Annotated in this window: 55 protein-coding genes and 1 pseudogene (2 of these 56 cut by a window edge); 23 read left to right on the forward strand and 33 right to left on the reverse strand. The window is 70.5% G+C overall.

Annotation, left to right across the window (positions count from 1 at the left end):
- The 3 genes from AB0E90_RS08680 to AB0E90_RS08690 all read right to left on the reverse strand — a co-directional run.
- A protein-coding gene (locus AB0E90_RS08680) for a protein phosphatase 2C domain-containing protein (protein ID WP_360401521.1) crosses the window boundary here: on the reverse strand, positions 1–204 show its 5' end (the start). It extends 543 nt beyond the left edge of the window; only the first 204 of its 747 coding nucleotides appear in the window; it begins with the start codon at positions 202–204; the stop codon falls past the left edge of the window.
- Positions 205–213: 9 nt separating this feature from the next.
- Complete coding sequence (locus AB0E90_RS08685; protein WP_360401524.1) at positions 214–459, reverse strand: hypothetical protein; 246 nt, start codon at positions 457–459, stop codon at positions 214–216.
- 68 nt (positions 460–527) lie between these two features.
- Positions 528–2297: a glycoside hydrolase family 6 protein gene (locus tag AB0E90_RS08690; RefSeq protein WP_360401527.1), complete on the reverse strand. Its 1770-nt coding sequence runs from the start codon at positions 2295–2297 to the stop codon at positions 528–530.
- Between the two features lie 208 nt (positions 2298–2505).
- Between AB0E90_RS08690 and AB0E90_RS08695 the strand changes: the two genes are divergently transcribed.
- On the forward strand, positions 2506–3108 hold the full coding sequence (locus tag AB0E90_RS08695; protein WP_360401530.1) for a hypothetical protein: 603 nt from the start codon (positions 2506–2508) through the stop codon (positions 3106–3108).
- Positions 3109–3202: 94 nt separating this feature from the next.
- Here the strand turns inward: AB0E90_RS08695 and AB0E90_RS08700 are convergent, their stop codons facing one another.
- Together AB0E90_RS08700 and AB0E90_RS08705 are read right to left on the reverse strand one after the other, a co-directional pair.
- Positions 3203–3676 carry a phosphoribosyltransferase gene (locus AB0E90_RS08700; protein ID WP_360401533.1) on the reverse strand — a complete coding sequence of 158 codons (474 nt, stop codon included), beginning with the start codon at positions 3674–3676 and terminating at the stop codon, positions 3203–3205.
- Positions 3677–3799: 123 nt separating this feature from the next.
- Positions 3800–4681 carry an SDR family oxidoreductase gene (locus AB0E90_RS08705; RefSeq protein ID WP_360401536.1) on the reverse strand — a complete coding sequence of 294 codons (882 nt, stop codon included), beginning with the start codon at positions 4679–4681 and terminating at the stop codon, positions 3800–3802.
- A 70-nt stretch (positions 4682–4751) separates the two neighbouring features.
- Between AB0E90_RS08705 and AB0E90_RS08710 the strand changes: the two genes are divergently transcribed.
- A complete protein-coding gene (locus tag AB0E90_RS08710) occupies positions 4752–5321 on the forward strand; it encodes a TetR/AcrR family transcriptional regulator (RefSeq protein ID WP_360401539.1) in 570 nt (189 codons plus the stop codon).
- Positions 5322–5411: 90 nt separating this feature from the next.
- On the opposite strand, the gene AB0E90_RS08715 is transcribed toward AB0E90_RS08710, so the two are convergent.
- Positions 5412–6377, reverse strand: coding sequence for an endonuclease/exonuclease/phosphatase family protein (locus tag AB0E90_RS08715; RefSeq protein WP_360401542.1), 966 nt, complete (start codon positions 6375–6377; stop codon positions 5412–5414).
- A 103-nt stretch (positions 6378–6480) separates the two neighbouring features.
- Complete coding sequence (locus tag AB0E90_RS08720; RefSeq protein WP_360401545.1) at positions 6481–8997, reverse strand: LamG-like jellyroll fold domain-containing protein; 2517 nt, start codon at positions 8995–8997, stop codon at positions 6481–6483.
- A gap of 183 nt (positions 8998–9180) precedes the next feature.
- Here AB0E90_RS08720 and AB0E90_RS08725 point away from each other — a divergent pair, with 183 nt between their 5' ends.
- Positions 9181–10716: a sensor domain-containing diguanylate cyclase gene (locus tag AB0E90_RS08725; protein ID WP_360401548.1), complete on the forward strand. Its 1536-nt coding sequence runs from the start codon at positions 9181–9183 to the stop codon at positions 10714–10716.
- On the opposite strand, the gene AB0E90_RS08730 is transcribed toward AB0E90_RS08725, so the two are convergent.
- Genes AB0E90_RS08730 through AB0E90_RS08740 form a run of 3 tightly spaced genes read right to left on the reverse strand, consistent with a single transcriptional unit; the run spans position 10709 to position 14464 of the window.
- Positions 10709–11332: a hypothetical protein gene (locus tag AB0E90_RS08730; protein WP_360401551.1), complete on the reverse strand. Its 624-nt coding sequence runs from the start codon at positions 11330–11332 to the stop codon at positions 10709–10711. The two genes, AB0E90_RS08725 and AB0E90_RS08730, sit on opposite strands and share 8 nt — an antisense overlap.
- Before the next feature lie 49 nt (positions 11333–11381).
- Positions 11382–13511: an FUSC family protein gene (locus AB0E90_RS08735; RefSeq protein WP_360401554.1), complete on the reverse strand. Its 2130-nt coding sequence runs from the start codon at positions 13509–13511 to the stop codon at positions 11382–11384.
- A complete protein-coding gene (locus AB0E90_RS08740; protein ID WP_360401557.1) occupies positions 13508–14464 on the reverse strand; it encodes a hypothetical protein in 957 nt (318 codons plus the stop codon). The genes AB0E90_RS08735 and AB0E90_RS08740 overlap by 4 nt, the downstream gene beginning before the upstream one ends.
- Before the next feature lie 35 nt (positions 14465–14499).
- Between AB0E90_RS08740 and AB0E90_RS08745 the strand changes: the two genes are divergently transcribed.
- Positions 14500–15732 (forward strand): alpha/beta fold hydrolase, encoded by a 1233-nt coding sequence (locus tag AB0E90_RS08745; protein WP_360401560.1) that lies wholly within the window; start codon positions 14500–14502, stop codon positions 15730–15732.
- Positions 15733–15735: 3 nt separating this feature from the next.
- On the opposite strand, the gene AB0E90_RS08750 is transcribed toward AB0E90_RS08745, so the two are convergent.
- A complete protein-coding gene (locus AB0E90_RS08750; protein ID WP_360401563.1) occupies positions 15736–16740 on the reverse strand; it encodes a hypothetical protein in 1005 nt (334 codons plus the stop codon).
- Positions 16741–16862: 122 nt separating this feature from the next.
- Positions 16863–17804 carry a DMT family transporter gene (locus AB0E90_RS08755; protein ID WP_360401566.1) on the reverse strand — a complete coding sequence of 314 codons (942 nt, stop codon included), beginning with the start codon at positions 17802–17804 and terminating at the stop codon, positions 16863–16865.
- Positions 17805–17843: 39 nt separating this feature from the next.
- Here AB0E90_RS08755 and AB0E90_RS08760 point away from each other — a divergent pair, with 39 nt between their 5' ends.
- On the forward strand, positions 17844–18389 hold the full coding sequence (locus AB0E90_RS08760) for a CGNR zinc finger domain-containing protein (RefSeq protein WP_360401569.1): 546 nt from the start codon (positions 17844–17846) through the stop codon (positions 18387–18389).
- On the opposite strand, the gene AB0E90_RS08765 is transcribed toward AB0E90_RS08760, so the two are convergent.
- Both AB0E90_RS08765 and AB0E90_RS08770 read right to left on the reverse strand, forming a co-directional pair.
- Positions 18386–18811, reverse strand: a complete 426-nt coding sequence (locus AB0E90_RS08765; RefSeq protein WP_360401572.1) for an OsmC family protein — start codon at positions 18809–18811, stop codon at positions 18386–18388. The two genes, AB0E90_RS08760 and AB0E90_RS08765, sit on opposite strands and share 4 nt — an antisense overlap.
- Before the next feature lie 56 nt (positions 18812–18867).
- Positions 18868–20010, reverse strand: coding sequence for an acyl-CoA dehydrogenase family protein (locus AB0E90_RS08770; RefSeq protein WP_360401575.1), 1143 nt, complete (start codon positions 20008–20010; stop codon positions 18868–18870).
- 44 nt (positions 20011–20054) lie between these two features.
- On the opposite strand from AB0E90_RS08770, the gene AB0E90_RS08775 reads away from it, so the two are divergent.
- A complete protein-coding gene (locus tag AB0E90_RS08775) occupies positions 20055–23006 on the forward strand; it encodes a glycine--tRNA ligase (protein WP_360401578.1) in 2952 nt (983 codons plus the stop codon).
- On the opposite strand, the gene AB0E90_RS08780 is transcribed toward AB0E90_RS08775, so the two are convergent.
- Both AB0E90_RS08780 and AB0E90_RS08785 read right to left on the reverse strand, forming a co-directional pair.
- Positions 22995–24329 carry a serine hydrolase gene (locus tag AB0E90_RS08780; RefSeq protein WP_360401581.1) on the reverse strand — a complete coding sequence of 445 codons (1335 nt, stop codon included), beginning with the start codon at positions 24327–24329 and terminating at the stop codon, positions 22995–22997. The two genes, AB0E90_RS08775 and AB0E90_RS08780, sit on opposite strands and share 12 nt — an antisense overlap.
- Before the next feature lie 65 nt (positions 24330–24394).
- Positions 24395–24541, reverse strand: a complete 147-nt coding sequence (locus AB0E90_RS08785) for a hypothetical protein (RefSeq protein ID WP_360401584.1) — start codon at positions 24539–24541, stop codon at positions 24395–24397.
- 35 nt (positions 24542–24576) lie between these two features.
- Between AB0E90_RS08785 and AB0E90_RS08790 the strand changes: the two are divergent.
- Together AB0E90_RS08790 and AB0E90_RS08795 are read left to right on the forward strand one after the other, a co-directional pair.
- Positions 24577–24831 (forward strand): annotated as a pseudogene (locus AB0E90_RS08790) (methyl-accepting chemotaxis protein); the annotation flags it as partial.
- Positions 24832–24920: 89 nt separating this feature from the next.
- Positions 24921–25538: an MBL fold metallo-hydrolase gene (locus tag AB0E90_RS08795; protein WP_360401587.1), complete on the forward strand. Its 618-nt coding sequence runs from the start codon at positions 24921–24923 to the stop codon at positions 25536–25538.
- 116 nt (positions 25539–25654) lie between these two features.
- Here AB0E90_RS08795 and AB0E90_RS08800 read toward each other — a convergent pair whose 3' ends face one another.
- Complete coding sequence (locus AB0E90_RS08800) at positions 25655–26272, reverse strand: DinB family protein (RefSeq protein ID WP_360401590.1); 618 nt, start codon at positions 26270–26272, stop codon at positions 25655–25657.
- A gap of 53 nt (positions 26273–26325) precedes the next feature.
- On the reverse strand, positions 26326–27105 hold the full coding sequence (locus AB0E90_RS08805) for a hypothetical protein (protein WP_360401593.1): 780 nt from the start codon (positions 27103–27105) through the stop codon (positions 26326–26328).
- 217 nt (positions 27106–27322) lie between these two features.
- On the opposite strand from AB0E90_RS08805, the gene AB0E90_RS08810 reads away from it, so the two are divergent.
- Both AB0E90_RS08810 and AB0E90_RS08815 read left to right on the forward strand, forming a co-directional pair.
- Positions 27323–27655, forward strand: coding sequence for a VOC family protein (locus AB0E90_RS08810; RefSeq protein ID WP_360401596.1), 333 nt, complete (start codon positions 27323–27325; stop codon positions 27653–27655).
- A 124-nt stretch (positions 27656–27779) separates the two neighbouring features.
- Positions 27780–28868 (forward strand): glycerophosphodiester phosphodiesterase, encoded by a 1089-nt coding sequence (locus tag AB0E90_RS08815; protein ID WP_360401599.1) that lies wholly within the window; start codon positions 27780–27782, stop codon positions 28866–28868.
- Positions 28869–28947: 79 nt separating this feature from the next.
- Here AB0E90_RS08815 and AB0E90_RS08820 read toward each other — a convergent pair whose 3' ends face one another.
- From AB0E90_RS08820 to AB0E90_RS08850, 7 genes are all read right to left on the reverse strand, one after another.
- The gene (locus AB0E90_RS08820) at positions 28948–29229 is read right to left on the reverse strand and encodes a hypothetical protein (protein WP_360401602.1); all 282 of its coding nucleotides are present in this window, start codon (positions 29227–29229) and stop codon (positions 28948–28950) included.
- 17 nt (positions 29230–29246) lie between these two features.
- A complete protein-coding gene (locus AB0E90_RS08825; protein ID WP_360401605.1) occupies positions 29247–30482 on the reverse strand; it encodes an inorganic phosphate transporter in 1236 nt (411 codons plus the stop codon).
- 170 nt (positions 30483–30652) lie between these two features.
- Positions 30653–30967, reverse strand: coding sequence for a DUF3349 domain-containing protein (locus AB0E90_RS08830; protein ID WP_360401608.1), 315 nt, complete (start codon positions 30965–30967; stop codon positions 30653–30655).
- Positions 30968–30980: 13 nt separating this feature from the next.
- Complete coding sequence (locus AB0E90_RS08835) at positions 30981–31298, reverse strand: hypothetical protein (protein ID WP_360401611.1); 318 nt, start codon at positions 31296–31298, stop codon at positions 30981–30983.
- Positions 31295–32515 carry an inorganic phosphate transporter gene (locus AB0E90_RS08840; RefSeq protein WP_360401614.1) on the reverse strand — a complete coding sequence of 407 codons (1221 nt, stop codon included), beginning with the start codon at positions 32513–32515 and terminating at the stop codon, positions 31295–31297. The genes AB0E90_RS08835 and AB0E90_RS08840 overlap by 4 nt, the downstream gene beginning before the upstream one ends.
- Before the next feature lie 193 nt (positions 32516–32708).
- A complete protein-coding gene (locus tag AB0E90_RS08845) occupies positions 32709–33353 on the reverse strand; it encodes a response regulator transcription factor (RefSeq protein WP_360401617.1) in 645 nt (214 codons plus the stop codon).
- Positions 33344–35527: a histidine kinase gene (locus AB0E90_RS08850; RefSeq protein ID WP_360401620.1), complete on the reverse strand. Its 2184-nt coding sequence runs from the start codon at positions 35525–35527 to the stop codon at positions 33344–33346. The genes AB0E90_RS08845 and AB0E90_RS08850 overlap by 10 nt, the downstream gene beginning before the upstream one ends.
- Before the next feature lie 108 nt (positions 35528–35635).
- Between AB0E90_RS08850 and AB0E90_RS08855 the strand changes: the two genes are divergently transcribed.
- The 4 genes from AB0E90_RS08855 to AB0E90_RS08870 all read left to right on the forward strand — a co-directional run bounded on the left by AB0E90_RS08855 (position 35636) and on the right by AB0E90_RS08870 (position 37458).
- Positions 35636–36214: a hypothetical protein gene (locus AB0E90_RS08855; RefSeq protein ID WP_360401623.1), complete on the forward strand. Its 579-nt coding sequence runs from the start codon at positions 35636–35638 to the stop codon at positions 36212–36214.
- Positions 36215–36356: 142 nt separating this feature from the next.
- On the forward strand, positions 36357–36878 hold the full coding sequence (locus AB0E90_RS08860; protein WP_360401626.1) for a hypothetical protein: 522 nt from the start codon (positions 36357–36359) through the stop codon (positions 36876–36878).
- Positions 36865–37014, forward strand: a complete 150-nt coding sequence (locus AB0E90_RS08865; RefSeq protein ID WP_360401629.1) for a hypothetical protein — start codon at positions 36865–36867, stop codon at positions 37012–37014. Before AB0E90_RS08860 ends, AB0E90_RS08865 begins: the two co-directional genes overlap by 14 nt.
- Positions 37015–37053: 39 nt before the next feature.
- Positions 37054–37458 carry a hypothetical protein gene (locus tag AB0E90_RS08870; RefSeq protein ID WP_360401632.1) on the forward strand — a complete coding sequence of 135 codons (405 nt, stop codon included), beginning with the start codon at positions 37054–37056 and terminating at the stop codon, positions 37456–37458.
- On the opposite strand, the gene AB0E90_RS08875 is transcribed toward AB0E90_RS08870, so the two are convergent.
- Positions 37455–38648 (reverse strand): MFS transporter, encoded by a 1194-nt coding sequence (locus AB0E90_RS08875; protein WP_360401635.1) that lies wholly within the window; start codon positions 38646–38648, stop codon positions 37455–37457. The genes AB0E90_RS08870 and AB0E90_RS08875 overlap by 4 nt on opposite strands.
- Positions 38649–38708: 60 nt before the next feature.
- Here AB0E90_RS08875 and AB0E90_RS08880 point away from each other — a divergent pair, with 60 nt between their 5' ends.
- Positions 38709–39146: a helix-turn-helix transcriptional regulator gene (locus AB0E90_RS08880; protein ID WP_360401638.1), complete on the forward strand. Its 438-nt coding sequence runs from the start codon at positions 38709–38711 to the stop codon at positions 39144–39146.
- Between the two features lie 39 nt (positions 39147–39185).
- Here AB0E90_RS08880 and AB0E90_RS08885 read toward each other — a convergent pair whose 3' ends face one another.
- Entirely contained in the window at positions 39186–41189 is a 2004-nt protein-coding gene (locus AB0E90_RS08885) for a PQQ-dependent sugar dehydrogenase (protein WP_360402451.1), read from the reverse strand.
- A gap of 65 nt (positions 41190–41254) precedes the next feature.
- Positions 41255–42148, reverse strand: a complete 894-nt coding sequence (locus AB0E90_RS08890) for a sugar phosphate isomerase/epimerase (protein ID WP_360401641.1) — start codon at positions 42146–42148, stop codon at positions 41255–41257.
- A gap of 258 nt (positions 42149–42406) precedes the next feature.
- Here AB0E90_RS08890 and AB0E90_RS08895 point away from each other — a divergent pair, with 258 nt between their 5' ends.
- Positions 42407–43270: a phytanoyl-CoA dioxygenase family protein gene (locus AB0E90_RS08895; protein WP_360401644.1), complete on the forward strand. Its 864-nt coding sequence runs from the start codon at positions 42407–42409 to the stop codon at positions 43268–43270.
- A gap of 296 nt (positions 43271–43566) precedes the next feature.
- Here AB0E90_RS08895 and AB0E90_RS08900 read toward each other — a convergent pair whose 3' ends face one another.
- Positions 43567–44868 (reverse strand): aminotransferase class III-fold pyridoxal phosphate-dependent enzyme, encoded by a 1302-nt coding sequence (locus tag AB0E90_RS08900; RefSeq protein ID WP_360401647.1) that lies wholly within the window; start codon positions 44866–44868, stop codon positions 43567–43569.
- A gap of 14 nt (positions 44869–44882) precedes the next feature.
- Positions 44883–46256 carry an aminotransferase class I/II-fold pyridoxal phosphate-dependent enzyme gene (locus AB0E90_RS08905; protein ID WP_360401650.1) on the reverse strand — a complete coding sequence of 458 codons (1374 nt, stop codon included), beginning with the start codon at positions 46254–46256 and terminating at the stop codon, positions 44883–44885.
- A gap of 189 nt (positions 46257–46445) precedes the next feature.
- Between AB0E90_RS08905 and AB0E90_RS08910 the strand changes: the two genes are divergently transcribed.
- Genes AB0E90_RS08910 through AB0E90_RS08940 form a run of 7 tightly spaced genes read left to right on the forward strand, consistent with a single transcriptional unit; the run spans position 46446 to position 53297 of the window.
- Positions 46446–47285, forward strand: a complete 840-nt coding sequence (locus AB0E90_RS08910) for a nitrilase-related carbon-nitrogen hydrolase (RefSeq protein ID WP_360401653.1) — start codon at positions 46446–46448, stop codon at positions 47283–47285.
- Between the two features lie 55 nt (positions 47286–47340).
- Entirely contained in the window at positions 47341–48741 is a 1401-nt protein-coding gene (gene hydA, locus AB0E90_RS08915; protein ID WP_360401656.1) for a dihydropyrimidinase, read from the forward strand.
- A gap of 9 nt (positions 48742–48750) precedes the next feature.
- A complete protein-coding gene (locus AB0E90_RS08920; protein ID WP_360401659.1) occupies positions 48751–49749 on the forward strand; it encodes a TIGR03842 family LLM class F420-dependent oxidoreductase in 999 nt (332 codons plus the stop codon).
- Positions 49746–50588, forward strand: a complete 843-nt coding sequence (locus AB0E90_RS08925; RefSeq protein ID WP_360401662.1) for an ABC transporter permease subunit — start codon at positions 49746–49748, stop codon at positions 50586–50588. Before AB0E90_RS08920 ends, AB0E90_RS08925 begins: the two co-directional genes overlap by 4 nt.
- On the forward strand, positions 50585–51364 hold the full coding sequence (locus tag AB0E90_RS08930) for an ABC transporter ATP-binding protein (protein ID WP_360401665.1): 780 nt from the start codon (positions 50585–50587) through the stop codon (positions 51362–51364). Before AB0E90_RS08925 ends, AB0E90_RS08930 begins: the two co-directional genes overlap by 4 nt.
- Positions 51361–52125, forward strand: a complete 765-nt coding sequence (locus tag AB0E90_RS08935) for an ABC transporter permease (protein WP_360401668.1) — start codon at positions 51361–51363, stop codon at positions 52123–52125. Before AB0E90_RS08930 ends, AB0E90_RS08935 begins: the two co-directional genes overlap by 4 nt.
- A 29-nt stretch (positions 52126–52154) precedes the next feature.
- Positions 52155–53297 (forward strand): ABC transporter substrate-binding protein, encoded by a 1143-nt coding sequence (locus AB0E90_RS08940; RefSeq protein ID WP_360401671.1) that lies wholly within the window; start codon positions 52155–52157, stop codon positions 53295–53297.
- A 14-nt stretch (positions 53298–53311) separates the two neighbouring features.
- On the opposite strand, the gene AB0E90_RS08945 is transcribed toward AB0E90_RS08940, so the two are convergent.
- The 3 genes in view from AB0E90_RS08945 to AB0E90_RS08955 are tightly spaced (at most 33 nt apart) and all read right to left on the reverse strand, a layout consistent with a single transcriptional unit that may run on beyond the window.
- Positions 53312–54118 (reverse strand): hypothetical protein, encoded by an 807-nt coding sequence (locus AB0E90_RS08945; RefSeq protein ID WP_360401674.1) that lies wholly within the window; start codon positions 54116–54118, stop codon positions 53312–53314.
- Between the two features lie 33 nt (positions 54119–54151).
- Positions 54152–54658, reverse strand: coding sequence for a hypothetical protein (locus tag AB0E90_RS08950; RefSeq protein WP_360401677.1), 507 nt, complete (start codon positions 54656–54658; stop codon positions 54152–54154).
- 9 nt (positions 54659–54667) lie between these two features.
- A protein-coding gene (locus AB0E90_RS08955; protein ID WP_360401680.1) for an EAL domain-containing protein crosses the window boundary here: on the reverse strand, positions 54668–55915 show its 3' portion. 1035 nt of this gene lie beyond the right edge of the window; only the last 1248 of its 2283 coding nucleotides appear in the window; the start codon falls outside the window, past its right edge; it ends in the stop codon at positions 54668–54670.

A 55915-nucleotide genomic window follows, 5' to 3' on the forward strand; every position in this document is an offset into this window, starting at 1 on the left:
GAAGACGTCGACCGCCGTCCGTCCGGCGGCGGCGCTGCCCGGCCCCGAGCCCATGCCGTCGGCGAGCACCGCCATCGGCCGCCCGGGGTCGAGGTGCAGCACGTCGTAGTTGGCGTCGTAGTGGTTGCCGGTCACGCTGCCGGCCGCCGCGGTGAGACGATGCCCGGCCGCCGTCCAGGCCACCTTCTGAATCTGAATCTCCACGCGCTCTTCTTAGCCCACTTCGGCCGCCCGGACCGCCCCGGCCGCCGCAACCAGCCCTTCGGCGTCGTCGGCGTGGAACCGGATCCGGGTGACCGGCTCGCCACGCGTCTTCTTCACCGGCACCGCCGGCGGCTGCGCCAGCACGACGTCGACGGTGGTGCCGCTGGCCATGCCGATCGACAGCACGCCCTCCTCCACCTGGGTCTGGCCGCCGGGCGGGAGCGAGCGCGGCCGCACCCGCAGCCGGAAAAACACCGAGCCCCGCTCCTCGTGGGAAGAGAGCGGGGCCCGGCGATATGGGGGCGGGTTACGTCAGGTTGTTACTAGAGGGCCGGGTAGGCGTTCGCCATCAGCTGCTGGAACTGAGCGGAGAACCACGCGCCCGAGATCGGGGCATTCGGGAGCGCACCCGACAGGCTGTTGCCGTTGCGGGCGTTACCGGTGTAGGTCGGGTCGCACATCTGGTCGAAGCCCTTGCCCTCGTCGTTGGGGATCAGCGACGAAGAACCGTCCGACTCGCCCGGGGGCTTGACCCAGACGTAGGCGTCGATGCCGGTGGCCGGGGCGGCCTTCGGGCGCTCGCCGAGGCCGGCGCCGGACTGGTTGCACCAGTTACCGGCGTGGATGCGGCGGTCGATGCGGGACGCGTTGACGTACGTGTCGACCACCGTCGAGGTGCTCGCCGCGGTAGGCCGGGCCGAGCCGCCCCAGCCGTTGCGGGAGGTGTCGATCAGCATGCCGATGTTGGAGTTGAAGCCGATCGAGACCAGCTTCGTCCGGAACGCCTGGGCGAAGGTCAGCTCGTCGGTGTACTGGTTCCAGTCCACCCACTTCGACGTCCGGACGCTCGCGCCACCGATGGTCATGCTCGGCTGGACGTACGGCTCCTGCAGGGCCGAGTAGTTCGCCGTGTTGGTGATGAAGCCGGTGACGTTGTTGACGCTGCCGGAAGCCTGCGCGGCCTGCAGCATGATGTCGGCGGTCGGGGCGAAGTTCGAGTCCCAGCCGATCCAGCCGTGGTGCGCGGCGTCAACGTAGTTGTACGAGTTGGCGAGCGCGCCGAGCTTGTTCAGGGCGTAACCGACACCCTGCACGTACCCGCCGTTGGCCTTCATCGTGTCGCACATCGCGGTCGCGCCGGCCTGGCCGGACGTGTTCGTCACCAGGTTCGGCAGCGAGTCGATCTCGATGACGTTGATGATCCGCAGCGAGGCGTACTTCGCGTTGCCCTCGATCGCGGCGATCGGGTCGATGTACTCGCTCTTGTAACGCGGCAGGTCGGTCGGGCCGAGCTCACCGTTGGAGGCGAGAGCGGCACAGTCGCGGCCGGGCAGGTTGTAGATGACCAGCTGGATGTAGCCGGCGCCCTGTGCGAGCGCGGCGTCCAGGTGGTCGGCCAGACCCATCGAGCCGTTCGAGCTGCTGTCGGCCGTGCCCTCGATCGCGGCGATCCGGTCGAGCCAGACGGCGGTCGGGTTGTTCGAGACGCGGCTGCCGCCGGTCTCGGCGTCGGCCTTGGCCTTCCACTCCGGGTTCACGTAACCCTTGGCGCCGGAGTAGGGGTTGTCGACCTTCGCGCCCGGGTTGCCGGTCGGGCCGGTGGTCGGGCTCGTCGTCGGCGACGTGGTGGGCGAAGTCGTCGGCGAGCTGGTCGGCCCGGCCGTCGGCGACGTCGTCGCCACCGCGCCGGTGCATGCGGTTCCGTTCAGCTTGAACGTCGCCGGCGCCGTGTTGGTGCCGGAGTAGTTCGCGTTGAAGCCGAAGTTCACCGAGCCGTTGCTGGCGATCGACGGCGACCAGGAGGGGTTGGTCGCCGTAACATTCACGCCGGACTGCGCGACGGTGGCGCTCCAGCCCTGGGTGACCTGTTGGTTACCGGCGAATGCCCAGGTAACGTTCCAGCCGTTCGAGATCGCGTCGCCCAGGTTGGTGACGGTGACGTTCGCGGTGAACCCGGTGCTCCACTGGTTCACCGAGTAATCGACCCGGCAGCCAGCGGCAGCGCTCGCGCTGGTGGCGGCGAAGATGCCGACTCCAGCGACGAGTGAGGCCGCGGCGGCCGCGGTCAGTCCGCGGATGAGGACAGGTCTCATGTGGTGGCTCCTCGAGACAGCGACGGCGCACCCTGGCGCCAAGGGGATCAGCCGTTCGCGTATCGAGGGGCATCGCTCCCGGCTGTTCGCACAGCATTACATGGGAGCGCTCCCACCGCAATCACTCAGATACTTCCGAGAAACATTTGTTCCGACTCCCAGGTAGGGCCGCCGCGCATCGCTGGCCCGGGTGTCGTATAACGGGCGCATGCGGATTTTCGAACTCACCGAAGCCCTCGAAGAGGTGCCCAGCGCCGAGGTGAAGATCCGCCGCGGGGCGTTGCACATCCATCAGCCCGCGCTCGGTGACACGGCCGTGCTCGACCCCGACGAGATCACCGAGGCGTCGTCGGTCTTCGTGCCCACCAACGCCCCCGCCGTCCAGCTCGACCTGCGCCTGGGCCGCGAGATCCTCCCGCTGATCGTCACCACCGACGAGTTCGTCTTCACCCCCGCCTACGCCGACTCGGTGCTGGCCGAGGGCGCCGAGCTGCGGGTCCCGGCCATGCCGACGCTGATCGGTTACTCCGAGATGCACCGCGACGTGCGCGCCTTCGGCAAGGCGATGGACGAGCCCGGCTTCGAGTCCGACATGCTGGCCGCGACACTGCTGGCCCACCGCTGCTTCCTGGCCGGCGCCGTCCGGGTCGGCCTCTGGCCGGTCCGGGTAGCGGCCTGGTGGGAATACGCCCACGCTCGCATCGCACCCAAGCTCCCGCTCCCGGAATTCCGCCCCGACGAGGTCTGGGACGACCTGATGGCCGACGTCACCGAGGCCAGGCGACAAACCGAACAGGCACCAACCTTCTAGAAGTACGCCGCACGACTTCCACAACCGCACGACCCCCGAACCGCCGAGCGATCCCAGCCCTCTGCAACTCCGGGCCGTAACCGGCCGGCGGCTTTCACGCCCGGGTTACCGGCGGCTCGCTGGACCACGGGAAGTTGATCCACTTGTCGGTGCGCTTCCAGACGTATTCGCAGTTCACCACCGAGCGCGGCTTCTCGTAGATGACCGCGCAGCGAGCCTCCGCAACGTGCTCCGCGCAGTAGTCGCGGACCAGCTCGAGGGTGGCCCCGGTGTCGGCGACGTCGTCGACGATCAGCACGGTGGCCCCGGACAGATCAACGGTCTGCGGAACCGGCGGCAGCATCACCGGCAGATCCAGCCGCTCGTCGACACCGGTATAGAACTCGACGTTGATGAGATGCAGATTCTTGACGTCGAGCGCATAGCTGATCGCCCCGGCCGGGAGCAGCCCACCACGCGCGATGGCCAGGATCAGATCGGGCCGATAGCCGTCGTCGACCACCTGCTGGCCCAGAGCACGCCCGGCCCGCCCGAAGTCGTCCCAGGTCAACGTTTCCCGCTCGCTCACGCCACTCCCCTACCGCCGAGTCCCGCGGGCAGCCCCGTCCGGCCACCACGCCCCGCAATGATCCACTGCCACCCAACCGGACGATAGGCCAGCCCAGCTCACGACTCGCGACTCACGGGATCTCTAGTGCACGGCGGCGGGCCGGTCCTTCGGGAAGTGTGGGCGCAGGTTGGCGGCCATGACCCGGTCGAGGGCGCGGTCGGAGAGCAGGCGGGACAGGCGGGTGAGGATCGCCGCGTCGCGGCCGACGGTGTAGCGGGCTCGCGGCCGGCGCACCGTGGCGGCGTCGGCGATGATCCGGCCGGCTGCCTCGGCGGGGAGGCCGGCCTTGGTGAACCCGGTGGCCTGGCTGATGATCGCCTGCAGCAGCCCGCCGTAGCGGCCACGCTCGGCCGGCGTCATCCCGGCGATCGTGTCGTTCATCCGCTCGATGCCGTGGCCGGTCATCTCGGTCTGCACGCCGCCGGGCTCGACCACCACCACCTGCACGCCGTGCGGGGCGAGCTCCCGCCGCAGGGCGTCGCTCATCCCCTCCATGGCGAACTTCGCGCCGGCATACGCCCCGTAGGTCGGCAACGCGACCTTCCCGCCGACCGAGCTGATGTTCACCACCCGGCCGGAGCTGGCGAGCAGCGCGGGCAGGACGGCCTTGGTGACCGCAATGTGCCCGAAGAGATTCACCTCGAACTGCCGCCGCCACTCGTCCATCGACAGCAGCTCCACCGGCGCGTTGATCGCGATGCCGGCGTTGTTGATCACGGCACGCAGTGGCCGCCGCGCCGGGTCGGCGGCGATGCGGCCGGCGACCGCCTCGATCTGCGCCGGGTCGGTGACGTCGAGGAACACCGGCTCCACGTTGGGGCCACGCAGCGCCGCGGCATCGGACTCGCGGCGGACGCCGGCGAGCACGTGATAACCCCGGCCGGCCAGCTCGCGGGCGGTGGCGGCGCCCATCCCGGTGGAGGCGCCGCTGATCAGGACCAGCTCTTCATGTGACGTTGTCATGTGAATCAAGCTAGCATTTCAGATGACATTGTCAAGTGAGCGAGATGACGTTGTCAGGTAGATTGGAGCCATGGTCAGCAGGGTGGAGAGCGCGGCGGCAACCCGGCGCGGGCTGGTCGACGCGGCGGCCGAGCTGCTCGACGAGGGCGGCCCCGACGCCGTGACACTGCGCGCGGTCGGCGCACGGGCCGGGGTGTCCCGCGGCGCGCCGTACGGACACTTCCCCGACAAGGAGCATCTGCTCGCCGCGGTCGCGGCGAAGAGCTGGGAGGCGGTCGGCGACGAACTCGACCAGCTGATCGCCGACCGGAGCCGGCCCCCGACCGAGCGCCTGGAGCGGGCCCTGACCGGGCTCATGGAAGTCGGAAGGCGACGCCCGCACGCCTACGCCCTGATGTTCTCCGCCCCGGCCGAGGAACACCCGGACGCGATAGCCGCGGTCTCCCGCACCCACGACCAGTTCCTCACCATCGTCGCCGACGTCATCGGCGACCAGGGCCGCGCCGGCCCGATCGGCGCGCTGCTGATGACCAGCCTGCACGGCATAGTCGCGATGGAGAACAGCGGCCAGCTGACCCCCGAGAAGTGGCACGTGACCGGCGACGAACTACTCCACATGCTGATCACCCGAATCGCCTGAGCACCGGTTTCCTTGATGTCGGGGTCTCAAAGCGCGGCCGTGACACCGGCATCAAGGAAAAGCGAGCGGGACCAACCCCAGACCCGGGCGTCAGGGCAGGTCGAAGGTGGCCACTACCGGGGCGTGGTCGGATTCGGGGAACTTCTTGTCGGTGGCGAAGGACTGGGACTCGTCGTGCAGGAGCTCGTTGTGGATCTCCGAGCCGCGGTAGGAGGCGAGCAGGTTGCGGGTCACCAGCATGTGGTCGAGCATGTTGCCCTTGCCCTGGTGGAAGAGGGTGTAGCGGCTCGACTCCGGGACCGTCTGCTCGATCGGGACGAGCACCCGCTGGGACAGGGCGCCGTTGCCGGTGTCCTCCACCTGGCCGCGGATCGCCAGGACCGGGATCTCGTCGGGGGTGGCGTTGAAGTCGCCGGCCACCACGATGCGGGCGTCCGGGTCGCGGTCGAGGATCTGGTCGACGAGGCGGCGGACCTCGAGGGCCTGGGCCATCCGCTTCATCGAGGAGATGAAGGAGCCCTCGGCCCACGCGTCGGCGGTGCGCCAGGTGAACGTGTCGAGCATGCCGCCGGGGATGTCGGTGGGCAGCTTGGACTTGAGGTGCACGTTGATCACGTGGAGCGGGCGGCCGCCGACGTCGAGCTCGACGTGCAGGATGGGGCGTTCGACGCCGACCTCGATCGGGAACTGGTCGGGCGGGTTGGCGGTGAGCCGGCGGTAGGTCGGGGCGGCGACCAGCTCGTTGCGCAGCTGCTGGCGGGAGAGCACCGGCAGGTGGGTGGCGACGACGATGTTGCGCTCGTTGTAGACGCCGTCGTCCTTCGGTTTGGTGCTGACCAGCTCGGCGCCGGCCAGATTCGTGTCGTCGAGCAGAGCGCGCAGGGCGAGCAGCGCGCGGGGCCGGCCGGGCCGCTCCTGGCCGTGCACTTCCTGGAAGCAGGCGATGTCGGCCCGCAGGCGCTGGATCTGGGGCCGCATGAGGAGGATCCGGTCGGCGAGATCCGGGGTCTCGTCGAAGTTCTCGAGGTTGAACGTCGAGATGCGCAGTTCCGTCATGCCGTCAAAGTAAGCCCGTGAGCAGCGAGAACTACCCAGGGTGTCGTAGATCGTCCAGCATGGAGCGGGGTCGATGCCTCGACCCCGCTCCGCGCCGGAACAACTAGTTGCCGGACGTGTAGAGCTGCTGGATCTCGGCGAGGGACAGGGCCCGGTCGTACAGGTGCACCTGGTCGGCCGTTCCGTCCAGGTAGTCGACCGGGTTGCCGCCGTACTTACCGCGCCCGATCAGCGTGTTGCCGGTCGGCGCCGCCTGCGGCATACACGCGCTCGCCGTGCCCGCGAGGGCGCCGTCGACGTACAGCCGCAGCTCGCCCTTGACGGTGTCGCGGACCCCGACGAGGTGATACCACTGGCCAGGTGAAGGCTTGAACCCGGCGAGCGCCCGCACCCCGGCGAAGCTCATCGCGAACTTCTGGTCCGCGCCGGAGTACTGCAGGAAGAAGTCGCTGTTCGACGGGCCGTCCTGGCTGATGACGGTCTGGAAGGCGCCGTCGGCCTTGTCGAGCTTCACCCAGGCCGCCGCCGAGTAGTCGGAGGCGGTGTCGAGCACCGGCTTGCCGGCGTCGAGGGCCTGCGTGGAACCGTCGAAGGAGACGCCCTGCCCGTTGTGCCCGGCCACGAACGGCGGGTTGTTGACCGGGGTCAGCGTCCCGTAGGAGCCGTCGAGCGGCCAGAACGCGACCCCCTCGAGACCCGGGGTGCCGGCCGGCGGCTGCGGCACGTTCGCTCCCGACCCGTCGGCCGAGGCGATGATCTTCTTATTGATCGCGCGCACCTGCCGCAAATCCATCTTCGCCTTCTGCCGGTCGTACGTGAAGAAGCCGTTGAGCTCCCCCTCGACGTCGGTGATCTGGGTGTAGATGGCGGCGCTGATCCCGCAGTACTTGGCCGAGGTGATCACGGCTTCCTGGTTGGCCACGTACTTCGCGGTCAGCACGGACGAGGACGGCTCCATCTCGTACGCCTGACCGTCGCCGAACCACATGTGGTTGGAGGTCTTGAGCCCGAACCCGCCGTGCTCGCCGTCAATGGCGACGCGGGTCCCGGACGGCGCCGGGGTGGCCGGCCCGAGGTACTGGTGGAAGTCGATCACGTCGCCCGCGCCGGAGTCGCCGTGCGAGTTGCAGCAGTTCACCCCGCTGTGCGCGTTGACCAGCCGGGACGGGTCCTGCTCCGTTACCGAAGTGGCGATCCGCCCGGTGTCCTCCCGGCTCCACTCGCCCCAGCCCTCGTTGAACGGCACCCACGCGATGATCGACGTCCAGGACGAGTGCTCGCGCACCATCTCGTGCAGTTCCGCCTCGAACTGCGGCCGCCACTCGACCGGGATCGGCCCGGTGTTCGCGGCCGGCATGTCCTGCCACACCATCAGTCCCAGCTTGTCCGCCCAGTAGTACCAGCGGTCCGGTTCGACCTTGATGTGCTTGCGGACGGCGTTGAAGCCCATCGCCTTGTCCTGCTCGAGATCGAACCTCAACGCCGCATCGGTGGGCGCGGTGTTCAGGCCGTCCGGCCAGAAGCCCTGGTCGAGGTTGGCCTGATTGAACAGGATCTTGCCGTTGAGCGTGATCCGGAGCTTCCCGTCAGCGCCGGGCGCAGTGCCGATCTCCCGCATGCCGAAGTACGACCCGACCGCATCGACCGCTTTGCCCCGGTCGACCAGTGAGACCGACAAGTCGTACAGATACGGATCGGAAGGCGACCACAGGTGCGCGCGAGGCATGGGCAGCGTCAGCACGGTGTCGGCGGCCCCCACCACTGAGCCGCCACCGCGCGCCGACGCGCGCACCGTCAGACCCGTACCACCGGAGCTGTTGACTTTGATCTTGAGGTTGCCGCCGGAAACGGACGGCGTCAGGCCCAGGGAGGTGATCGACGCAGCCGGGACCGGCTCCATCCAGACCGTCCGCCAGATGCCGGAGCTGCCCTGATAGAAGATGCCGTGGTCGCTGGTCCGGCGCTGTTTGCCGATCGGCTGGCCGGTGGCGTCGGTGAGGTCCTCGGCCCAGACGATCAGCTCCTGCGGCCCCGAAGCGGTCAGCGCGTCGGTGACGTCCACGTCGAAACCGTCGTAGCCGCCGCGATGCGTGGCCACCGACACCCCGTTCAGGTAGACCTTGGCGTCGTAGTCGACCGCGCCGAAGTGCAGCTGGAGCCGGTTGCCGCTGCCCACCTTCCAGTTCGCCGGCACGGTGAAGGTGCGGCGGTACCACATGCGGTCTTCATGCCGCTGAATGCCGGAAAGAGCGCTTTCGATGGGGTACGGGACGAGCACGCGCTCGCCGAGCGACTTACCGGCCGGCACCGCCTCGCCGGTGTTCGCCTTGGCGAACTCCCACACGCCGTTGAGGTTCTGCCAGCGGTCCCGGGTGAGCTGCGGGCGCGGGTACTCGGGGAGGGCGTTGTTCGGCCCGACCTTGTCGGTCCAGGGCGTGGCCAGCGGCGGAATGCCGGCGTGCCAGCTGGAATCGGCGGCGACCTGGGCGGTCAAGGGGGCGGGGAGCGGCGCGGACGAGGAGGCCGGCGCGGACGAGGCCGGGGCCGAGGAGAAGGTCAGCAGGAGGGCGGAGGCGGACCCGGCGGCAAGCAGCCAGCGGCCCCGGACATGTTCTTTCACGCGCGAGAGTCCCTTCGGAGCGGAAGAGTGCGCTCGTGTTTCGCCATGAGCCAACACAGTCCAACAACATTGCTCAGGTTACGTCAAGGTTTCATGCCGATCTATGTACAAGAAGGCAAGGCGCAACCGAACTGCGACCGACCGCCGCCGCAAGCGCCCGCCCGAGGTGCCGACCTTTAGGGCATGAGCGTAAGCAGTGGTGTGCGGCCGGCGGGTGCCGTCCTCGGCACGTCCGTGGTGCCCGACGCCACCGACGATCCGCAGGATGCCCTGCTCGCGGGGCTCGTCGCGTTCATGACCAAGGACACCCCGTCCGCCCAGCACGTCCTCGACCTGGCCGAGCCGTTCCTGCAGCAGGCCGCCGGTCTCACCGCGGCCACCGTCTACGAGCTCGACTCCGAGACCGGCCTGCTCAACCCGACCGCGCGGCTCGGGCCGGCCGGCGGGCGCGACCTGCTCACCGCCGGCAAGGTGTTCCGGATGGCGGCCGGCGCCGCGCCGCTCGTCGACGGCGATCGGATGGCGATCCGGCTGCGCATCGGCGGCCAGACCGTCGGCGTCCTGCTGCTGACCGGCGCCGACCTGACCGTGCTGCGCCCGGAGACCCTCTCGCCGCTCGCCCTGCACTTCGCCACCACCTTGCAGGGCATCGCCGCCGAGAAGCAGCGGCAGTTCCTGTCACACAGCTCGGCCACCATCCGGAAGCTGTTCGAGGAGGGCATGAAGGCCACCAGCGTCGAGGCGGCCGGCCGCATCCTGGTGACCAACTCGGCCGAGGCGTTCCGCACCGACTTCGGCGCGCTCTGCCTCATCGACGGCGGGCTCCTGATCCGTTACGTGCACACCGTCGGCATGCCCGACGGCGACGCCAGGTTCAATCACCTGATCGGCACCTCCGCCACGGTGTTCCCGATCTGGCGGGCGATCAGCGAGGGCCAGCCCGCGCTGATCACCGACTCCGGCCAGACCGCGATCGTGCCCGGCGGCTTCATCCACGGCATGGACCTGAAGTCCTACATCGCGATCCCGATGATGTCGGCGCAGGGCTGCGTCGGCATGATCCTGTGCGGCAACGCCGGCGGCAGCCGCGACTGGACCAGCCGTGACCGCATTCTCGCCGATCAGCTCTCGGTCGAGGGCGCGCTGATCGTCGACAGCGCCGGCATGCGCCAGGCCGCCCAGGCACACGTGGCGCAGCTGTCCCACCAGGCGTTCCACGATTCGCTGACCGGCCTGCCGAACCGCTCCTACCTGCTCGAACGCGCTCAGCAGGCGGTCGAGACGGCGGCCAGCACGGCCGGCCGGGTCGCGCTCATGCTGCTCGACCTCAACGGCTTCAAGGAGGTCAACGACACCGCCGGGCACGCCGCCGGCGACGCGCTGCTCCAGCAGGTGGCAAAACGGCTGCTGGGCACGGTACGGGACAACGACGTGGTCTCCCGGCTCGGCGGCGACGAGTTCGCGATCCTGCTGACCCACGACCCCGACGAGGACGTGGCGATGCGGGTGGCGACCCGGATCGTGGACCGGTTGCGTGAGCCGTTCGCCATCGACGGCGCGGAGGTGCGGATCGGCGGCAGCGTCGGGTTCGCGCTCTACCCCGAGGACGCGGGCGCCTACGAGCCGCTGATGCGGGGCGCCGACACCGCGATGTACGAGGCGAAACGGGACACCAAGCACCTCGGTGGCGGCAGCCGGCGGTGGCGGCCGGTCAACTGAACGTCATCACGACCGGCAGGCCGACGAGCAGGCCGGCGATGAGCAGCCCGGCGCCGAACCGGCGGGTCTCCGGATAGTAGAGGCTGCCGCCGGCGATCAGCAGGAACAGCGGGAGCCAGGCCCAGTAGAGGCCGCGCACCCCGGCCAGCGCCGGCATCAGCGCGGACGGGACCACCGACGTCGCGCACGGCCCGAGACAACCGACGGCCAGACCGGCGAGCACCCCGGCAACCAGGCCGCGATCCAGGTACGGCGCGGGGATCGCGGGCGACGCGACGGTCAGGATCGGGTCCTCGCCCTCGTGCCGGGCGATCGAGATGACGTAGCCGGCCGGATCCTCCACGACCAGCAACCGCCCGTCCGCACCGCCGTCGTCGTGGACCTCGCAGCCGGCGTCCCGCCACAGCTCCGCCACCACGTCGAACACCTCGTCACCGGCCTGCGGCAGCCGGCCGCCGCGCAGGACGCGAACCCCGGAGGCGGTCTCCGGCTTGCGCAGGAACTGGGCCGGGACGGCCTCCAGGCTCAGGTCCGGGTAGGCGTGCAGGGTCGCCTCCAGGCGCTGCTTCACGCCCTGGGTAACCTCGGCCCGGCTCGGCCCCGATCGCTGCACCACCTGCGCAGAATGTCGCATTTACCAGGCAGTCGGGCGATTTTCCGCAAAGTCAGGTCGCGCCGTCGGCGACCCGTTCCACCCGCCGGCGCAGCTCGTCGCCGGGCTCGGGCAGACCCGCGATCCGGCCGATGTCCGCGCGCAGCCCGTCCAGCCAGGCCCGCAGGTCAGCGATGATGTAGAGGTCCTGACCGAGGTCGGTGGGCCACTGCACGGCGGCGGGCGCCGGCTCCACCGGGGTGCGGCGATGCTGGAGCAGCCCCTCGGCGGCCCGGTCGTAACGGCCGGCCACATCGGCGGCGGTCGAGGTCAGCGGGCCCACGCACGGCAGCAGCCCACCGGCCGGGCAGGAACGCAGGAGCGCCTCCGCACCGCGTACGACATGGTGGCCCGCCAGCAATGTCGCCTGCCAGTCCACCACCGCCGCGGAGTGGCGTTCGCTCTGGTACAGAGCGAACGACGCGTCCGCGAGCTGCCCCGCCAGCCGGGCCCGCGGCTGCGCCGGGCCCGGCGCCAGCCCGTCCGCCATCACCCCGACCGTCTCCCGGATCACCCCGGCGGACGCCGCGATGAACGTGCCGGTCGCCCGGTGCAGCTCGCCGCCCCCGCCCCGCGGCCAGGCGAACAGCCCGATCAGCACGCCGATCGCCGCGCCCACCAGCACATCCAGCACGCGGGCCTCGGCCAGCCGCCAGTCGACCGGCGTGACCTGGGCGAACACCAGCGTGATGACCAGCGTGAACAGCGCCTGCGACCAGCCCAGCCCGAGCAGCGGCCCGGCCGCGAACCCGACCAGCATCACCACCGGGAGCACCAGCGCGTACACCGTCGGATGCACGCCCAGCACCAGCAGCGCGGCCGCGACCAGCGAACCCGCCACCGTCCCGATCAGGGCCGGCCGCAGCGCCGAGCGGGTCTCCGCGGCCGACGTGCGCAACACGGTCAAGATCGTCAGCAGCACCCAGAACCCGTGCGACAGGTCCAGCTCACCGGCGAGCAGACGGGCCACCGCCAGGGCGGCGGCCAGGCGCAGGGCGCCTTGAAAAGCGACGGAGCGCGGTGTGAGATTTTCCCGCAGGCGGTGCCAATAGAGCTTCGGGGTGCTGGTGTACGCGTACCAAAAAGCGCCCGTCGGCTCGACATGCGCCGGCCGCTCGCCGTCGCTGAGCCGGATCGCCACGATGAGCGACTTCGTCCACTCCCCCAGCGCCAGGGCCAGCGCGCCCAGCCGCAACCGGTCCGGGTCCATCCCGTTCGGGTCGGTGTTCATCCGGGCCACCCGGAACTCACCGAGCGCCGCCACCACCTGATCGGTGTCCGGCAACGGCCCCTGACCCCGGAGCCAGGCCGCGGCCGCCGCCGTGCAGTCGGCGGTACGCCGTACCAAATTGGTCGCCGCCGGAAGGGTGACCGACCCGCGCTCCTCGGTGAAAAACAGGTCGACGGCCCGGCCGAGCAGCAGGCGGGCCGTGCCCGCGGCCGAGCTGAGCGCCCGGTCCCGCCGGCCCGCCGACGCGGGCCGTTCGAGCGGCGGCAGCCGCGAGGGCCGCAGCGCATCGGCCCGGTCGGTGGCCTCCGGGAGCAGCTCGGCGAGGCGCGTCTTCGAGCCGTCCGCCCACGAGTCGGCCACCGCGGCGAGACAGTCGGCGAGGCCGGCGATCGCGTCGGCCAGCTTGTGCTTGTACGGCACCGGCGCCGGATCCGGCCACAGCAGCATCTCGGCCGCCGCCAGCAGCAGGATCGCGCAGGTCACGCCGGCCAGCCGGGACGGCAGCGCGCCCGGATCGTAGGGCGGGAAGCACGGCAGGATGTAGAGCAGCTGCATGCCGGCCGCGAGCCCGGAAAGCCGCGGCCCGCCGACCCCGACATAGCTGACCACGAACCCGAACAGGAACATGCCGGCCGCGGCGGCCACGTTGCTGACGCTCAGCAGCGTCCCGAGCGACACCAGCACCCAGGCGACCGGCAGCACCCCGAGGAGGGTGGCGGCGCGACGCTTGGGAGTGCCCGGAATCTGCGACAGCGCACCCAGCGCGACCGCGCCGAAAAGCGCATAGGGCGCCATCGCCGGCGCGTCGAGCAGATAGCGGCAGACATAGAACCCGACGCAGGCGACGAGCGTGACCCGCGCGGCCCGGCGCACCGCGATCAGTTGCGGATCCTTCCGCCGCAGCCAGCTCATTGCATCGCCGTCGCGGACGGGTGATCGAACGAGACCGGGCAGCGGAAGACGTAGAGCGCGTAGCTCCGCCCGATCTCCACGTCGGTGGGACCGGACGAGGCCGTGACCGGCTCCTCGACCGGCCGCCAGCTGCAGTCACTCCCATACCACTCGGCGGAGTCGACGGTGAGCAGGAGCGTCATCGCGGTCCCGCAGTCGGCACACTCCACCGGGTGTGGATCGGTCAGCGACCAGTTGGCGAAGCCGCCGACCTTCCAACCGGGGGCGAGCGAGAAATCGTCGTCGTAGTCCAACTCCCACCCGGCGATCCGCTCGCCGAGATCGGCCGGGAGCAGGTCGGCGTACTGGCATTCGCGAACCTGCTCCGGATGCACGACGCAGGGGGTCGGCAGGTAGGAGTCGCTGACCACGGGCGGCGTAGGCGGCGTTTCGAGGACCGGGCCGACGTCCGCGCTGCGCCGCCAGAACAGGCGCACCCGCGGGTTGCACCCCTCGTCCTCGTGGTCCAGCGGGCACCAGAGCACCTGCAGCACGTCGGCGTCGTCCGGGCCGGCGAAGTCGGCGACGTCACGGCGGAAGAGCTGGGCCACCGGGACGTACGGGATCGGCTGCGCGATCAGCGAGCGCGGCTCGGAGAAGTCGGGCCCGGGCAGTTGCGCGCGTTCCTCGTCGGTCACCGCGTACGGCTGCCGGGTCCGCGCCACCGCGTAGATCGCCCGCCGGCGCCACACGGTCGCCGGGGTGAGCAGCCGGTGGACGTAGTGCTCCGGACCGTCGTCGCAGACCGGCCACGGCTCGCCGGCCGGCCAGAGCAGCGGCCCGCCGACCGAACTGTCCGACACCGCCGGCGCGCCCGGCCGCGGATGCAGACGCGTGGCCGTCGCCGAGTGCTCCCGCAGCTCGGGGAAGACCTCCAGGACGTCCAGCGGTCGCGGCGGCGTGGTCCGGCTCATGTCCGACGACCTTAGCGGCCCGTAGGGTCAATTTCATGATCGCTCACCCCGGCCTGCGTTTCACCGACCACACCGTCACCGTGCCGCTCGATCATCGGCGACCGGAGCGGGGGACGATCGAGGTGTTGGCGCGCGAGGTGGTGGCGGCCGATCGGGTGGGCGAGGATCTGCCGTGGCTGCTCTACCTGGAGGGCGGGCCGGGCGGGAAGCCGCCGCGGCCGCTGCGGGCCGACGGCTGGATCGGGCGGGCCGTGCGGACCCACCGGGTGCTGCTGCTCGACCAGCGGGGCACCGGCCTCTCCACCCGCCTGTCCGCCGGTGACCGCTCGCCCCGGGATCTGGCCGATCACCTGCGCCTGCACCTCGCCGACAGCATCGTCGCGGACGCCGAGATCCTGCGTGCACGCGTCGCCGGCGGGGCGCGGTGGGACACGCTCGGGCAGAGCTACGGCGGGTTCGTCACCATGGCGTACCTGTCGGCCGCCCCGCAGGGCCTGCGCACCTGCTACGTCACCGGCGGCCTGCCCGGCCTGACCGCGACGGCCGACGACGTGTACGCCCGCACCTACCCGCGGGTCGCCGCGAAGAACGCCGAGTTCTACCGCGCTTTCCCGGGCGACGCCGCCGTCGTCCGCCGCATCGCCGACCAACTGGCCGCCACCGACGTCCGGTTGCCCGACGGCGACCGGCTGACGGTGGAGCGGTTCCGTTTCCTCGGCAGCCTCTTCGGCATGAGCTACGGCTACGACCAGGTGCACGCGCTGCTCGAGGAGCCGCTGTCCGACACCTTCTTGTACGAAGTGATGGCGCTGACCGGCTTCATCGACAACCCGTTGTACGCCCTGCAGGAGTTCTGCTACGCCCACGCGAAGGGCCCGACCGCGTGGGCCGCGTCCCGCGCGCTCCCGAATCACCCGGCCTTCGCGGCCGACGCCGACCCGCTGCTGTTCACCGGCGAGATGATGTACCCCTGGATGTTCGACCAGATCGCCGCACTGCGCCCCTACGCCGCCGCCGCGGACATTCTGGCGTCGGCCGACGACTGGCCGGCGCTCTACTCCCCCGAGCGCCTGGCCGCCAACGAGGTGCCGGTGCTTGCCGCCGTCTACGCCGACGACATGTACGTCGACGCCGGCCTCTCGCTGGAAACCGCGGCCGCAGTGGGAAACGTCCGCACCTGGGTCACCAACGAGTTCGAACACGACGGCGTCCGCGCCTCCGACGCCGTCGTGACCCACTTGATGGAGATGGCCGCCGGCCTGCGCTGACCTTCAGCCCCGGCGATCCGTTCGCGCCGACCGGGTCGCGCTGCGCTGCAGCCGAGTGTGGAGAAGCTCCGTTCCTGGCAGGCTTACCTTCGCGGAAGCCGGGCGTGGCGTCATTTCCGGCGGACCTGGGGCGGGTGCGGCGGCCGCGGGCCGGCGCCATAGTCCGACAAGGTATTGCACCAGAATGGGCAGCAATGTGGCAGCGATACCGACGAATGCCCCATAAAGGAAGGTGTTTCGCTGAGCCTTCTCCTCCAGCACGTTGTTGACGATGGATCCGTGGGCCTCGAGCATCGACGCGTCCAATTCGACCCAGGATTTTGTGCCCGCTTTCCCGGGATCGGGCGCGATGCTGTCGAGCCTCTCGGTCGCCGCGAGCTCTCCGTAATCGACGCTCATGTCCAGCCGGGACGGCACATATCCACGATTGTTCCGGCCCAGTTCCTTGTCGGCCTCGGCACGATAGCCGGCCGGAATGTAGGGCGTGCCGAATCCGGGCAACGCAAAATATGTCCGCTTTCCGGCCGACGTCGAGTAACCGTGCCGGGGAAAGGCAGTGACGCTGACGAAGCGCCGTGCCGCATCCTTGCCGCCCATCACGCCGGTCACCACCTGGGTGTCGACGCGATACTCGGGCGCGGTGTAGCCCGCACCCGAGCCGAGCTTCTCCTCGTAGCAACTGGCGGCGTCTTCCTCCGCGAGCACGACACTAGCGGTATGCCAGCATCCGTTCACGGTCTGGTCGGGATCGCCGTTGGGATAGGTCTCCGGGACGCGGGCCGATCCGGAGAAGGTGAGGAAGAATCGGACACTCGGGCCGGCGTAGTCGTCGTCCAGATTGATCTGATAATCGATCATCGCAGATCCGGGGTGCCGATCGTCGATGCGCACTTCGAGGACTGCGGGCACGGACGGCCGATCGAAGAAGAGCTGCACCTCGCCGCGGTCACGCGGCGGTTCGGGGACGGCGGACTCCAGCTGGAAATTCCGATAGAGAATCCAGAGCACCACTATCGTCCCCACGCAAAGGGCAACCAGGACGAGGCTGGCAACGACGCGGGCGGCACGTCCTACGATTTGTCTCACGTCCAAGATCGACGGCTGACGGGATCCCCCGATCATCCCAGACGTCAGATTATGTCGCGGTCGCCGAGGCGGACTGCCACCACGCCGGCGATGATCAGCAGGCCGCCGGCCAGCTGGGCGACGCCCGGTAGCTGGTTGACCATCAGCCAGGCGAAGAGGACCGCGGCCACCACCTCCAGCAAGGCCACGAACGATGCCACTCGGGAGCCCAGCAGGCGGATCGCGGCGATGCCGGTGGCGTAGGCCACCGCCGCGGTCAGGACGCCGAGCAGGACCAGCGGCGCCCACCACGGCAGGTCGCCGAAGGCGTAGGCGGCCGGAGCGGTGTTCGCGCGCATCGGCAGGACGCCGATGACGGCCAGCAGGCCGAGGGCGGCGGCGCCCACGGTCAGGCCGGCGCCGGCCAGGGCCAGTGGGGGCAGGCCGGAGCCGTCGTCGGCGGAGATCAGGAAATACGCCGTGGCGCCGATCATCGCGGCGAACGCCCAGGCGATGCCGGACCAGGCCAGGTCGGTGCCGGAGATCAGGTCGAGCACCAGGACCAGGCCGGCGGCGGCCAGCGCGGCGCCGATCACGGTCAGCCGGCTGGGGCGCTGGCCGCGGGTGATCCACAGCCAGGCGACCACGGCGGCGGGTGCGGTGTATTCGATGAGCAGGGCCGGTCCGACGTCCATCACGGCGACGGCCGAGAAGTAGCAGAATTGGGCGCCGGCGACGGCCAGAACTCCGTACACCAGGATCTGCATCGCCTGGGTGCGCAGCAGCCGCCACCGGCCGCGCAGCGCGACCACCGTGAACGGGGCCAGCGCCACGGCGGCGATGGCGATGCGGGTGAGCACGATCGCGCCGGGGCTCCAGTCGTTGGCGAGCAGGCCGGTCGCGAGTGGGCCGGAGAGGCCGAACGTCGTCGCTGAGACGATGGCGAGCGCGATGCCGCCGCCGACGCCGGCGGAGACCTTTCGAGTGTCATCGGCTATCTGCGTCATGACAGATGACGCTAGGAGCGGGCGCGGTAATATGTCAAGGTGCTCCTAGCCCATGACACAGAGATTTCGCTGCAGGCGGCGGTCGAGCTGGTCAACACCGGTGAGGAACCGGAAACGCTGCTCACGATCGACGATGTGGACGCCTGGTATGCCAGGTATCAGTACACCGGCCGGCGCGACCGGGACGAGGCCGAGCTGCGGTCACTGCGCGCGCTGCGGCCGGCACTGCGGGAGTTGCTGACGGCCGGCCGGGACGACGCGGCCGCGATGGTGAACCGGATCATGGCTGAGGAGAGCGCGGTCCCCCGGCTGGTGCGGCACGACGACCTCGACTGGCACGTGCACGCGGTCGAGGCCGGCGAGGCTCTAACCCGGCGGGTGATCGTGGAGACCGCGATGGCGGTGACCGATCTGATTCGCGGCGACGAGATGTCGCGTCTCGCGATCTGCGCCGACGAGAACTGTGCGGGCATCGTTCTGGATCTGACCCGCAACCGTTCTCGCCGGTTCTGCAGCACCGCGTGCGCCAACCGCAACGCGGTAGCCGCCTACCGGGCGCGGGCGCGATCGACCCGCCACACCTAAGAAACCCGGGTGTCCACCGGGGTGCCGAGCTCGACCGTCCGCGAGACGGTGCAGAGCCGGTCGTGCGACATCCGCACCGCGCGCGGCAGCATCTCCCGGGCCGCGTCGCCGGCGGCGCCCTCCGGAAACGCGACGTGCAGCTCGATGGCAAGGTTGGCCAGCCGGTTGCCGCCGGCCTCGTCCCGGACCTTGTCCCCGCTGACGTGGACGGTGAAGCTGACCGGCTCCGCGCGCTTGCTGGTGATGTAGTCGACGTCGGCGCCGGTGCAGCCACCGAGCGCGGCGAGCAGGAGCTCGACCGGGGTGAACTCGGCGCCGTCGCCGGTGCCGATGGTCATCGTGCCGCCGCGGGCGTTTTGCACCTCGTACAGCCCGAGGCTCGAACGCTGCAGGGTCACCGAGCGCAAGGTCTGGTCCGCCATGCCTCGAACCTAGCCCACCATGATCGCGTGGACCGGGTCGGGCAAGCCGTCCGAGCTCAGACGAAGGCGCTGTGGCCGGTGACCGCGCGGCCCACGATCAGGGTGTTGATCTCGCGGGTGCCCTCGTAGGAGTAGAGCGCCTCGGCGTCGGCGACGAAGCGGCCGATGTCGTAGTCGAGCACGATGCCGTTGCCGGCCAACAGCTCGCGGGACCAGCCGGCCACCTCGCGCATCCGGGTGGTGCAGTAGGCCTTGGCCAGCGCCGAGTGCTCGTCGCGGTAGCGGCCGTCGTCCTGCAGCTGGGCCAGCCGCACGCACATGCCCAGCGATGCGGTCACGTTGCCGGCCATCCGCACGAGCAGGTCCTGCACCAGCTGGAACGCGGCGATCGGCTTGCCGAACTGCTCGCGTTCCTTCGCGTAGGCCAGGGCGATCTCGTAGGCGGCCATCATCACGCCGACCGCCTCCCAGGCCACGCCGCTGCGCGTGGCCCGCAGCACCTTCGCGGTGTCCTTGAAGGTGTTCGCGTTCGCCAGCCGATCTGCATCGGGCACGCGGACATCTACCAGGGTGATGTCGGCGTTCTGCACCGTACGCAGAGCGATCTTGTTCTCGATCTTGGTGGTGGTGAACCCGGGCGCGTCTCCCGGCACGACGAAGCCCTTGACCTGGTCGTCCTCGACGTCGCGGGCCCACACCACGATCAGGTCGGCGAAGGTGGCGTTGCCGATCCAGCGCTTCTGACCGTTCAGGACCCACGAGGAGCCGTCGCGGCGGGCGGTGGTGCGCAGGCCGGCCGCCACATCGGAGCCGCCGGTCGGCTCGGTCAGCGCGAACGCGCCCACCTGGTCGAAGGCGGCCATCGGCGGCAGCCAGCGTTCCTGCTGCTCAGCCGAGCCACAGGCGCGGATGCTGCCCATCGCGAGCCCCGAGTGCACGCCGTAGAACGTGGCCATCGAGGCGTCCACGCGCGCCATCTCCAGCGCCAGCCACCCGTTGAGCAGAGACGATCCCGGTTTGCCGGCGATGTCCAGGTCCGCGTAGCGCTTGATCAACTCCATCGGGAACAAAGCGCGCGACCACTGATCGTTCGCGATCGGCGCCACCTCGGCGGCAAGAAATTGGCGGACCCGTTCGACAACTGCTGCTTCGTCCTTCGAAAGGAGGTCCTCGAAGCCGTATAGATCTCCAGCGAGCATATTCCGTACCTACCCGCCCCGAGGCTCTCCTAGACTTGCCACCCATGCTCACCATGCAGGACGCACTGGCCCGGTTGACCGCGTACTGGACGGAACAGGGTTGCCTGACCGTCCAGCCGATGAACACCGAGGTCGGCGCCGGAACGCTCAACCCGGCCACCTTCCTGCGGGTGCTCGGTCCCGAGCCCTGGCGGGTCGTCTACACCGAACCGTCGGTGCGCCCGGACGACTCGCGCTACGGCGAGAACCCGAACCGGCTGCAGACGCACACCCAGCTCCAGGTGATCCTCAAGCCCGACCCGGGCCACCCGCAGGAGCTCTACCTGGGCAGTCTCGCCGCGATCGGGATCGACGTCGCCGCCCACGACGTGCGCTTCGTCGAGGACAACTGGGCGTCGCCGGCGCTCGGCGCGTGGGGCCTGGGCTGGGAGGTCTGGCTGGACGGCCTGGAGATCACCCAGTTCACCTACTTCCAGCAGGCCGGTGGCCTCAACCTCGACCCGGTTTCGGTGGAGATCACCTACGGCATCGAGCGCATCATCATGGCGCTGCAGGACAAGAGCCACTTCAAGGACATCGAGTACGGCCCGGGAATCTCGTACGGCGAGGTGTTCGGCCAGAACGAGTACGAGATGTCCCGCTACTACCTCGACGACGCCGACGTGGCCGCCAACCGCCAACTGCTCGAGCTGTACGCGGCGGAGGCCCAGCGGCTGATCGATGCCGGACTCCCGGTGCCCGCCCACACGTACGTGCTGAAGTGCTCGCAGGCGTTCAACGTGCTCGACTCCCGCGGCGCCGTCTCCACCGCCGACCGGGCGAGGGAGTTCGGCCGGATGCGGCGGCTCGCCGGCGAGGTGGCCAAGCTGTGGGTGGCCCGCCGCGAGGAGCTGGGCCATCCGCTCGGGCTGTCGGCCGCGACCGCGCTGGCCACCCCGGTCGCGCTGCCCGCCGAGAAGGACGGCGCGCGGTTGCTGGTCTTCGAGATCGGCACCGAGGAGCTGCCGCCGAGCGAGTGCCGGGCCGCCGCCGGTTACCTCGAACGCGAGGTCAAAAGCGGTCTCGACGGCACCCGGCTCGCCCACGGCGACGTGCGGGTCTTCGTCACCCCGCGGCGGCTGGTCGCGGTGGTCGCCGACGTCGCGGCCCGCGAGAACGATGCTGTGCGCACGGTGCGCGGCCCCAAGGTCGCCCAGGCGTACGCCGCCGACGGCGAACCGACGCCCGCGCTGCGTGGCTTCCTGCGCGGACAGGGCGTGACCCCGGGCGCGGTCACCGAGGCGGAGTTCAACGGCGTACGCCATGTGGTTGTCGAAAAGCACGAAGCCGGTCGCGCGGCAGCCGAAGTTCTGGCGCCGGTGCTCGCGAAGGTCGTCTCCGGACTGCGCGGCGCGAAGAACATGCGGTGGAGCGATCCACAACTGTCCTACAGCCGGCCGGTGCGCTGGCTCGTCGCGCTGTGGGGCGACGACGTCGTGCCGGTCGCGGTCGGCGCGCTGTCCGCCGGCCGCCAGACCCGCGTGCTGCGCACCTCGGCCACCCCGCTGATCGAGATCGCGTCGGCCGAGACCTTCATGGAGACGCTCGCGTTCAACGGCATCGTCGCCGACGCCGAGGACCGCCAGGAGCTGATCGTCACCGGCGCGCAGGACGAGGTCTATCCGGACGGCCGGATCGACGTGCGCGGCGAGCAGGCGCTGATCGACCAGATCACCTACCTGGTGGAGGCGCCGACGCCGCTGCTCGGCACGTTCGACGAGTCCTACCTCGCGCTGCCCGACGCGGTGCTGACCACCGTGATGCGTAAGCACCAGCGCTACCTGCCGGTGCGCGACGCCGACGGCGCGCTGCTGCCGATGTTCGTGACCGTGGCCAACGGGCCGGTCGACGTGGAGCTGGTGCGCACCGGCAACGAGGCGGTGCTGCGGGCCCGCTACGAGGACGCGGCGTTCTTCTACCGCGCCGACCGGGAGGAGCCCCTCGCTGACCTGCGCGCCCGGCTCGACCGGCTGACCTTCACCGACAAGCTCGGCTCGATGGCCGACCGGGCCACCCGGATCGCGTCGCTGGCGCTGTCGCTGGCGGCGGAGCTCGGGCTGAGCTCGGCCACCCTGGACCGCGCCGCCGAGCTGGTGAAGTTCGACCAGGGCTCGCAGCTGGTCACCGAGATGACCAGCCTGGCCGGCGTGATGGCCCGCGACTACGCGCTGCACGCCGGCGAGGCGCGGGCCGTCGCCCAGGCCGTCTACGAGGCCGAACTGCCCCGCAACACCGGCGACGACCTGCCCGCCTCACTGCCCGGCGCGCTGCTGTCCCTGGCCGACCGCCTCGACCTGGTGGCCGGCCTGGCCGCCACGGTCGGCCTGCCCACCGGAAGCAGCGACCCGTTCGCCGTACGCCGTGCGGTGCTCGGTCTGCTGGCCGTGCACCGGGCGCACCCGGCCCTGGCCTCGCTCTCGCTGTCGTCGGCGCTGGACAAGGCGAACCAGCCCGTCCTGGTCTCACCCGAAGTGAAAAGAGCCTGCGCCGACTTCCTCGCCAAGCGCCTCGAGCAGGCCCTGGTCGAGGAGGGCTACCCGGTGGAGAGGGTGCGGGCCGTCCTGCCGCACGCCGACCGCCCGTCGGTGGCCGTCAACCTGCTCAACCAGCTCGGCGAGGTGGCCGGCAACCCCGACTTCGTGGCCGTGGCCGAGGCGATCCAGCGCTGCCGCCGCATCGTCCCGGCCGGGACGCCCGCCGGTTACGACCCGTCGGTGCTGAAGGAGCCGGCCGAGCTGGCCCTGCACGACGCGGTGGCCGGGGTGACCCGGCCGGCCGAGCCCGACCTGTTCGAGTTCACCAAGGCGGTCGGCCGGCTGGCCGGCCCGCTGTCGACGTTCTTCGACGAGGTCTTCGTGATGGCCGACGACCCGGCGCTGCGGGCCGCCCGGCTCGGTCTGCTGGCCACCGTCCGCGACCTCGGCGACGGCCTGCTCGACTGGTCGTCACTCCACTAGCGGGATCGCCCGGCCGTTGTAGAGGTAGCGGCCCTCGGCGAGGAACGCCACCCATGGGTACACGCCCTCGTCGGGCTCGGCGGCGACGAAACGGTCGTCGCCGAGCGCGACGTAGCGGGCGGTGGTCGGCTTCTCGCCCATCTCGGCGGCCCAGCCCTTCGGGATCGCGGTGATCTCCAGGCCACCGTCGACGGTGTCCACCTGGTAGCGCGCCACCGGCCCCTCGTAGCCGCCGCTCCGCTGGGTGAACGGCGCCGGCTCGGCCGGTGGCACCACTCGCGCCGGCACCCGGATGCCGGCCGTCTCGGCCAGCACCAGCGTGAGCACGTCGTCGACGAGCGCGGCCGCCGAACCGCCGTTGGCATTGATCGCGATGACGACGCCGCGGTCGGGCACGATCCGCCAGCAGGTGGTCTGGCCCGGGGTACTGCCGTCGTGGCCGACCACCGGCACGCCGTCCCAGTCGGAGAGCATGAAACCGAGGCCCCACCGGGCCGTGTAGCGGTCGCCCGGCGCGGGCAGCATGATCTGCGGCTCGAGCATGGTGGCGAACGTGCCGGCCGGGAGCACCCGGGTGCCGTCCGCGGCGAGGCCGTCGGCGAGGAACATCCGGCCGAGTCTGACCAGCTCACGCGGGGCCGCGCAGGGCGTCGAGCCGGCCGGGGCGTTCGACCGCGGCAACTGCCACGCGGTGAAGACGTCCTGCTCGTCGCCGAGGTGCCCGACGGCCGCCCGGAACAGCACCGCCTCCTCGGCGCCCAGGGCCAGGTGGGTGACGCCGAGCGGCTTGATCAGGCGCTCACGCATGGCCGACTCCCAGGTGCCGCCGCGCAGCCGGGCGACCAGGGCGCCGAGCACGCAGTAGCCGGAGTTGGCGTAGGAGAACATCGCGCCGGGCGGGTGCACCTGGGTGGCCTCGGCCCGCATGAAGACCAGCAGCTTGTCGAGGGCGTCGTCGCCGCGGCCGGTGTCCTCGAACAGATCTCCGTCGAAGCCGCCGGTGTGCGACAGCAGCTGGCGCACGGTCACGGTCTCGGTGGCCGCCTCGTCCACCACACCGAACTCGGGCAGGTAGCGGCGCACCGGGGCGTCGAGCTCGACCAGGCCCTCGGCGACCAGCTGCATGACCAGCGACGCCGTCCACACCTTGGTGACCGAACCGATCTGGAACACGCTGTCCGGGTCGGCCTCCACCCCGGTGTTGCGGTTGACCACGCCGGTGGCCGCCTCGACCAGGCCCCCGTCGCTGGTGCCGACGGCGACCGCCGCGCCGGGAACGCCATGCCGCTCGGCGGCCTGATCGAGCCACTTCTGAAGGTCCATGCCGACGACCGTACCGGCCGCCTTCCGGCCACACCGCCCGGCGAAAGGCCGCCCTCAGCTTCCCCTCAGCCACCCGGCCGGCGCGGCCGCCCGTCGGGGTGGCGGTCGATGCGCAGGTCCCGCTCCAGCTCGGCAGGCAGCAGCGCCGTGACGATGGTCCACAGGCCGGGCGAGAAACGCACGAGCCGCACCACCCGCGCTTTCCGGATCACCCGCAGCGCGGTCGAGTCGCCGTGCAGGCCCCGACGTGATCGGCCGGATCAGCGACTTCCAGACCACCATCGCCTCGGCCGTCGAGGAGCAGACCGCCACCACCGCCGAGATGAACCGCAGCGTCACCGAGGCGGCCGGCGGCACCGAGGAGATCTCGCAGACCATCACCGGCGTCGCCGACGCGGCCCACACCACCAGCGCGGGCGTCGCCGAGACCCGGCAGGCCACCGCCGAGCTGGCCCGGATGTCCGGCGAGCTGACCAGCCTGGTCTCGGCCTTCCGCTACTGACGCCGATCAGGATGCCGACCGGCGGTTCCACGCCGGCCGGCATCCTCGTCGGGTATATCGCGGCCATCGTCAGCGGGTAGCTTGATCGGATGCGTCTGACGAAATTCGGCCACGCCTGCGTGCGCCTCGAGAGCGGCGACCGAGTGCTCGTGATCGACCCCGGCACCCTTTCCGAGCCGGAGTCGCTGACCGGCGCCACCGCGGTCCTCATCACCCACGAGCACGACGACCACGTGGACGCCGACGCGCTCGCCGCGGCCCGGCGCAGCAACCCGGCACTGACGATCCACACCCATCCGGCGCTCGCCGCCGAGCTCGGCGACGGCGTGACCGCGGTCAACGCGGGCGACACGTTCACCGCGGGCGGCTTCACCGTGCAGGCCGTCGGCGGCCTGCACGCCGACATCATCGACGGCATCCCCGGCTGCCCCAACCTGGGCTTCGTCGTCGACGGCATCTACCACCCCGGCGACTCCCTGTTCGTGCCGGCCGAGCCGGTCGAGACGCTGCTGGTGCCGGCCTCCGGCCCGTGGCTGAAGCTCGGCGAGGCGATCGAGTTCACCCGCGCGGTCAAGCCGGCCCGGGCCTTCCCCATCCACGACGCCCACCTCAGCGAGGTCGGCATCGGCAGCTTCGACTGGTGGGTGGGCAACAAGGGCGGCGCCGAGTACGCCCGCATCCCCCTGGGCGAGTCGGTCGACCTCTGACCGGATGAACCGGCGACGACGCAAGAAGCTGCAGCCAGTGTCACACCGGTTTCCGTGATGTCGGGGTCTCGGAGGGCGGATAGGACCCCGACATCAAGGATTCTGGGCCGGGGCTGCTAACCGGCCCGCACGCTGCCGTCCCACGTCCAGGAGGACAGGGCCGGGCGGCCGGGCAGCTCGCCCCGGCCGGTGGCCCAGAGCAGGGTCGGCCAGGGGTCGCCGGCCGGGATCGTCGGGAAGAGGCGGCGCAGCGCGTTCGTGCACAGGTCGGCCGGCGGGGTCCACGGCAGGCCCAGGCCGGCGGCGACGTCGTGCATGTGGACCAGCACCTCGACCACGCCCATGGCGGCGAACCCGGAGGCGTCCGACGGGCCGTACTCGTGGAAGGACTGCCGCGTCGTCGGCACCGCGTCGACGGTGGACGCCAGCATCGTGCCGCAGGACTCGAAGACCTGCAGCAGCGCCCGGTTGCCCTCGGCCGGATCGACGAAGATCGTCAGGGCCGGGCCGCCGTCGCGCCGCCGGCTCCAGCCGAACCGCACGTGGGTGGTCAGCGACGGCGTCGCCGGGCCGAGCTGGGCCGCGTAGACGAACAGGTCGTCGCTCATGTGCTCGACCGTCTCCCAGCACGTCCAGGTCAGACTGCCGGCCGGCGCCTGCCAGTCGAGATCGGCGACGGCGCCGAGGGCTTCGCGGGCGAGCGCGACGGTACGCGTGAGGTCGTCGGAGAGCATCCCGCGATTATCGGCCCTGCCGGCCGGCGGCGTGGGCCGCCGGCCGGCCGATTTCAGGCCGCCTTCTCGATCTGCGCGGTGAGGGAGTCCACCTTGGCGGTCAGCACGGCCAGGTCCTCGAGGAGCTTGGCGAAGACGCCGTCCGGCGGCAGCGGGTCGCCGGCCCGGGTGGTGCCGACCATGGCCGCGAACCAGACGTCGCCGCTCAGGTCGGCCAGGTTCCGGGTGTAGGTGGAACCGGGGGTGTTGGTGCCGGCCACCCGGTAGTCGGTGGTGACCTCCTTGCCGATGGCGGCAAGCCGTGAGTCGATCGCCTTCTGCGTCTGGGCCACGATCGTGTTGGTGATCCAGGTCTTGTCGGCAGCGGTCAGCGCCACGGGAATGTCCTCCAGGTGCCAGGAAGCCGTGCTGGCCTCGAGGGAAGTGGTGTACGAGGCCGAGAAGTGGGCGTGCTCGGTGTGCGGCGACGCGCCGGTGTAGGTCTTCTGCACCCAGCTGGACGACGCGGACCAGATGCGCTTGTTGTAGATGATGTAGCGCAGCCGCTTCTCGGCGCCCGACCGGCAGCGGCCGAGCAGGAACTGCACGACCTTCTCCATGGTCAGGTCGCTCTCGTTCAGGTTGTTGTCCACGTCGATCGCGTGGACCTCGTTGACCTTGTCGGCATCGTGGATGGGCACGTTGCCCGTCTCGTCCGGGTTGTGGTCGGACGACTCCTGCGAATGCGCGGTGTCACCGATGCTGCCGTCGCTGGCCTTGTCGCGACTCGGCGCGATCCGGTCGAACTCCGCGAACAGCGTCTTCAAGCAGGGAATGAGAACCCAGCTTGCCATCGAAGGGACCTCCGGATTGCGGGTGATCAAGGGGCGAGCGGAACTGTACTGCGATGTTCACCCACCCGCACTCAGCGCAAACGTGCCTCTGGAGATCCACTATGGCGATCCACATAGGTCGTTCAGCCGATCTACCAGGGCAGATGCGGCAAAAAACCAGCAAGTGTGCCAAATGTTGGAGATCCCTCGGAAGAGAGCCACGGATTAGCATCGCGGGATGGACCTCACCCTCTTCGCCGGCATCCCGGTCAGCGACTACCAACGGGCCCTGAGCTGGTACGAAACACTGCTCGGCACCCCGCCGGCGTTCATCCCGAACGACATCGAGGCGGTCTGGGAGGTCGCCGAGGGCCGATCGGTCTACATCGCCGTCAAGCCGGAGCACGCCGGGCACGGGCTGATCACCGTGTTCGTCGACGACTTCGACGGCTGGGTCGCGCGGATCGCGGCGCGCGGCCTCGAGCCGGACAAGCGCGAGGAGTACGACAACGGCGTACGCAAAGCGGTCTACCTCGACCCGGACGGCAACGAGTTCGGCGTCGGCGGCTGACTGACTTTTCATGTCGTTCTCGTGATCGCCACGTCGAGGTTGCCGCTCGGTCTTTCGCAGACGGTCGACTGCCAGCGGGAGCCCCGGCGACGGACGCCGGGCGCCGCGTCCCGTGGAGGAATTCGTGGCCGACCGACGTCAGGTGCTTTTGCTGGGCGCCGCCGCCGCTGCAGGACCCGCGCTGGGGGCGGCCACCGCCCCGGCGGTGGCGTTTGCGAACGGCCGCACGAGGACGAGCGAGGTCTTCGGGCACCGCGGCGCGTCCGGCTACCGGCCTGAGCACACGCTCGCGTCGTACGAGCTGGCGGCCCGGCTGGGCGCCGACTACCTGGAGCCCGACCTGGTCTCGACGAAGGACCACGTGCTGGTCTGCCGGCACGAGCCGGAGATCGGCGGCACCACCGACGTGGCGGGCCGGCCCGAGTTCGCGTCGCGCAAGAAGACCGTGTCGCTCGACGGGGTCAGCGTGACCGGCTGGTTCACCGAGGACTTCACGCTGGCCGAGCTGAAGACGCTGCGTGCGGTCGAGCGACTGCCTGCCGTCCGGCAGCGCAACACGCTCTATAACGGCCTCTTCGAGGTGCCGACGTTCCAGGAGATGCTCGATCTGCGGGCCCGCCTGTCCAAGGAGCTGGACCGCGACCTCGGCGTCATCCCGGAGACCAAGCACCCCACGTACTTCCGCCGCTTGGGTCTGGAGCTGGAGACGCCGCTGCTGCGCACGCTCGACCGGGCCGGTCTCAACCGGCGCGGCGCCAAGGTGTGGATCCAGTCGTTCGAGGCGGCCAACCTGCGTGACATCCGGAGCCGGGCGAAGGTCGACCTGATCTTCCTGACCAGCGCGTCGGGATCGCCGTTCAACGACACCACGACGTACGCCGAATATCTGACGCCGTCCGGGCTGAAGGAGCTGTCCCGTTACGCGGACGGCATCGGTCCCGACAAGAACCAGGTCATCCCGCGGAACGCCGACAACACCCTGGGCGCGCCCACCAGCCTGGTCCGCGACGCGCACGCGGCCGGCGTCAAGGTCATCCCCTACACGTTCCGCGCCGAGAACCAGTTCCTGCCGAAGGATTACCAGGTCGGCACGGACCCGAACGCCTACGGCCGGGCGATCGACGAGCAGATCACCTATCTCAACACCGGCATCGACGGCCTCTTCACCGACCAGGCCGACATCGGGGTCCTCGCCCGAAAACTACAGAAATAACCACTTTTACGGTACGGGTGACGGCTTCCACAACCGCACGGCGGCCGTCACCCGACTGCTCACATCAACAGCGGGCCGTTCAGTGCTTGGGAACGATCGTCGGGTAGATGTGCTCGAAGCTCAGCGCCTTGCCGAAGCCGGTCGCGACGATGAACGTGATGCCGAGCAGCACGCCGAGGATGACGACGGCGAACAGCCCGTAACCGAGCGTGCGCCCGGCCGGCCGGGCCACGCCGCCGGCGTCGGCCCAGGCGAGCGACCGGATGCCGAGGGCGAACAGAACCGGCAGGCCGGCGCCGAGCACCAGTCCGGCGAGCAGCACCCGCCACGCGCCGTCGAGGGCGAAACCGAGGTTGTGCATGATCGGAAGCTCTCTACTCAGGCGGCGGTGACGGGGACGCGGGCGGGGTCGGCCGGGGCCGGGGTCTCGGCCACCGAGTCCCAGTCGTCATTGACGTTGCGGTGGCTGATCGGCACCCGGCGCGAGCGCATCCACACCCCGACCGAGAACACCACCAGCAGGGCGAAGATCGTCAGCGCGCCGGCCAGGCCGCCGATCACGTTACCGAGCGCCCAGGTCAGGGCGCCGACCACGGCGGCGGCCGGCAGCGTGATCAGCCAGGCCAGGACCATCCGGCCGGCCACCCGCCAGCGCACCTGGGCGCCGGTGCGGCCGACGCCGGAGCCGAGCACCGAGCCGGTGGCGACGTGCGTGGTCGACAGCGCGAAACCGAGGTGACTGGAGGCCAGGATGACCGCGGCCGAGCTGGACTGCGCGGCCATGCCCTGCGGCGGCGCGATGTCGACCAGGCCCTTGCCGAGGGTGCGGATGATCCGCCAGCCACCCAGGTAGGTGCCGAGCGCGATGGCGAGGGCGCAGGCGACCTTGACCCAGAACGGGATGTTCTTGGTGTCGGTCCAGTCGCCGGTCGCGATCAGCGCGAGCGTGATGACGCCCATGGTCTTCTGCGCGTCGTTGGTTCCGTGCGCGAGCGAGACCAGCGAGGCGCTGCCGATCTGGCCCCACTTGAAGCCCCGGTCGGTGTAGCGCGCGGCGAGGCCGGCCGTGATGCGGTAGACCAGCCAGGTGCCGGCGGCGGCGACCACCCCGGCGATGGCCGGTGACAGCAGCGCGGGCAGCAGGACCTTGCCGACGACGCCGTCGAGCTTCGACCCGTCGCCGTTCCAGTTGACCCCGGCCCAGCCGAGACCCGCGATGGTGGCGCCGATCAGGCCGCCGAACAGCGCGTGCGAGGAGCTCGACGGCAGGCCGAGCAGCCAGGTGAGCAGATTCCAGATGATGCCGCCGACCAGGCCGGCCAGGATGATCAGCAGCAGGGCGCTGCCACCACCCGCGACGAGCGACGCCTTGGGCGTGCCGTTCGAGTTCTGGATCTTGACGACCGCGTTGGTGACGGTGAGCGCCACTTGGACCGAGAGGAAGGCGCCGACGAGATTGAGGACGCCCGACAGGGCGACCGCCGTCTTCGGTTTCAGCGCCTTGGTGGCGATGGTCGTGGCCATCGCGTTCGCCGTGTCGTGGAACCCGTTGGTGAAATCGAAGGCGAGTGCCGTCACGATGACCAGGGCGAGGACCACCGAAGCTTGTGTCACAAAGCGATGGTCACCTGCGCTGCTGTGCGGTTGCTAGAGGATGAACGTCACCTCTTCGAAGTTCGACCCTCGTTAACCTCATGTTTCCCAAATGTGAGCGGTACGTAGCGGGATCGTCGCAGAAAGAGAACAGCCGGGCGCATCGCACCCGGCCGTTCATGTGAGGTTCATCATTCGGTTGGTGGATCCACCAGCGGCCAGCCACCGGCCGCGAGGTGTGCCGACACCCGCGCCACGTCCGCGGGCGTCGCGTTCTGCAGCATCGATTCCTTGATCAACTCTTCGATGTCCTGCCCGCTGATCGGGTCGTCGGAGACCGTCGACTGCTCGGCGAGATCCTTGGCGATGCCCCGGATCTCGTCCTCGGTCAGCTTGCGGCGCAGCACGCCGAGCAGGGCGACATAGTCCTGCCGCGGCACGCCGGTCGGGTAGCCGGCGCGCAGCCACTGCACGCTGCGTGTCAGGAAGTTCGAACGGTCGCTCACTTCCGGCTCCCTGTCAGTGCTTGTCGATGATCGTCGGGTAGATGTGCTCGAAGCTCAGCGCCTTGCCGAAGCCGCTGGCAACGACGAACGTGATGCCCAGCACGATGCCGGCCAGCACGATCGCGAAGAGGATCCAGCCGATCACGGTGCCGATCGGCTGAGCCTTCGGCCCACCGACCCCGCTCTCGTGCACCTCGGCCTCGCCGCCGGCGCCCCAGGCGAGGGACCGGATGCCCAACGCGAACAGCAGCGGAAGGCCGGCGCCGAGGATAAGCCCAGCGAACAGCACTTTCCATGCCCCTTCAAGGGCGAATCCCAAGTTGTCGCTCATGAGGCGCTCCCCGCGGGCACGCGCTCCGGCTCCGGCGCGCCTTCCCACTCGTCGTTGACGTTGTGATGACCGACCGGCTCCCGGCGCGAGCGCAGGTACATGTACCCGGCCGCGACCAGCAGCAGCACGAAGATCAGGATCGCGCCGCCGAGCCCGCCGATCAGATCACCGAGGAACCACATGACCGCGCCGACGATCGCCGCCGCGGGCAGCGTGATCAGCCAGGCCGCGACCATCCGACCGGCCACCTTCCAGCGCACCTGCGCGCCCGGCTTGCCGACCCCGGACCCCAGGATCGAGCCGGTGGCCACGTGCGTGGTCGACAGCGCGAAGCCGAGGTGGCTGGAGGCCAGGATGACCGCCGCCGACGCCGACTCGGCCGCCATGCCCTGCGGCGGCGCGATCTCGACCAGGCCCTTGCCGAGCGTACGGATGATCCGCCAGCCACCCAGGTAGGTGCCGAGCGCGATCGCCAGCGCGCAGGCGATCTTCACCCAGAGCGGGATGTTCTTGGTGTCGGTCCAGTCGCCGGTCGCGATCAGCGCCAGGGTGATCACACCCATCGTCTTCTGCGCGTCGTTGGTGCCGTGCGCGAGCGAGACCAGCGAGGCGCTGCCGATCTGGCCCCAGCGGAACCCGTTGTCGGTGAACCGCTGCGCGACGCCGGTGACCACCCGGTAGATCAGCCAGGTGCCGACGGCCGCGACGACACCGGCGATGACCGGCGACATGATGGCCGGCAGGATCACCTTGCCGACGACGCCGTCGAGCTTGCTGCCGTTGCCGTTCCAGTTGACGCCGGCCCAGCCGAGGCCGGCGATGCTCGCGCCGATCAGCCCGCCGAACAGCGCGTGCGACGAGCTGGACGGCAGGCCCAGCAGCCAGGTGAGCAGGTTCCAGACGATGCCGCCGACCAGGCCGGCGAGCACGATGATCAGGAGGGCCTCGCCGCCGTGCTCGGTCAGCGAGGGCTTCGGCGTACCGTCCGAATTCTGGATCTTCACGACGGCATTGGTGACGGTCAGCGCGACCTCGACCGAGAGGAACGCGCCGATGAGATTGAGCAGACCGGAGAGGGCGACGGCCACCTTCGGCCGCAGCGCGTTCGTGGCGATGGACGTGGCCATCGCATTCGCGGTGTCGTGGAACCCGTTGGTGAAGTCAAAACCGAGTGCGGTGATGACCACCAGGGCCAGAATGACCGTTGACTCTGTCACCGGGCCAGACTGGCTCCGGAAAAGTCAGACCTGAAGACCTTCGGGCCGACGTGTTGAGAGTTCCACCGCTGTTGGCCAGGGGTTAGTCGACTTGTAAGCCGATTTCAGGTTTCCACCACAGCTGGGCCACGGGTAAGGAACCGGCGCGCAAACCGTACCGGAACGCTGCCCGGCCCGTTCGTAAGGCCGTTCGTCAGGCCCGGAGGAAGGTCAGCACGGCCCGCACCCGCCGGTGCTCGCGCTCGTGCTGGAACAGCCCCAGCTTGGTGAAGATCGAGGTCACGTGCGCCTCGACCGTCTTGATCGCCAGGTGCAGGTCGGCGGCGACCGCGGCGTTGGACAGGCCCTGCGCCATCAGCGCCAGCACCGCCCGCTCCCGGTCGGTGAGCGCGTCCAGCGGATCGCGCACCCGCCGCCGGGCGACCAGCCGGGCCACCAGCTCGGGGTCGATCACCGTCTCGCCACGGGCCACCTTCCGCACGTCGGTCCCGAACGCGCCGAGGTCGGAGACGCGGTCCTTGAGCAGGTAGCCCACGCCGCCGTCGAATTCGGTCATCAGCCGCAGCGCGTGGTGCACCTCGACGTACTGCGACAACAGCATCAAACCGACGCCGGGCGCGGCCGCGCGGATCGCCGCCGCGGTGTCGATGCCCTCGGCCGCGAACCCGGGCGGCATCCGGAGGTCGAGCACAGCGACGTCGGGCGGGTCGGCGCGCACCAGGCCGAGCAGCGCGGCGCCGTCGCCGGCCTGCCCGGTCACGGTGAACCCGACATCGGCGAGGATGCGGGCCATGCCCTCGCGGAACAGCACCGCGTCGTCGGCGAGCATCACCCGCACGGGATCACCGCCCGCAGCCGGGTGCCGCCCGGGCCGCTCTCGACGACAAGGCGGGCGTCCAGCGTGGCCAGCCGGTCAGCCAGCCCTTCCAGCCCACCACCCGCCCGCACAGCCGCACCACCGCAGCCGTCGTCGAACACCTCGACGGCCAGCCCGGCTTCGGCAAAAGCGGTCGGCCCGGCCCCGGCGAAAGCGGTCGGGCCAGCCCCGGCAAAAGCGGTCAGGCCGGCCTCGGCGAGAGCGGTCGGGCTGGCCTCGGCGAACTCCACCCGGACCGCGACCGTGCCGGCGCCTGAGTGCTTGGCCGCGTTGGTCAGGCCTTCGCTGACCACGAAGTAGGCGGTCGACTCGACCTCGGCCGGCAACCGCCGCGGCACCGAGATGGTCAGCCGCACCGGCAGCGCCGACCGGTCGGCGAGGAACTCGATCGCGGCTTCGAGGCCGTCCTGGGTCAGCACGGCCGGGTGCAGGCCGCGCGCCATCTCGCGCAGCTCGGCGGTGGCCTCGAGCAACTGCCGGCGGACCTGTTCGGCCCGCGCCGCGACCTCGGTGTCGCCGGCCAGCCGCACCACCGCGCCGAGCTCCATCGCGACGGTGACGAGGCGCTGCTGCGCACCGTCGTGCAGGTCGCGTTCCAGCCGCCGGCGGGCAGAGTCCCCGGCCACGATCAGCCGCTGGGCGGTCGCCCGCAGCTCCAGAACGAGCCCCGCCTGCGCAGCCAGGTCCCCGACCAGGCGCTGCTCGGCGGCCGACAGGACGGCGCCCGGCGCCATGGTCACGGCGAGCGCCCCGCGGAACCGGCCGTCGTGCCACACCTCGACCGCCACCGGCGCTTCGAGAGCGCGCGGGCCGCCCGCCCGCTTGTCCACCGGAAGCGAGCCGGCCGCCAAGTCTTCCGTCGTGCGCGGGCCGCCCGCCTGCTTGCCCACCGGACGCGGGCCGGCCGCCAGGTCGGCCAACGTGCGCGGGCCGCCCGCCTGCTTGCCCACCGGACGCGGGCCGGCCGCCAGGTCGGCCAGCGTGTGCGGGCCGGGCGGCAGCGGTGTCGCCGGCGGCCAGGCGGACGCGGCGCGCAGGTCGTCGGCCGGGCCGGTCCACAGCATCACCTGGCGCGCGCCGACCGCGTCGGCCACGGTGGTGCAGATGCCGTCGAGGAGGCCGCCGGCCGGGGCGGTGAAGTGCGCCGACAGCCGGGCGAGGGCCTCGTAGGGGGTGGCCCGCCGCCCGTAGACAAGCCGGTCAGCGAGCCGCTGCACCCGGGCGCGCAGCGGCGCGAACGCGACCGCGACGAGACCGGTGGCCACGATCGACAGCAGCGTGCCGTGTCCGTCGACGAGGCGGCCGATGCCGGTCACGACGATGGCGTAACCCGCGGTCACCACGGCCGCCATCGCGCCGAGGACCAGCGACTTGTTGATCACCGGGTCGATGTCGTAGAGCCGGTACCGCAGGATCGCGGCGCCGGCCGCCACGGCGAGCAGCGGCGCCGTCAGCGTGCCCGACACCGGCGATCCCCAGACCACCAGGCCGGCCACCATCACCGCGGCCGACACCGTAGCCGCGAAGAGGAACCAGCGCAGCTGGCGGGCCTCGGCCCCGCGCGCCTGCCGCACCCGGACCACCACGCACGCCACCCAGGTCAGCTGGAACAGCAGATAGCCGACCGGCCGGGCGACGTCGTAGAAAGCCTCCGCGGCCGCCCGACCCGGCACCGCGAACGGGTGGCCCGCGACCAGGCCGGTGCGGGCCTGCTCGACCGGCCACAGGGCCGAGACCAGGGCAAGGACCAATCCCACCGCGGCCAGTACGCCGACCACCGGCGCCCACGCGCGCGACGGCAGCCGCCCGGTCGGGAAGCACATCACCGCCACCCCGACCAGCACCAGCACCAGCGGCAGCGGCCAGACGCCGAGCCAGCCGAGCCACGAGGCGCCCGGCAACGGCCCGGCGTGCAGGCCGTACTGCCGGCCCGCGAACATCACCGCGTGGGCGGCGCCGACCGCGACGAACAGCCGGCCCTCCCGGTTGCCCGGGCGGCGGTGCAGGACGTACAGCCCGACCGCGGCGAACGACACCGCGATCAGTCCGTTGTGCAGGTTGCCGACGTGCACCCCGAGCGCGAAGCCACCGGCGACCAGCGCACCGGTCGCCGCACCCACCACCCAGCGCAGCACGCCTGTATCGTGCCAGCGCCGGCGCGCGCTGTGACCAGGGTTAACCCGGCATTTGTGGGAGGGCCGGCCCGGATGCCCGGCGGGCCCGGCGCGACGAGGTTGAAAGCCATGAACTCGACACCTCTGGAACGTGTGCTCACCGGGTCGCTGCTGGTCGCGCCCGCCGTCTATCTGATCGCCGACCTGCTGTACGCGACCCGCGGCTGGGCCGACCCGGCCGCCGCCGTGTTCCATGTCCTCGGCGCCGCCGGCTACACCCTCGTGATGCTCCGGCTGGCGACCCTCGGCCACGGCGTGCCGGCCGCGGTCCTGCTGGTGGTCGGCGTGTTCGGCGCGGCCGGCAACGTGGCGTACGGCTTCAACACCATCCATGTCTCGCTCGGCGACACCGACCTGGTCGACGCGAGCGGCGCCGCCGTACTCATCAAGCCTCTTGGTCTTTGTTTTCCGCTCACCCTGCTGCTCGGCGCCGCCGTCCTGCGCCGCATCGCGCCGGCGTGGATCGCCGGTCTGCTGGCGGCCGCCGCGCTCGCCTGGCCGGTCGCGCACATCGCCAACGTCGGCTGGCTCGCCGTACTCGTCAATGCCGTGCTTGTGTGGGTCTTCGGAGTGGTGGCCGTACGGCGGCCGGGTGACGGCACCGGAGCGGTACGGCGAGAGCGTTCTGACCTACGAGTGGGCCGGTGAGCGGGGCGCCGTCGACGAGGCCCTGCGCCTGCTGGCCGACCTCACGTTCGGCACCGCGATCGCGTGGGGGTGCGGATAGCCGAACCATCGAGGACGTGCTGCCCCGGTCGTCCGCACCGCCGCGGTTCGGCAGGGTCGGAACATGCGATCACGAGTACGCCGCTGGATCCTCGAACCGCTCGTCCGTGGCCTGACCGGGCTGCCCCTCGCCCTCGCCGCGATCCCGATGGCCCTGACCGGGCTGGCCGGGCCGGCGGCACGCCTGCAGTTGCGGATGGCGGCCCGCTTCCCGGTCGTCGGCGCCGGCCCGGCCGGGCACGACGTCAGCCCCGGCCCGGTCCGCGTCCTGCGGCACAGTCTGCTGGTGTTCGTCCCGGCGCTGCTGGCCTTCGCGGCGGCGGCGATGCAGCTGTTCGTCGCGTACTCGGGCTACCTGTACCCGCTGCGCCCGGACACGATCGCCGCGATCGGTCATCCGTTCACCCCCGACCCGCAGGTGCTCCCCGGCGCCTGGGGCGGCCCGACCCTGGTGGGCGCCTGGGCGGTGCACTCCGCGGTCGCGCTCGGCGTGCAGGTGCTCTGCGGCGTACTTCTGGCCGGCCTCTGCGCGGCGCAGAACCGGCTGGCGCCGACCGGCGTATCTTTGGCCGGTGAGCGATCTTGAAGGAACCCTCCTGTTCGCCGGCATCCCGCTCGCCGTCGTCGCGGTGATCTTCGCCCTCGTCTTCATGACCACCGAGAAGCCGAGCAAGGAGCCGATCGTCAAGCCGATCATGGACGACAAGGACCGGAAGGAGTAGCCGGCCCACCAGCCGCTCCGGTCATCCAAGATGGTCGACATGACGTTCACCCCGGACGAGCTCGACCGCATCGTGGACCACCTGGCGGCGACCGGTGAGATCGACGCCCGCTTCTCCTACATGGGCGGCGGCGCCGCGACCTGGGACCGGTTCGTCTCGTTCCAGGAGAGCGACACCACTCCTAACATCCTGCACTCCACGCGCGACCCGGAGATCGGCTTCGATGGCGAGACCCGCGAACGCTACCTGCGAATCCGCCTCACCGGGCCGGTGACGCCGGCCGGCCGGCTCGCGCTGCCGGCCGGGCAACGCGTCCACCTGTGGCGCTATTACCACCGCTCCGCGGAGGAGCTGACCGCGATGCTGGGTGCGGCCGGCTACCCGCCGCTGACCGTCCGGCGCAGCGCGGACGGGGAGTTCGCCCTGGTCGCGGGCTTGCGCTAGGCCGGAGTCGGCTGTGTTCGTGTTCGGGGCAGGAGCAGGACCGCGAGCAGGCCGCTCAGGACGGTGGCGGCGCAGGCCAGGTAGGCGGCTGCGGTCAGGGACAGGGCGCCGGTGATGGCCGGGCCGGCGAGCGCGCCGAGCAGGGTGGCGACCGCCTCACCGGTGAACTGCACCGCGCTCACCCGGCCCAGCACCGGGTTCGGGGTGCGGCGCTGCACGGTGGTCTGCGCGGTGACCAGCGCCGCCGACCCGAAGCCGCCGATCAGCACCGCCGCCGGCAGGGCGGTGACCAGCGACCGCGACGTGAACAGGAGCACGAAGCCGGCGCCGGTCGCGGCGAGCAGGGCGCCCAGCAGGTATCCGGGTGGCGTCCGGTCGATGAGCCGGCGGATCAGCGGCGCGCCGAGCAGGAAGCCCACGCCGAGCGCCGACATCACGAGGCCGATCTGGGCGCTGCCGCCGAGCACCCGCACCCCGAACGGCACCAGCAGCGCGGACAGCGACGCGTTCGCGGCGAGGAACAGCGTGAGGACCACCAGCAGCCAGGTCAGGGTGCGGTCGGTGCGCAGGAACGCGAGTCCCGCCCGCAGTTCGACCGGGCCGCGATGGCGCACCGGGGTCACCAGGCGGGACGTCATCAGGATCGCGGCAGCCGACACGACATACGTGGCGATGTCGATCCAGACCAGGGCGCCGAATCCGGCCACGCCGAGCAGCACCCCGCCCAGTGGCGCGCCGACGAGACGCACGGTGCCGTCGGTGATCGCGTTGAGTGCGTTGGCGCCGGTCAGCGCGCTGCCGGTGCCGACCACGGCGGGTGTGTTCGCCTGGGCGGCCGGGCGGAACACCACGGTGCCGACGCTCTCGGCGATCAGCGCGAGGTAGACCAGCCACACGTCGCCCGGCTCGCGGACGAGCAGCAGCAGCGCGATCGCGACGGCGCGCAGCAGGTCGGTCGCGATCATCAGGCGGCGGCGGTCCCACTGGTCGGCGAGGACGCCGCCGAGCGGCCCGATCAACACCGGGGGCAGGAACTCGGCGGCCAGGGTGAGGCCGGTCGCGGCCAGCGAGCCGGTCAATTCCAGCACGTACGCCGGGATCGCCACCGCCATCAGCCACGCGCCGAGCAGGCTGATCAGGCGCGCGAACCAGAGCAGCCGGAAGTCACGGATCCGCAGTGCTTCGATCACGGAGCCTATTCTGACAGGATAGGCATCGAGTTTGATGTCCCGAGGGAACAGGAGTGCGGTGTGGATCTGGGCCGGCAGTTACGTGCTCTGCGTGCGGCGAGCGGGCGCACCCTGGCCTCGGTGGCGGCCGAGGCCGGCCTCTCGGTGCCGTACATCGCGAACCTCGAGAACGGCCGCGGCAACCCCACGGTGGACGCGATCGACCGGCTCGCCCGGGCGCACGGCGCGACGCTGATGCTCCACCTCGAACCGGCCGGCGGCGCCGCGGTGGAGCCGGCCGCGCTGCCGGCCTCGCTGGTTCGGCTCGGCCGCACGCCCCGGTTCCGCCGGGACGTGCAGACCATCGCCGAGGCGACCGGGGAAAATTCGGCCGAGCTGGCCGGGCGGCTGCTCGGCTCGCTGGCCGGGCTGGCCGGGCGCGACCTGGCCGAACCCGACTGGTTCCGCCTGCTCGACGCGCTGCTGCTGGTCACGCTGCATCCGCACCCGGCGAAGTGACAGGCCGGCCGGGCCCCCTCGGCCCGGCCGGCGCTGCGGTCAGGCGGCCGGAGTCAGCACCACGGTCGCGCTGCCGGTTCGCGGCGGGGCGCCGGTGTCGGTGTAGGACGCCACGAAGACGGCGGTGAGGTTGTCGGATCCGGCGTGGCCGGGGTCGAGGAACGTGGTTATCGAGCCGGTGCAGCCGGACGACGTGGACAGTGGGTGGCCGTGCTGGTCGTGGCCGAGGATGTAGCTCACCGTCACCCGCGCGCAGTCGATCGGGGCGTCGTCGGTCACCGCCACCTGATAGGTGACCGTGTCGCCGAAGCTGAACGGCTGATCCTCGGTCGGGGTCACGAACGTGACCACGGGCGCGAGGGTGCCGACCGGGAGGAGCACCTCGGCATTGGCCGAGCGGCCGGTGCTGTCGGTGACCTTGAGGACCGGGCGGTAGTCGGCGTTCCCGGTGAACGTGTAGGTCGGGTTCGGGGCACGCGAGTCGACCCGGCCGTCGGCGTCGAAGTCCCAGGCGTACGACAGGGTGTCGCCGTCGGGGTCGGTGGTGCCGGCGCTGGAGAACGTCACGGTCAGTGGGGCCTGGCCGGACGCCGGGGTGGCCGAGATCTTCGGGATCGGGGTGCGGTTGCCCCGGACGTAGTCGATCCGGGCCAGCTGGGCCTCGGGGTTCTCGCTGAAGTAACCGTCGCCGTACTCGAGGACGTAGAGCGCGCCGTCCGGGCCGAACTCCAGGTCCATCGGGTTGTCGAAGACGATCTCCGGCAGGACCGGGTCGATCTGGGTGACCTGGTTACGGCGGTCCAGGTGGAACGCCTTGACGTAGTCGCGGGTCCACTCGGCGAACAGTGGCAGGCCGTCGAACGTGGCCGGCCACTTGAACGGCGAGCGCAGGGTCCGGGAGTAGGAGTACGCCGGGCCACCCATCGGGCCGATGCCGCCGGTGCCCAGCTCGGGCCACGCCGTGCTCGCGCCGTACGAGTAAATGACCTCGGCCTTCTCCACCGGCGGCAGGTTACGCAAACCGGTGTTGTGCGGCGACGCGTTGACCGGATGCTTGCAGTCGAACGGCGCGCCGGAGACCCCGGTGGCGAAGTCGTAGTCGACGTAGGGCTGGTCGGGGGCAACACAGTAGGGCCAGCCGTAGTTCGCCGGCTTGTCGATCGCCATCCAGCGGCCCTGACCGGCGGGACCGCGGGCCGGGTTGGCCACCTGCGCGTCGGGCGAGTAGTCGGCCAGGTAGACGACGTCGGTCACCGGGTCGACGGTGAACCGGAACGGGTTGCGCAGGCCCATCGCGTAGATCTCGGGGCGGGTCTGCGCCGTACCGGGCCGGAAGAGGTTGCCGCGCGGGATCGTGTAGCCGCCGTTGCGCCCGACCCTGATCCGCAACAGCTTGCCGCGCAGGTCGTTGGTGTTGCCGGCGGAGCGCTGCGCGTCGAACACCGGGTTGCGGTCGGCACGCTCGTCGATCGGGGCGTAGCCGTCGGAGAAGAACGGGTTGCTGTCGTCGCCGGTGGACAGATACAGGTTGCCCTGGCTGTCGAAGTCGATCTTCCCGCCGACGTGGCAGCACATCCCCCGGTCGGTCCCGACCTCGATGATCCGCTGCTCCGAAGGCAATACCAGGGTGTTGCCGGTCAGCTTGAAGCGGGACAGCCGCATGACGCCCTTGAACGGCGCGAAGTCGGCGGCGGTACCGGTGGACGGCGCGTCCCCCTCGTTGAAGATCGGGGTCGCCGGGTCGTCGGCCGGGGTGTTCAGCGGCGGTGAGTAGTAGATGTACACCCAGTGATTCCGCGAGAAGTCGGCATCGATCGCGACGCCCTGCACCCCCTCCTCGTCGTGCAGGTAGACCGGGATCCTGCCGGCCAGGACGTTGCGGCCGGTCGACGGCTCGTGGATGCGGACCTCGCCGCTGCGGGCGGTGTGCAGCACCCGCCGGTCGGGCAGGACGGCGAGGGCGATCGGCTCCCCCGGGAAGTCGTCGAGGGTGACCTTCTGGAAGTCGGACGAGGGCGGCAACTCATGGCCCGGATGAGCCATGGCCACGGCCGGGACAGCAAGCACGGCTGCGCCGACAAATGCCACTAATCCGGTACGGCGGAGCATCAGAACCGCAGCCCGGCCAGATAGTTGAACCCGACCCGGGCGGTGTCGAGGGCCTGCGCCGGAGTGCGCGGCGGTGACCCGGCGTCGTCGCGTTCGACGATGTATTCGATCAGGCCGGCCTCCCGGGAGCGGGCGAAGATCCGGCCGAAGTCGATCAGCCCGTCACCCGGGTCGGCGAAGCTCGCGTTGACGTCGAGATCCTTGACGTGGACCTGCTTGATCCGCCCGCGCAGTTGCGAGATCAGGTCGACCGGGTCGTGTGCGCCGCGGAACGCCCAGAACAGGTCGACCTCGAGGTGCACGTTCCGCGGGTCGGTCTCGCCGGTGATGATGTCGTACCCCGTCTGGCTCGTGCCGTTCTGCCGGAAGAACTCGGCGTGGTGGTTGTGGTAGCCGAAGTCGAGCCCGGCTCGCCGGGCGAGGGCGCCGGCCCGGTTGAGGTCGCGGGCGAAGGCCCGGTAGACGGCGGCGTCGCGGATCGGCCCGGTCGGGCCCTGCCCGAAGAACGGGTGGACGATGAAGTGGTTGCCGACCACGTTGGCATCTTCGAGGGCCTGCTCCCACACGTTCGCGTCGAACGGCTGCGGGATGCCGACGTGGCCCGAGGTGGCCCGGATGCCGGCGGCATCGAGCGCGGCGCGGAACTCCGCCGCCGTACGGCTGACGAAGCCGGCGTGCTCGACCCGGCTGTAACCGATCTCGGCGAGCTCGGCGAGGCTGGCGGCGAGGTCGATCTGGAGCTGATTGCGCAGCGTGTAGAGCTGCACGCTGATCTGGTCACGCGGCACACGGTGCAGAGAACCGCCGGCGCCGGCCGAAGCGGCGGTGGGAGCGGCGAGAGTGCTGGCGGCGCCCGCGGCTGCGGCGGCACCGAGGAGTTGGCGGCGATTCATTGACGCTCTCCTTTGGATAGCTGTCCGCGCAGATTACCGAGAAGTTTCGTCCACAGTGAACCCAAGTTTCTTCATATCCAGCAAAAGTTCTCGAAGTCCGAGCAAAACCCTTCGCTACTCAGCGTCACTGATGATGCCGATTTGCGATTTGTTTTCGCTTCGGTGCAACGCGGTAGCCGGGTCGGTGCGTCTTTTATCGTGAAGCACCGGATCCCCCGGGGGACAACTGAACAGACAAATGCTGGAGGGGGACCGGAAATGAATCCGACCGGATTCGAGGCGATCACGCCCGAACAGCGCGACGAATTCCAGCGGGAAGGGATCCTGCTCATTCGCGGCGCGCTCACCGAGCAGCATCGCGCCCGGCTCGAGGCGGCCGTCGACCGGGTCTACGCCACCGAGCGCACGGACGGCGGGACCCTGCACCTGCTCGGTTTCCTGGACCGGGACGAGGAGTTCGGCGAGCTGCTCACCCAGCCGACGACTTTCCCGTACGTGTGGGGCCTGGCCGGGTGGAACATCTACTCGCACCACAACCACCTCGACGTGACCCCGCCGACGCCGGACGAGGCGCCGCCGGCCTGGGGCTGGCACCAGGACGGATACCGGCAGAACTCCGACCCGGAGATGCTGTTCGGCGACCAGCCACGGCCGATGCTGTCACTCAAGGTCGCTTACGTGCTGTCCGATCTGTCCCGCACCGGCCGCGGCGCCACCAAGGTCATCCCGGGCAGCCACCTGCGCAACACCCTGGACCGCACCGACGACGGCAGCGACCCGCGCGGCACCGTGGAGATCACCGCGAACCCGGGCGACGCGTTCGTCTTCGACCGCCGGCTGTGGCACTCGCGCTCGGTCAACCGCAGCGCGGTGACCCGCAAGATGCTGTTCGTCGGTTACACCTATCGATGGATCCGGCCGCTCGACGACATGCCGATCGACCGCGACGGCGAGTGGTGGCGCAATCGCACCCCGGTGCAGAAACAATTGCTCGGTGAAGCAACTCACACCGCCAATCACTGGGGCGTGAATTGGGACGGATACATTGACGAGAAAATCCCGTTGCGCCACGAATTGCAAACGCGCGGCCTGCTCGACCGATCCATTCCATGGCTCCGCTAGGCGGTAACGGAAAGTAATCTCCGTCGGCCCCGCCCCATCCCGGACGCCTCACCGAGCCTGTGCGACCGGACAAGCGGGGCCGACGGTCAAGGCCTCCGGCCCACGCTCGACCCCACATCCCAGCTTCGCTCAGCCTGTCAACCCACCGTGGCCAGCCCCCTGGTCGTCCGGGTTGCGGGGCGTGCGGGGCACCGGGGAGGGCGACGGGGCCGGTGGCAACGCCTCCGGTTCGGCCGACCGGGGGCGGCGGCCGGGCCGGCATCGTGTGAGCGAACCGCCGGCCCGGCCGCCCACCATCAGGCGATGCGGGACTCCGCGTCGACCCGGGTGATGGCGTCGGTCAGGACGGCGAGGCCTTCGCGGGCCTCGGACTCGGTCAGGGTCAGGGCGGGGCCGATGCGGATCACGTTGCCGTAGAGGCCGCCCTTGCCGACCAGGAGGCCGCCGGCGCGGCACTCGTCGAAGACGCGGACGGTCGCGGCCGGGTCGGGCTCGGTGGTGCCGGGGCGCACGAACTCGATGCCGATCATCAGGCCGCGGCCGCGCACCTCCCCCACGATCGGCGCGTCGAGCGCGCGCAGGCCGTCCAGGATCAGCGTGCCGACCGCGGCCGCGTTGGCCTGGAGGTCGTGCGAGAGCACGTAGTCGAGGACCGCGTTGCCGGCCGCCGCGGAGAGCGGGTTTCCGCCGAACGTCGAGAAGCTGATCGCCGGCACCGCGTTCATCACCGACGCCCGGCCGACCACGCCGCCGAGCGCGAACCCGTTGCCGATCCCTTTCGCGAACGTGATCAGGTCGGGCGTCACGCCGTGCGCCTGGTAGCCCCAGAAGTGATCGCCGGTGCGCCCCCACCCGCTCTGCACCTCGTCCGCGATGAGCAAGATGCCAGATTCATTCAAGACTTTCTGGTACGCCCCGAGCACCCCGTCGGGCGCCGCGACGAACCCGCCCACGCCCTGGATCGGCTCGGCGATCAGCGCGGCCACGTCCCCGGCGGTGACGGTGGCGAGCACCTCGCGCAGGTCGTCGACGGCCGCCTCGGCGAGGTCGCCGTCGTTGAGCCGGGCCATCCGCCCGCGCAGCCGGTCGGCCGAGGACAGCCAGGAGACGTTGAGCGGGCTCAGCGAGCTGGACGACCAGGAGCGGTGGCCGGTGACCGCCATGGTCGCGAACGTCCGGCCGTGGTAGCTGTTCTTGATCGCCAGGATCTGGTTGGAGCGGCGCACGTTGGTGGCCATGAGCAGGGCGGTCTCGTTGGCCTCGGTGCCGGAGTTGGTGAGGAAGACGCGGGCGTCCGGGATGCCGGAGAGCCGGGCGATCTTCTCGGCCAGCTCGACCTGCTGCCGGATCAGGTAGAGCGTCGAGGTGTGCACGACGCCGGTGGCGAGCTGCCGCTGCACCGCCTCGTTGATCTCGGCGATGTCGTACCCGATCATGTTCGTCAGCACGCCGCCGAAGAAGTCCAGGTAGGTGCGGCCGGCGCCGTCGGTGACCCGCCGGCCGGAGCCGGAAACGATCTCGATCGCGTCGTCGCCGTAGTAGATGGGCATCCAGTCCGGCAGCACGGCTTGGTGACGGGCCAACAGGTCATCTGACATGGAGAGCTCCTTGCCTAACGCCAGCCGCGCGGGTGCTGGCGGGTTCGGGGGCCGCTGCCGCGGCTGTCGAGGATGGCGGCCGAGGCGAGGGCGTCGGCCAGGTCGTCGTAGCCGCCGGCGACCAGGCCGGCCGTGACACGGACGTGGTCGCCGGCGAGCGGGGTGACACAGAACGGCGCGCCCGGGGCGACCGCGATGCCGCGCGCGGCAAGCGACACCATGGCGATCTGCTGGTCGTCGACGGCCATCCACAGGTTGATGCCGTCGGCGGCGGTGGCGGTCACGCCGCGCTCGTGCAGGCGGGTGAGCAGGGCGGTGCGGCGGGCGGCGTACGCCCCCCGGGCGTCGGCGACCTGCGCCATCGCGCCGGGGTCGGTGAGCAGGTCCAGCAACACGGCTTGGAGGAGCCGGCTGGACCAGCCGGGGCCGAGGTGGCGCCGGTCGGCGACCGCGGCGACCAGCGAGGCGGGGCCGCCGATCGCGGCCAGCCGCAGGTCGGGTCCGTGGCTCTTGGAGAAGCTGGCCACGTGCAGGGTGCGGCCGGGCAGGAAGGAACCGAGGCTCACCGGTGGCGCGGTGGCGATGTCGCCGGCGTGGTCGTCCTCGACGACGGTGGCGCCGGGGAACTCGCCGAGGATGGTGGCGATCTCCGCGGCCCGCGTGGCGGAGAGGCTGACGCCGGTCGGGTTGTGCGCCCGGGGCTGCAGGAACACCGCGACGGCCGGGTGCTCGGCGAGGACCCCGTGCAGCCGGTCGGGCCGCATGCCCTGGTCGTCGAGAGGCACCCCGAGGACGGTCGCGCCGACGGTTTGGAGCAGGTCGAGCAGGGGCGGGAAGGCCGGGTTCTCGACGATCACGTGGTCGCCGAAACGGACCACGGCGGTGATCACCCGGTCCAGGGCGTCGAGCGCGCCGTCGACGACGGTGAGCCGCTCGGGCGGGAACGGCCAGCGGTCGCGCAGCACCTCCTCGAGCGCGGGCAGCACCGGGTCGTCGAGGTAGCCGGCGGTCAGCCGGCCGTCGCCGAGCCGTTTGAGCGCGTCGGTCAGGTCGGGCAGCAGGTCGTGGTCGGGCACGCCGGTGGACAGGTCGCGGGCGACCACGGCGGCCGTGCCCATCTGGGCGAACCGCCAGCCGGCCCGGGGCGCGCCGGGGGCGGCCACGAACGTGCCGGAGCGGCCGCGGGTCTGGATGGCGCCGGCCCGGGTGAGGCTGCGCCAGGCCTCGCTGACGGTGGTCGGGCTGACCCCGAGCTCGCGGGCGACGTCCCGCACGGTCGGCAGCCGGGCACCGGGCGGGAAGCTCCCGTCGCTGACCAGACGGCCTACCGCCGCGGCGATGCCCCTAGCACTTCGATCGTCCACCGACCCCGTAATCAGCTCGATCAAGTTTGCCTTCCCGAAACAACTTGTAACTTACGAGCAATTGTCCGCCTCGATGTGTGTCGTTAGTGTCCTACGGCATCTGAACCCGTCAGGCAAGACCTAGCGAAGGCCGTATAACGGGGAGTAGACAGACGATCACAGGCGCTTCCACCGTGCCCGTGACCGGCAACTGATCAAGCAAGGAGGGCAGTCATGACCGACATCGTCCGCGCCGCTCTCGTCCAGACCACCTGGACGGGCGACAAGGAATCGATGATCAAGGCGCACGAGGATTACGCCCGTGACGCCGCAGCCCTTGGGGCGAAGGTGATCTGCTTCCAGGAGCTCTTCTACGGCCCCTACTTCTGCCAGGTGCAGGACGCCGCATATTACGAGTACGCCGAGTCCATTCCCGGCCCGACCACCGAGCGCTTCCAGGCGCTCGCGGCCGAGCTCGGCCTGGTGATGGTCCTGCCGATGTACGAGAAGGAGCAGGAGGGCGTCCTCTACAACACCGCGGCCGTGGTCGACGCCGACGGGAAGTACCTGGGCAAGTACCGCAAGCACCACATCCCGCAGGTCAACGGCTTCTGGGAGAAGTTCTACTTCCGTCCCGGCAACCTCGGCTTCCCCGTCTTCGACACCGCGGTCGGCAAGGTCGGCGTCTACATCTGCTACGACCGGCACTTCCCGGAGGGCTGGCGTGAGCTGGGCCTGGGCGGCGCGCAGATCGTCTTCAACCCGTCCGCCACGAGCCGTGGACTGTCGAGTTACCTGTGGCAGCTGGAGCAGCCGGCCAGCGCCGTGGCGAACGAGTACTTCATCGGCGCGATCAACCGGGTCGGCATCGAGGAGCTCGGCGACGACGACTTCTACGGACAGTCCTACTTCGTCGACCCGGAGGGCAAGTTCGTCGGCGACGTCGGCGACACCCACAACCCGGAGCTGATCATCCGTGACCTCGACCTGGGCCTGATCAAGACGGTCCGCGAGCGCTGGCAGTTCTACCGGGACCGCCGGCCGGAGGCCTACACGCGGACGGTGGAGCTGTGAGCGCGAGGAGAGAGCCGGTTTTGCGAGCCCCGCAGTCGCGAACGAAGGGGGCACTGTGACGATCCTGATCAAGGGCGGCACCGTCGTCGGGCCGACCGGGCCCTACGCCGGCGACGTCCTCGTCGACGGCGAGACCATCGCGGCGATCTTCGCCCCGGGGCAGGCGCCCGAGGGCCCGGAGATCATCGACGCCACCGGGAAGTATGTGATTCCGGGTGCGATCGACGCGCACACGCACATGCAGATGCCGTTCGGCGGCACCGAGGCCAGCGACACGTTCGACACCGGCACCAAGGCGGCCGCCATCGGCGGCACGACCACGATCATCGACTTCGCCATTCAGAAGTACGGCGAGGTGGTGCAGGACGGGCTGGCCGCCTGGCACGCCAAGACGGCCGACCAGTGCCACATCGACTACGGCTTCCACATGATCCTCGGTGGCGTCGACGACGACTCGCTCAAGGCCATGGACCAGCTGGTGGCCAGCGAGGGCATCACGAGCTTCAAGCTGTTCATGGCGTACCCGGGCGTCTTCTACTCCGACGACGGCCAGATCCTGCGGGCGATGCAGAAGGCGCGCGACAACGGCGCCATGATCATGATGCACGCGGAAAATGGTCCGGCCATCGACGTACTCGTCAAGCAGGCTTTGGAAAGGGGCGAGACCGATCCGATCTATCACGGGATCACCCGCCCGCAGGAGCTCGAAGCCGAGGCGACCAGCCGGGCGATCTGGCTGGCCAGTGTGGCCGCCGACTGTCCGCTCTACATTGTGCACCTGTCCGCGTCGAAGGCCCTGGAGCAGGTCCGGAATGCTCGGGATCTCGGTCGCAACGTCTTCGCCGAGACCTGCCCTCAATACCTCTACCTGACGCTCGAGGACCAGCTCGGCGCGCCGGGCTTCGAGGGTGCCAAGTGGGTCTGCTCCACTCCCCTGCGCTCCGGCAAGGAGAGCCACCGCGCCGACCTGTGGCAGGGCCTGCGCACCAACGACCTCTCCGTGGTCTCGACCGACCACTGTCCCTTCTGCATGAAGGACCAGAAGGAGATGGGGATCGGCGACTTCTCCAAGATCCCGAACGGCATCGGCAGCGTCGAGCACCGCGTCGACCTGCTCTACCAAGGCGTCGTCGACAAGAAGCTGTCGCTGGCCCGCTGGGTCGAGACGATCGCGACCACGCCGGCCCGGATGTTCGGCATGTACCCGAAGAAGGGCATCATCGCGCCCGGCTCGGACGCCGACATCGTGCTCTACGACCCGAACGGCCGCACCCGGATCAGCGTCGAGACCCACCACATGAACATGGACTACTCGGCCTGGGAAGGCTGGGAGATCGACGGCAAGGTCGACACCGTCCTGTCCCGCGGCGAGGTCATCGCCAGCGGCGGCGAATACCAAGGCCGAAAAGGCCGCGGCAAGTACGTTCCCCGCTCGCTCAGCGACTACCTGGTCTGAGGGGCGCACATGGACATCGGAGTCGTTTTACAGAACGACCCGCCCGCCCTGGGCGTGGTCGAGATGGCCAAGAAGGCCGAGGCGGCCGGCTTCAGCCACGTGTGGACGTTCGACTCGCACGTGCTGTGGCAGGAGCCGTTCGTCATCTACTCGAAGATCCTCGACGAGACCGAGCGCGTGATCGTCGGCCCGATGGTCACCAACCCGGGCACCCGGGACTGGACGGTCATCGCGTCGCTGTTCGCCACGCTCAACGAGATGTACGGCAACCGGACGATCTGCGGCATCGGCCGGGGCGACTCGGCGCTGCGGGTGCTCGGCGCGCAGCCGCAGACGCTCGGGCAGCTCCGCGAAGCGGTCCAGGTCATCAAGGGCCTGGGCAGCGGCGAGAAGGTGACCCTGCGCGAGAAGGAACTCCAGTTCGCCTGGGCGCCCGACTCGCGGCTGGAGGTCTGGGTCGCGGCGTACGGGCCGAAAGCCCTGGCCCTGACCGGCGAGGTGGGTGACGGCTACATCCTGCAGCTCGCCGACCCGGACATCGCGGCCTGGATGATCGGCGCGGTCCGCGCCGCCGCCGAGAAGGCCGGCCGGGACCCGATGTCGATCAAGTTCTGCGTGGCCGCGCCCGCCTACGTCGGCGACGACCTCGAACACCAGCGCGAGCAGTGCCGGTGGTTCGGGGGCATGGTCGGCAACCACATCGCCGACATCGTCGGGCGCTACGGCGGCGACGGCGGCGCGGTGCCGCAGGCGCTGACCGACTACATCAAGGCCCGGCAGGGCTACGACTACGCCGAGCACGGGCGGGCCGGCAACAGCCACACCACGTTCGTGCCGGACGAGATCGTCGACCGGTTCTGCATCCTCGGCCCGGTGGAAAATCACCTGAAGCGGCTCGAGGAACTGAAGGCGCTGGGCGTCGACCAGTTCGCGGTCTACCTGCAGCACGACGCAAAACTGGCCACGCTCGAGGCCTACGGCTCGCAGATCATCCCGGCTATTAAATGAAGAGAGCCCTGTACGTCCTCCTCGGCGTCGTGATCTTCGCGGCGCTGTGGGAGGGCTACAAACTCGTCGGCAGCCCGGACGGCACCGTGCTGTTCGGGGTGCGGTTCCTGCCCCGCGCCGACGACCTGTCCATGCCGCACCTGTGGACGGTGTTCCAGCGGCTGGGCAAGCCCGAGCTGACCGGCGGGCAACCGGTCTGGATCGTGGTGCTGCACGCCTGCGCGTTCACGTTCGGCATCACCGCGGTCGGCTTCGTTACCGGCGCGCTGGTCGGGTTGCTGCTCGCCGTACTCATGCAGCAGTTCCGGCTCGTCGAACGCGGCCTGTTGCCGTACGTCATCCTCAGCCAGACCGTGCCGCTGGTGGCGCTCGCGCCGCTGGTGGCCGGCTGGGGCGGCACCATCATGCCGCCCTGGGCGACGGTCTCGGTGATCGCCTCCTACCTGGCGTTCTTCCCGGTCGCGGTGGGCATGCTGCGCGGTCTGCAGTCGCCGGCGGCGAGCGGCGTGGAGCTGATGCGCAGTTACGCCGCCGGGTGGTGGCGCACGCTGATCAAGCTCCGCTTCCCGGCCTCATTGCCCTACCTGTTCCCGGCGCTGCGCCTGGCCGGGGCGGCCGCGGTGGTCGGCGCGGTGGTCGGCGAGATCTCCACCGGAACCCGGGGCGGCATCGGCCGCCTGATCATCGAATACTCCCGCGAGGCCACCAGTGACCCCGCGAAGGTCTACACCGCGATGCTCGGCGCGGCCCTGCTGGGCTTGTTCGTCGCCGGCGTCGTCACCCTGCTCGAAGTGCCGCTCATGAGGCACCGGCGCCACGTGGAGGTGGTAACGCTTTGACCGCCGTCGTCGTGGACAACGTCACGAAGGTCTTCAACCAGGGCAGGAACGACGAGGTAACTGCCCTCTCCGATGTCGAGTTGACCGTGGGCGACGGCGAGTTCGTCTCGCTGATCGGGCCGTCCGGGTGCGGCAAGAGCACACTGCTGCGCCTGGTCGCCGACCTGATCCAGCCGACCACCGGCACGGTCACCGTGGCCGGCAAGAGCGCCGACAAAGCCCGCCGCGACCAGGACTACGGCATCGCGTTCCAGCAGGCCGGGCTGTTCGAGTGGCGGACCGTGCTGCGCAACGTGGAACTCCCCCTCGAGCTGCGCGGCCTGAAGAAGGCCTCGCGCAAGGCCAAGGCCGAGGAGATGCTCGCGCTGGTCGGGCTGTCCGACTTCGCCGGGCACTACCCCGCCCAGCTCTCCGGCGGCATGCAGCAGCGGGTCGCGATCGCCCGGGCCCTGGCCGTGCAGCCGCCGCTGCTGCTCATGGACGAGCCGTTCGGCGCGCTCGACGAGATGACCCGGGAACGGCTGCAGACCGAGCTGCTCGACATCTGCGCCAAGACCGGCACCAGCACCGTCTTCGTCACACACTCCATCTCCGAAGCGGTCTTCCTGTCGACCAAGGTCGTAATCATGTCGGCCCGGCCCGGCCGGATCACCGCCTCCATCGACGTCGACCTGCCCGCCCGCGACGAGGCGGCCCGGCAGTCCGAGAAATACTTCGAGCACGTCACCGCCGTACGGCAGGCGTTGCGTGGCGTGCCCGCGAAGAGCGCGACATGAAGTGGGTGCGCAATGTTCTCCCGCCGGTGGTCGTCGGCGTAGCCGCGATCCTGGCCTGGCAGTTGACCGTTGACCTGGGGCGGATCGCGCCGTTCATCCTGCCGTCCCCGAGCGCCATCTGGGCCGAGCTGGTCGAGCAGAAACAGAACGTCTGGGAGGCGGCCCTCGCCAGCGGCACCAACGCGCTGATCGGGCTGGTCGCCGGGGCGATCCTGGGCGTGCTGTTCGCGATGGCGGCCAGCCGGTTCCGGCCGCTCGCCGAGGTGTCCATCCCGTTCGCCGCGGTGATCAGCGCCCTGCCGATCATCGCGCTCGCCCCGATCCTCAACAACATGTTCGAGGCCACCAGCAGCATCCCCCGCCGCATCGTCGCCGCGATCATCGTGTTCTTCCCGGTCTTCCTCAACACCCTGCGTGGCCTGCGGGAAGTCAACCCCATCCATCAAGAGCTCATGCACACGTACGCCGCGAGCGGCTGGACCTTCGCCCGCAAGGTCCGCCTGCCCGGCGCACTCCCCTATGTCTTCACCGGCCTGCGGCAGGCGTCGTCGCTGGCCGTCATCGCCGCGGTCGTCGCCGAGTACTTCGGCGGGCTGCAGGACGGGCTCGGCTCGCGGATCACCTCCGCGGCGTCGTTCACCGCCTACCCCCGTGCCTGGGCCTTCGTGGTCGGCGCCTGCCTGCTCGGACTGGCCTTCTACCTCACGACGCTCCTGCTGGAGCGGCTCGCCATGCCGTGGCGTACACGGCTGATTTCCTGATTTCTGAAACAACCCCCGGAGGACCTTTAATGCGCAAGGTACGGATATTTACGGCTATTGCCGCTACTTCCGCCCTCATTCTTGCCGGCTGCGGCACCGCCGACGACGACAGCAGCACCGCCACTCCGGCGGCGAGCGGGGAGCTCACCCCCATCAAGCTCCAGCTGCAGTGGTTCTTCCAGGCCCAGTTCGCCGGCTACATCGCCGCCGTCGACCAGGGCTTCTACAAGGAGCAGGGCCTCGACGTGCAGCTGCTCGAGGGCGGCACCGACATCGTCCCGCAGACGGTGCTGGCCACCGGCAAGGCCGACTACGCGGTGGCCTGGGTGCCGAAGGCGCTCGCCTCCCGGGAGCAGGGCGCCGGCATCACCGACGTCGGGCAGATCTTCGGCCGCTCCGGCACCTACCAGGTGGCCTGGAAGGACTCCGGGATCACGTCGGCCGCCCAGCTCAAGGGCAAGAAGGTCGGCAACTGGGGCTTCGGCAACGAGTTCGAGCTGTTCGCCGGCATGACCAAGGCCGGGATCGACCCGGGCAAGGACGTCACCCTGGTGCAGCAGCAGTTCGACATGCAGGCGCTGCTCAAGCACGAGATCGACGCCGCCCAGGCGATGAGCTACAACGAGTACGCCCAGCTGCTCGAGGCGAAGAACCCGAAGACCGGCAAGCTCTACACGGCCGATGACTTCTCGATCATCGACTGGAAGAACGAGGGCTCGGCCATGCTGCAGGACGCGGTGTGGGCGAACACCGCCAAGCTCAGCGACACGGCGTACCAGCAGCAGACCGTGAAGTTCCTGACCGCCACGATCAAGGGCTGGGCGTTCTGCCGGGACAACGCCGAGAAGTGCCGCGACATGGTCGTGGCCACGGGCTCCAAGCTCGGCAAGAGCCACCAGCTGTGGCAGATGAACGAGGTCAACAAGCTGATCTGGCCGGCGGCCGGCGGCATCGGCGTGGTCGACGACGCGGCCTGGAAGCAGACCGTCGACATCTCGCAGACCACCAAAAACCAGACCGGCGACACGGTGCTGAAGAAGGCGCCGGACGACAAGGCCTACACCAACGACTACATCAACCAGGCGATCACGGCGGCCAAGGCGGCCGGCGTGGACGTCAACGGCACGTCCTTCCAGCCGACCACGGTCACGCTGGAAGAGGGCGGCGCCTAGCTTTTTGAAAGACGTCAGAGCGGAATAAGCCTGGCCGCGAGGGCGACCGCACTCAGGTCGCCCTCGCGCAGCTTCGCCGCCGCCTCCGGCTCGCCCAGGGTCTCCAGGCGGAGGGCGGCGCCGTCGATCAGCGTCTCGTCGCCGTTGAGCAGGCGGCGCGCGGTGCGCGACTGCCCCGGGCTCAGCTCCGCGTACGCACATCGGTCCAGGGCCGTGATGGTCTCTGTGGTGAGATTCCCGGCCAGCGCCCGCTCGGTGACGATGGTGATCAGCCACTCCGGCCACCAGGCGTACTTGCCGACCACCAGACCGGCCTCGACCGCGGTCTGCGGGGTCTTCCCGGCCCGCAGCAACCGGACCGCGAGCGCGATGTCGAACCGTTCCAGGCGCAGCGCCGTGACGAAGACCCGCAGCAGGACCTGGGTGCCGACCAGCGGCTCGGCCTCGGCGGCCGCGTCGGCCCAGCGGCCTTCCAGGGCGTGGCACAGGGCGTACGCGGCGTCGGTGGCGCTCTCCTCGCTGGTGGCCCGCTCGGTCAGCCGTTCCACCGTCGCCACCAGGCGGTGGACCGCCCGCATCGCCCGCACCTTGAGTTCCTCGCTGGCGGGCTTGTTGAGGTGCAGAACCACCACCTCTGCCGCGATCTCGGCCTCCCGCCGCAGCAGCGGCGACGGGATCTTGGGGATGATCACCTCGGCCATGCCCTCGGTGACCGAGGCCGCGTCGAACCTCACCGAGACGTCCTCGAACTGCCCCCACCACTCGGCGGAGTGACCGCGCGGGTGAACGGACTGCGCGACCATCGCCATTCCCGGAAACATGATCGCGGCTCCTCACTTGCCTACCCGAGCTACCTAATCGTCCGGCGGATGCCCGGTATTAGCGTCGCCCATCGGCAACTGTGTGGCCTCCGCTACCACGACGGCGGTGTGTTGCGGGGCCGGCCGGTCGGTGACCGTGTGCCAGAGGCCGCGGGTGCGCGACGCCTCCCGGGTGACCAGGTGCAGCGGCAGCGGCGGCGGGCGGAACGGGCCGGCGCCCCAGCGCACCCAGATGGCGAGCCGGCCGGCGGCCGCCTCGGCCAGCAGTTTGTCGACCGTGCGCTGCCGGTCGAGGCGGTCGACCTCGATGGCGATCGGCTGGCCGCCGGGGCGGGCGCAGGCGACGTCGAGCACGGAGTTGCCCTTCAGCGGGGGCGGCAGCGGGAAGACGCTGGGCGCCCGGCGGTAGACCCGCCAGCCCCGGGCCTCGGCCCACGCGACGACCGCGTCGACCAGCTTGGCCGTCGCCTGCCCCTCGGCCAGGTCGGCGAACTGCAGGTCGGCCAGCCACTGCTGGAGGGATTCGGCCTCGTCGTCCACTGCCGTACCTTATGCTGCGACTTTTTCCCGTTGAGCGGCGAGGAGGCGGGTGAAGTCCTCGGCCGGCATCGGGCGGGCCAGGTGGTAGCCCTGGCCGAGGGTGTAGCCCAGGCCGCGCAGCCGGTCCGCCTGGACCTGGTTCTCGATGCCCTCGGCCACCGTGTCCAGGCCGAGCGCGTGCGCCATCTGGATGACCGCACGGGCGACGGCCTGCCGGGCGTTGGCCTCCGGCGTGCCCTCCTCGCCGAACTCGATGCCGTCGACGAACGACTTGTCCAGCTTCAGGATCGACGCCGGGAACGCCTGCAGCAGGCTCAGCGACGACTCACCCGTCCCGAAGTCGTCCAGCGCCAGCCGGATGCCCATGTCGTGCAGCCGGTGCAGGGTCTGCAGCACCTGCGGGCCGCGCAGCACCGCCGACTCGGTCAGCTCGAAGACGATCCGGTCGGCGGGCAGCCCGCTGTCGGCCAGCGCCGCCTCGACGTCGCCGAGGAAATCCGGGTCGTGCAGCTGCCGGACGGACACGTTCGGGCCCATCTTCTGCAGCGCGTCCGGGCCGAACTCGGCGAGCCAGGCGGCCGCCTGCCGGCAGGTCTCGCGCAGCACGAACCGGCCCAGCGGCACGATCAGGCCGGTGCCCTCGGCGGCCGGGATGAACTCGATCGGCGGCACCAGGCCGCGGGTCGGGTGCTGCCAGCGCACCAGCGACTCGACCCCGATGATGAGCTCCCGCTCGAGATCCCAGATCGGCTGGTAGAACACCCGGAACTCGTCGGCGTCCAGCGCCCGGCGCAGCTCGCCGCCGAGCTGGGCGTGCGCGAACACCGGCTGCTCCATGCCGCCGTGGTAGCGGACGTAGTTGGCCTTGCCGCGCTGCTTGGCGGCGTACATCGCCACGTCGGCGTCGCGCAGCAGGTGGTCGAGCGGGGTGCCGGTGTTCGCGGTGGCGATGCCGATGCTGGCGTGCACGAGCAGGTGGTGGGAGCTGACCGGGCCGGTGAACGACTCGAGGATCCGCTCGGCGACCGCCTCGCCGATCACGTCGTCGCCCTCGATCAGGACGGCGAATTCGTCGCCGCCCAGCCGCACCGGCAGGCCGTCGCCGGCGGCCGCGACGCGCAGCGACTCGGCCACCGCGATCAGCAGGTGGTCGCCGATCTCGTGGCCGAGGGAGTCGTTGACGGTCTTGAAGTCGTCCAGGTCGACCAGCAGCACGGTGGCGGCGCCACGGTCGAGGGCGGCGCCGAGCCGCTCCCG

Origin of the sequence: Actinoplanes sp. NPDC026619, assembly GCF_040638295.1 — a bacterium.
Lineage (GTDB): Bacteria > Actinomycetota > Actinomycetes > Mycobacteriales > Micromonosporaceae > Actinoplanes.

What these genes read in the sequence shown, in the direction of transcription:
- AB0E90_RS08745 (WP_360401560.1), top strand. Translation starts at nt 14,500, where the DNA reads ATGATCGCTCACCCCGGCCTGCGTTTCACCGACCACACCGTCACCGTG.
- AB0E90_RS08705 (WP_360401536.1), bottom strand. Translation starts at nt 4,681, where the DNA reads ATGACAACGTCACATGAAGAGCTGGTCCTGATCAGCGGCGCCTCCACC.
- AB0E90_RS08885 (WP_360402451.1), bottom strand. Translation starts at nt 41,189, where the DNA reads ATGGCTCATCCGGGCCATGAGTTGCCGCCCTCGTCCGACTTCCAGAAG.
- AB0E90_RS08925 (WP_360401662.1), top strand. Translation starts at nt 49,746, where the DNA reads ATGAAGAGAGCCCTGTACGTCCTCCTCGGCGTCGTGATCTTCGCGGCG.
- AB0E90_RS08900 (WP_360401647.1), bottom strand. Translation starts at nt 44,868, where the DNA reads ATGTCAGATGACCTGTTGGCCCGTCACCAAGCCGTGCTGCCGGACTGG.
- AB0E90_RS08920 (WP_360401659.1), top strand. Translation starts at nt 48,751, where the DNA reads ATGGACATCGGAGTCGTTTTACAGAACGACCCGCCCGCCCTGGGCGTG.
- AB0E90_RS08795 (WP_360401587.1), top strand. Translation starts at nt 24,921, where the DNA reads ATGCGTCTGACGAAATTCGGCCACGCCTGCGTGCGCCTCGAGAGCGGC.
- AB0E90_RS08800 (WP_360401590.1), bottom strand. Translation starts at nt 26,272, where the DNA reads ATGCTCTCCGACGACCTCACGCGTACCGTCGCGCTCGCCCGCGAAGCC.
- AB0E90_RS08765 (WP_360401572.1), bottom strand. Translation starts at nt 18,811, where the DNA reads ATGGCGGACCAGACCTTGCGCTCGGTGACCCTGCAGCGTTCGAGCCTC.
- AB0E90_RS08710 (WP_360401539.1), top strand. Translation starts at nt 4,752, where the DNA reads ATGGTCAGCAGGGTGGAGAGCGCGGCGGCAACCCGGCGCGGGCTGGTC.
- AB0E90_RS08945 (WP_360401674.1), bottom strand. Translation starts at nt 54,118, where the DNA reads ATGTTTCCGGGAATGGCGATGGTCGCGCAGTCCGTTCACCCGCGCGGT.
- AB0E90_RS08940 (WP_360401671.1), top strand. Translation starts at nt 52,155, where the DNA reads ATGCGCAAGGTACGGATATTTACGGCTATTGCCGCTACTTCCGCCCTC.
- AB0E90_RS08910 (WP_360401653.1), top strand. Translation starts at nt 46,446, where the DNA reads ATGACCGACATCGTCCGCGCCGCTCTCGTCCAGACCACCTGGACGGGC.
- AB0E90_RS08860 (WP_360401626.1), top strand. Translation starts at nt 36,357, where the DNA reads ATGCGATCACGAGTACGCCGCTGGATCCTCGAACCGCTCGTCCGTGGC.
- AB0E90_RS08755 (WP_360401566.1), bottom strand. Translation starts at nt 17,804, where the DNA reads ATGACGCAGATAGCCGATGACACTCGAAAGGTCTCCGCCGGCGTCGGC.
- AB0E90_RS08890 (WP_360401641.1), bottom strand. Translation starts at nt 42,148, where the DNA reads ATGAATCGCCGCCAACTCCTCGGTGCCGCCGCAGCCGCGGGCGCCGCC.
- AB0E90_RS08835 (WP_360401611.1), bottom strand. Translation starts at nt 31,298, where the DNA reads ATGAGCGACAACTTGGGATTCGCCCTTGAAGGGGCATGGAAAGTGCTG.
- AB0E90_RS08855 (WP_360401623.1), top strand. Translation starts at nt 35,636, where the DNA reads ATGAACTCGACACCTCTGGAACGTGTGCTCACCGGGTCGCTGCTGGTC.
- AB0E90_RS08895 (WP_360401644.1), top strand. Translation starts at nt 42,407, where the DNA reads ATGAATCCGACCGGATTCGAGGCGATCACGCCCGAACAGCGCGACGAA.
- AB0E90_RS08775 (WP_360401578.1), top strand. Translation starts at nt 20,055, where the DNA reads ATGCTCACCATGCAGGACGCACTGGCCCGGTTGACCGCGTACTGGACG.
- AB0E90_RS08770 (WP_360401575.1), bottom strand. Translation starts at nt 20,010, where the DNA reads ATGCTCGCTGGAGATCTATACGGCTTCGAGGACCTCCTTTCGAAGGAC.
- AB0E90_RS08935 (WP_360401668.1), top strand. Translation starts at nt 51,361, where the DNA reads ATGAAGTGGGTGCGCAATGTTCTCCCGCCGGTGGTCGTCGGCGTAGCC.
- AB0E90_RS08715 (WP_360401542.1), bottom strand. Translation starts at nt 6,377, where the DNA reads ATGACGGAACTGCGCATCTCGACGTTCAACCTCGAGAACTTCGACGAG.
- AB0E90_RS08725 (WP_360401548.1), top strand. Translation starts at nt 9,181, where the DNA reads ATGAGCGTAAGCAGTGGTGTGCGGCCGGCGGGTGCCGTCCTCGGCACG.
- AB0E90_RS08810 (WP_360401596.1), top strand. Translation starts at nt 27,323, where the DNA reads ATGGACCTCACCCTCTTCGCCGGCATCCCGGTCAGCGACTACCAACGG.
- AB0E90_RS08735 (WP_360401554.1), bottom strand. Translation starts at nt 13,511, where the DNA reads ATGAGCTGGCTGCGGCGGAAGGATCCGCAACTGATCGCGGTGCGCCGG.
- AB0E90_RS08780 (WP_360401581.1), bottom strand. Translation starts at nt 24,329, where the DNA reads ATGGACCTTCAGAAGTGGCTCGATCAGGCCGCCGAGCGGCATGGCGTT.
- AB0E90_RS08690 (WP_360401527.1), bottom strand. Translation starts at nt 2,297, where the DNA reads ATGAGACCTGTCCTCATCCGCGGACTGACCGCGGCCGCCGCGGCCTCA.
- AB0E90_RS08695 (WP_360401530.1), top strand. Translation starts at nt 2,506, where the DNA reads ATGCGGATTTTCGAACTCACCGAAGCCCTCGAAGAGGTGCCCAGCGCC.
- AB0E90_RS08740 (WP_360401557.1), bottom strand. Translation starts at nt 14,464, where the DNA reads ATGAGCCGGACCACGCCGCCGCGACCGCTGGACGTCCTGGAGGTCTTC.
- AB0E90_RS08870 (WP_360401632.1), top strand. Translation starts at nt 37,054, where the DNA reads ATGACGTTCACCCCGGACGAGCTCGACCGCATCGTGGACCACCTGGCG.
- AB0E90_RS08820 (WP_360401602.1), bottom strand. Translation starts at nt 29,229, where the DNA reads ATGCACAACCTCGGTTTCGCCCTCGACGGCGCGTGGCGGGTGCTGCTC.
- AB0E90_RS08805 (WP_360401593.1), bottom strand. Translation starts at nt 27,105, where the DNA reads ATGGCAAGCTGGGTTCTCATTCCCTGCTTGAAGACGCTGTTCGCGGAG.